General features: G+C 42.3%; 36 protein-coding genes and 5 pseudogenes (2 of these 41 only partly in view). 18 read left to right on the top strand and 23 right to left on the bottom strand.

The window, feature by feature from the left end:
- Positions 1–521 carry the 5' portion of a DUF6250 domain-containing protein gene (locus tag NXX38_RS07665; RefSeq protein WP_148365471.1) on the bottom strand. Its footprint begins 172 nt before the window's first position, so 521 of the gene's 693 nt are visible here — the first part of the coding sequence; its start codon is at positions 519–521; its stop codon lies off the left edge, out of view.
- Between the two features lie 114 nt (positions 522–635).
- Complete coding sequence (locus tag NXX38_RS07660) at positions 636–2,024, bottom strand: LruC domain-containing protein (protein ID WP_258978983.1); 1,389 nt, start codon at positions 2,022–2,024, stop codon at positions 636–638.
- 325 nt (positions 2,025–2,349) lie between these two features.
- Here NXX38_RS07660 and NXX38_RS07655 point away from each other — a divergent pair, with 325 nt between their 5' ends.
- The 5 genes and pseudogenes from NXX38_RS07655 (at position 2,350) to NXX38_RS07635 (ending at position 10,680) form a co-directional block, all read left to right on the top strand.
- Positions 2,350–3,522: a HEAT repeat domain-containing protein gene (locus NXX38_RS07655; protein ID WP_148365469.1), complete on the top strand. Its 1,173-nt coding sequence runs from the start codon at positions 2,350–2,352 to the stop codon at positions 3,520–3,522.
- A 5-nt stretch (positions 3,523–3,527) separates the two neighbouring features.
- Complete coding sequence (locus NXX38_RS07650; protein WP_148365468.1) at positions 3,528–5,003, top strand: glycosyltransferase family 2 protein; 1,476 nt, start codon at positions 3,528–3,530, stop codon at positions 5,001–5,003.
- 26 nt (positions 5,004–5,029) lie between these two features.
- Positions 5,030–7,998 (top strand): annotated as a pseudogene (locus NXX38_RS07645) (hypothetical protein).
- A complete protein-coding gene (locus tag NXX38_RS07640) occupies positions 7,973–10,126 on the top strand; it encodes a DUF4838 domain-containing protein (protein WP_258978976.1) in 2,154 nt (717 codons plus the stop codon). The pseudogene NXX38_RS07645 and the gene NXX38_RS07640 overlap by 26 nt, the downstream one beginning before the upstream one ends.
- Positions 10,127–10,164: 38 nt before the next feature.
- On the top strand, positions 10,165–10,680 hold the full coding sequence (locus NXX38_RS07635) for a DUF1573 domain-containing protein (RefSeq protein ID WP_195649809.1): 516 nt from the start codon (positions 10,165–10,167) through the stop codon (positions 10,678–10,680).
- A gap of 93 nt (positions 10,681–10,773) precedes the next feature.
- Here NXX38_RS07635 and NXX38_RS07630 read toward each other — a convergent pair whose 3' ends face one another.
- Positions 10,774–11,334: a DUF4348 domain-containing protein gene (locus tag NXX38_RS07630; RefSeq protein WP_167511794.1), complete on the bottom strand. Its 561-nt coding sequence runs from the start codon at positions 11,332–11,334 to the stop codon at positions 10,774–10,776.
- A 75-nt stretch (positions 11,335–11,409) separates the two neighbouring features.
- The gene (locus NXX38_RS07625) at positions 11,410–12,699 is read right to left on the bottom strand and encodes a DUF2851 family protein (RefSeq protein WP_258978974.1); all 1,290 of its coding nucleotides are present in this window, start codon (positions 12,697–12,699) and stop codon (positions 11,410–11,412) included.
- A gap of 83 nt (positions 12,700–12,782) precedes the next feature.
- On the opposite strand from NXX38_RS07625, the gene dapB reads away from it, so the two are divergent.
- The 4 genes from dapB (at position 12,783) to NXX38_RS07605 (ending at position 17,053) form a co-directional block, all read left to right on the top strand.
- Positions 12,783–13,553 carry a 4-hydroxy-tetrahydrodipicolinate reductase gene (dapB, locus tag NXX38_RS07620; RefSeq protein WP_148365463.1) on the top strand — a complete coding sequence of 257 codons (771 nt, stop codon included), beginning with the start codon at positions 12,783–12,785 and terminating at the stop codon, positions 13,551–13,553.
- 132 nt (positions 13,554–13,685) lie between these two features.
- Complete coding sequence (gene lepB / locus NXX38_RS07615; protein ID WP_409012854.1) at positions 13,686–15,353, top strand: signal peptidase I; 1,668 nt, start codon at positions 13,686–13,688, stop codon at positions 15,351–15,353.
- 42 nt (positions 15,354–15,395) lie between these two features.
- Positions 15,396–16,337 (top strand): signal peptidase I, encoded by a 942-nt coding sequence (gene lepB / locus NXX38_RS07610; protein WP_148365461.1) that lies wholly within the window; start codon positions 15,396–15,398, stop codon positions 16,335–16,337.
- Positions 16,338–16,414: 77 nt separating this feature from the next.
- Complete coding sequence (locus tag NXX38_RS07605; RefSeq protein ID WP_258978970.1) at positions 16,415–17,053, top strand: WbqC family protein; 639 nt, start codon at positions 16,415–16,417, stop codon at positions 17,051–17,053.
- A 217-nt stretch (positions 17,054–17,270) separates the two neighbouring features.
- Here the strand turns inward: NXX38_RS07605 and NXX38_RS07600 are convergent, their stop codons facing one another.
- The 12 genes and pseudogenes from NXX38_RS07600 to NXX38_RS07545 all read right to left on the bottom strand — a co-directional run bounded on the left by NXX38_RS07600 (position 17,271) and on the right by NXX38_RS07545 (position 37,979).
- Positions 17,271–17,462 carry a hypothetical protein gene (locus NXX38_RS07600; protein WP_258982041.1) on the bottom strand — a complete coding sequence of 64 codons (192 nt, stop codon included), beginning with the start codon at positions 17,460–17,462 and terminating at the stop codon, positions 17,271–17,273.
- 1,033 nt (positions 17,463–18,495) lie between these two features.
- Positions 18,496–19,305 carry a Fic family protein gene (locus NXX38_RS07595; protein ID WP_258978968.1) on the bottom strand — a complete coding sequence of 270 codons (810 nt, stop codon included), beginning with the start codon at positions 19,303–19,305 and terminating at the stop codon, positions 18,496–18,498.
- Positions 19,306–19,516: 211 nt separating this feature from the next.
- Positions 19,517–21,769, bottom strand: coding sequence for a glycoside hydrolase family 3 C-terminal domain-containing protein (locus NXX38_RS07590; protein WP_258978966.1), 2,253 nt, complete (start codon positions 21,767–21,769; stop codon positions 19,517–19,519).
- Between the two features lie 276 nt (positions 21,770–22,045).
- Complete coding sequence (locus tag NXX38_RS07585) at positions 22,046–24,553, bottom strand: family 20 glycosylhydrolase (RefSeq protein ID WP_258978964.1); 2,508 nt, start codon at positions 24,551–24,553, stop codon at positions 22,046–22,048.
- Between the two features lie 17 nt (positions 24,554–24,570).
- Positions 24,571–25,473, bottom strand: coding sequence for a glycerophosphodiester phosphodiesterase family protein (locus tag NXX38_RS07580; RefSeq protein WP_258978963.1), 903 nt, complete (start codon positions 25,471–25,473; stop codon positions 24,571–24,573).
- A gap of 61 nt (positions 25,474–25,534) precedes the next feature.
- Positions 25,535–27,685, bottom strand: coding sequence for a fimbrillin family protein (locus NXX38_RS07575; protein ID WP_258978962.1), 2,151 nt, complete (start codon positions 27,683–27,685; stop codon positions 25,535–25,537).
- 20 nt (positions 27,686–27,705) lie between these two features.
- On the bottom strand, positions 27,706–28,599 hold the full coding sequence (locus tag NXX38_RS07570) for a fimbrillin family protein (RefSeq protein WP_258978961.1): 894 nt from the start codon (positions 28,597–28,599) through the stop codon (positions 27,706–27,708).
- A 19-nt stretch (positions 28,600–28,618) separates the two neighbouring features.
- Entirely contained in the window at positions 28,619–30,070 is a 1,452-nt protein-coding gene (locus tag NXX38_RS07565) for a right-handed parallel beta-helix repeat-containing protein (RefSeq protein ID WP_258978960.1), read from the bottom strand.
- Between the two features lie 55 nt (positions 30,071–30,125).
- Positions 30,126–31,901, bottom strand: coding sequence for a RagB/SusD family nutrient uptake outer membrane protein (locus tag NXX38_RS07560; RefSeq protein WP_258978959.1), 1,776 nt, complete (start codon positions 31,899–31,901; stop codon positions 30,126–30,128).
- 13 nt (positions 31,902–31,914) lie between these two features.
- Positions 31,915–34,911: a SusC/RagA family TonB-linked outer membrane protein gene (locus NXX38_RS07555; protein WP_195649822.1), complete on the bottom strand. Its 2,997-nt coding sequence runs from the start codon at positions 34,909–34,911 to the stop codon at positions 31,915–31,917.
- Positions 34,912–34,942: 31 nt separating this feature from the next.
- Positions 34,943–36,112, bottom strand: coding sequence for a glycerophosphodiester phosphodiesterase family protein (locus tag NXX38_RS07550; protein ID WP_258978958.1), 1,170 nt, complete (start codon positions 36,110–36,112; stop codon positions 34,943–34,945).
- A 218-nt stretch (positions 36,113–36,330) separates the two neighbouring features.
- Positions 36,331–37,979: pseudogene (locus tag NXX38_RS07545) on the bottom strand (DUF6377 domain-containing protein).
- A gap of 264 nt (positions 37,980–38,243) precedes the next feature.
- Between NXX38_RS07545 and NXX38_RS07540 the strand changes: the two are divergent.
- Entirely contained in the window at positions 38,244–39,032 is a 789-nt protein-coding gene (locus tag NXX38_RS07540; RefSeq protein ID WP_258978957.1) for an aspartate dehydrogenase domain-containing protein, read from the top strand.
- Here NXX38_RS07540 and NXX38_RS07535 read toward each other — a convergent pair.
- The 4 genes from NXX38_RS07535 to NXX38_RS07520 form a co-directional block, all read right to left on the bottom strand.
- Positions 39,015–39,899, bottom strand: coding sequence for a D-isomer specific 2-hydroxyacid dehydrogenase family protein (locus NXX38_RS07535; RefSeq protein ID WP_258981886.1), 885 nt, complete (start codon positions 39,897–39,899; stop codon positions 39,015–39,017). The genes NXX38_RS07540 and NXX38_RS07535 overlap by 18 nt on opposite strands.
- A gap of 162 nt (positions 39,900–40,061) precedes the next feature.
- Complete coding sequence (locus NXX38_RS07530; protein ID WP_258978956.1) at positions 40,062–40,685, bottom strand: HU family DNA-binding protein; 624 nt, start codon at positions 40,683–40,685, stop codon at positions 40,062–40,064.
- A gap of 275 nt (positions 40,686–40,960) precedes the next feature.
- Complete coding sequence (locus NXX38_RS07525; protein ID WP_148367868.1) at positions 40,961–42,055, bottom strand: SGNH/GDSL hydrolase family protein; 1,095 nt, start codon at positions 42,053–42,055, stop codon at positions 40,961–40,963.
- A gap of 58 nt (positions 42,056–42,113) precedes the next feature.
- Positions 42,114–43,334, bottom strand: coding sequence for a pitrilysin family protein (locus NXX38_RS07520; protein WP_148367867.1), 1,221 nt, complete (start codon positions 43,332–43,334; stop codon positions 42,114–42,116).
- 105 nt (positions 43,335–43,439) lie between these two features.
- Here NXX38_RS07520 and NXX38_RS07515 point away from each other — a divergent pair, with 105 nt between their 5' ends.
- From NXX38_RS07515 to NXX38_RS07475, 8 genes and pseudogenes are all read left to right on the top strand, one after another.
- Complete coding sequence (locus NXX38_RS07515) at positions 43,440–43,973, top strand: TIGR00730 family Rossman fold protein (RefSeq protein ID WP_148367866.1); 534 nt, start codon at positions 43,440–43,442, stop codon at positions 43,971–43,973.
- 6 nt (positions 43,974–43,979) lie between these two features.
- Positions 43,980–44,586: pseudogene (locus NXX38_RS07510) on the top strand (SIS domain-containing protein).
- The gene (locus tag NXX38_RS07505; protein ID WP_148367865.1) at positions 44,574–45,494 is read left to right on the top strand and encodes a carbohydrate kinase; all 921 of its coding nucleotides are present in this window, start codon (positions 44,574–44,576) and stop codon (positions 45,492–45,494) included. The pseudogene NXX38_RS07510 and the gene NXX38_RS07505 overlap by 13 nt, the downstream one beginning before the upstream one ends.
- 152 nt (positions 45,495–45,646) lie before the next feature.
- Positions 45,647–47,250: pseudogene (locus tag NXX38_RS07500) on the top strand (DUF6377 domain-containing protein).
- A gap of 268 nt (positions 47,251–47,518) precedes the next feature.
- A pseudogene (locus NXX38_RS07490) lies at positions 47,519–48,683 on the top strand (glycoside hydrolase family 76 protein).
- A gap of 34 nt (positions 48,684–48,717) precedes the next feature.
- Positions 48,718–50,187, top strand: coding sequence for a glycoside hydrolase family 125 protein (locus NXX38_RS07485; protein ID WP_148367862.1), 1,470 nt, complete (start codon positions 48,718–48,720; stop codon positions 50,185–50,187).
- 163 nt (positions 50,188–50,350) lie between these two features.
- On the top strand, positions 50,351–51,412 hold the full coding sequence (locus NXX38_RS07480; RefSeq protein ID WP_148367861.1) for a tyrosine-protein phosphatase: 1,062 nt from the start codon (positions 50,351–50,353) through the stop codon (positions 51,410–51,412).
- A 74-nt stretch (positions 51,413–51,486) separates the two neighbouring features.
- Positions 51,487–53,424 carry a DEAD/DEAH box helicase gene (locus tag NXX38_RS07475; protein ID WP_148367860.1) on the top strand — a complete coding sequence of 646 codons (1,938 nt, stop codon included), beginning with the start codon at positions 51,487–51,489 and terminating at the stop codon, positions 53,422–53,424.
- Between the two features lie 161 nt (positions 53,425–53,585).
- On the opposite strand, the gene NXX38_RS07470 is transcribed toward NXX38_RS07475, so the two are convergent.
- The 3 genes in view from NXX38_RS07470 to NXX38_RS07460 are tightly spaced (at most 14 nt apart) and all read right to left on the bottom strand, a layout consistent with a single transcriptional unit that may run on beyond the window.
- A complete protein-coding gene (locus tag NXX38_RS07470; protein WP_234131722.1) occupies positions 53,586–54,578 on the bottom strand; it encodes a DUF4973 domain-containing protein in 993 nt (330 codons plus the stop codon).
- Between the two features lie 14 nt (positions 54,579–54,592).
- Positions 54,593–56,662, bottom strand: coding sequence for a RagB/SusD family nutrient uptake outer membrane protein (locus tag NXX38_RS07465; protein ID WP_195649691.1), 2,070 nt, complete (start codon positions 56,660–56,662; stop codon positions 54,593–54,595).
- Positions 56,663–56,672: 10 nt separating this feature from the next.
- Positions 56,673–57,671: the end of a TonB-dependent receptor gene (locus NXX38_RS07460; RefSeq protein WP_195649690.1), read on the bottom strand. 2,094 nt of this gene lie beyond the right edge of the window; 999 of the gene's 3,093 nt are visible here — the last part of the coding sequence; the start codon falls outside the window, past its right edge; it ends in the stop codon at positions 56,673–56,675.

Here is a 57,671-nt window from a genome sequence, read left to right as displayed (position 1 = left end):
TTGGGAACAAGTAAGTGGGAGGTATCAGTATATTCTTTCAATAACGGTTTCACCTTATCATCTGCCACTCCATAGTACTCTCCTCTGTATCGACGAAAACGGGTCGTTGAGTTATCATTTCCTCCGTATCCAACGTAGAAAAGGTTTAATGTATTGTAGTTTTTAAAGATGCCGTCACGCCACTGACTACGGGCAAAAAGATCATTAGGGTATTTAGGATCATTGGCAGCCCAAAAGCAGTTCAGATCACTCAAGCGATCATACTTTCCACCTTGCATCACCATACAGATACGATAACTAATTTCATAATCACCTGCCAATCGTTGCCGATACCACATAGTCAGTCCGTCCGGAACTATCAATTCTAATGTATCTGCACGTTCTATTATCTGCAAAGCATGGGATGCATCTTCTATTTTCCACTGTTGCACAAAAGAAGCTTTGTGTTGTGCCAAAAGCATCACACTATCTAAGAGAAAAAAAGTAATCAAACTGTAGCCTATAAAAAATCGCTTCGTCATTACGGTATTAGTTTAAAGATTATTCTTCCGGATACAAAGAAACCCCTCTTTTTCGAAAAGAGGGGTTCAAATTGTACAAAATATCTCAAATAATGTATTAACTGGTAATTTGTATTACCAATATTTTACGGTCTCTTCCGGTTCAAAATCCTCATACCAGTTTTTATATGAAGCACCATTATTTTTTGCCCAATCCTTAAACTTCGGGTATGCCGTTTCAAAAGCAACTTTCTCATACGCATGTCTTGTACCTACAGGAACTTTTATACCCCAAACGAAACCATTCATATTACAATATGGAATATTTTCATTTATTGCTTCATTTCCACTCATAGTTGCTGCATCTTTAGCATAGTCAGCATAAGCCGAAGTAGGCTTATAACCTCTCATGTGTATTTCTTTGCCACCATTGACAACTATAAAAAAGTTCTGTCTCTGCGTATCAAGAATAAGATCTCTGAATGCTTTTAGTTGATTTTCTCTATCCTGCCCTTTCAAACCATCCTTGCCTATCAGTCTAACTTCAGCACGTAACATAGGCAATCCTTCTCTAATTGCTCCCTTTGTTGTTTGGAAATAAGCTCTCGGTGTCCCATCAAGAAGATCACTATGCAAACCAGATAAACCATCCAATTTGATAACCGTTCCTTCTTCCGGAGTCGTATTCACAGACAAACCAGCATAACGTTTTTTATCAGCATCATCTTGATCCCATCTCCAGTCTCTTGCTTCAATCGATACCTCCGATTCCGTAGAAAGTTGTACTTGTTTCAGAAGTCTTTCAGTACCTTGTCCGCCTTTCAATGAAAGTTTTGCTGTAATCCGGTCGACATACTCACTCTTTAAGTTTTCCAAGACAACTCCTAACTGAGTAGGAATCTGACCACCCACCGCACGAACATCCAAAGTCAGTAACAACTCCTCTTTACTACCTTGAATCTCCATCAATTCTTCATTCTGACATTCGGAAACCTTTATGTCATATTCAAAAACTACATCATTAAAATCCTCGTCATACCACGTAGACTCCTTAGGCCAGCCATCTTCAAACATTGCCACACCGGTACTATGATAAAAAAGATAATCGGCTGTCGGCTCCGCTGTCGGTTTCACTGCATCTTCAGGAAGAGAAAGAGTAACCGATGCATTGTGAGTGGTTTCATAAGAAAAATCAGTCGGATAGCTCTCACTGCGAGTAACAGGAGATAAAGCAAAACTTGCCTTTTTCACCTCACCTGATACTGTGTTATACTCCATATATACCTTGTCCGCATGAATAGGGATATTTAAGGTTATAGTACGTGAAGAACCGTCTTTCACAAAAACGTCTTCTGCAAGCAAGTTTTCTCCTTTTTCATCAGCATACACTTTAACAAGAGGAGAAGCATTTACCGGATCAACAGTTCCCGGACCATCATTACCTTTTTCCAACTCATTATCAGAGCAGGAAGTAGTAACCAACATTGTCCCCATAAGGACATACACCAAACTTTTAATTTTCATCTTAATCTAATTTTTAAATTTATTGTTTGTTTCTGTTTCGCATGAGAGCCTGGCTTATCACACTTATTTTCAGGCTCCATTTGTTAACTTATCAAAAATATATTTAACGCTTAATAGCTTTCCACCCTCCTTTATTTGTAATTTCAATCCTTTCCATCGAAAATAATCACAAGAGCTAAAATATGCCTCAAAAGAGCTGTCCATAAACAATGGATAATATATACAAGTTATTTCGTATATTTGCATTAGACAGAACATTCAATACAACAAATATAGAACTTTTATTCTGAATATACAAGTTTTATATCTAAATATATCAAGGGAAATGGATCAAGTACTGTATGGTATAGATTACATAGAATATTATTTCTATTGGATATATTACAAGTTTATTGGCTATCCTTTAATCATAAGAATATGCTCAATTGCTGTAATGTTTTGTATTATTGCGTACTTATTTCTCCTATTCCATATTATATATGGTATATTTAAAAGGCGAAAAGAGAAGCGAAGATACAATAAAGCGTTTGATAAATATTACGAAGAAATGAAAACTATCTCACTAGATTCCAACACATTGAGTGAAGAAGAGATAGCTGACAGATTAGAATATGATACGAAAAAGCGCCCAAAACCCAACGAATTACGCATTATCACCCAACTGTTAACAGAAATCAAGAGTGTGCATGAAGATGAGATCAATGAACTAAACTATCAAACGATTCAAACTGTATTCCAAATCACACGTTTCCTTGAACGCGAACTTCAATTCGGTTCCAAAAGATCAAAGATACAAGCTCTGAAACTTATTCAGTCCATCAATGGTTATGCCTCTGAAGCGGTATTGGTGCGTTTCCTCTATCATCGTGAACTAGAACTAAGAAACTCGGCACGCTATACTTATATGTGGTTAAGTCAGGGTGATCCGTTCCGCTTCTTCGACGAAGATATCGGCATGAAGTTAAGGCAATGGGACATGATGGAGTTACACGCCATCTTGGAACACCGTAAAAAAGTGGGATATAACACACCCACCTTTATCAAATGGGTGAATACTTCAGCTGAAGAAAACGTTAAGATATTCTTTATCAACGAAATCCGGCTATATCATGAAACCGAAAGTGCCCCAATTCTCGCGAAGCAACTCAATGCCCGTTCTGTGGAAATACGGGGTGAAGCAATCAAGACTTTAGGTAAGCTAAAATACAAAGAGGTTGAACCTAAGCTGATTGAAATGTATAATGTACAACCGGAAGAAGTCAAACGACAAATCATTTCGGCTATTGCAGATCTGAAGACCGACAAGGCTTTAGGATTTCTTTACAACGCTTATGATGAAGCAGATAACTGGGGAACCAAGAGAGTCATACTCAAAGCCCTCTATGAGTATAGTGCAATGGGAAGGAAAACATTCGATCAATTGGAGAGAAAAGCAGATTCCCACACAGCTATATTGTTTGCCCACACCAAGCATCCGTTAATCAACCAGTTAAATTAGAGAATATGAGAGATATAATATTTACATTCTTCAATTATTTCGTATTCTTTTATACGAGCATGCTGGCGATATTCTTCGTCACATTCGCCTTCCTCTCTTTCATTTCTCTGAAACGGAGAAAGGATTACTATGTGGAAAGCTATATGCGGAAAACAATCAAGGAATCCCCCTATACACCGGGTATTTCGGTAATTGCTCCTGCCTTCAATGAAGAAAAGACAATCATTGATAATGTGAACTCCATGCTTGCATTGGAATATCCGCTTTTCGAGGTGGTTATTGTAAATGATGGAAGTACGGACAGCACATTGGAAAAGATGACCGAATATTATGAACTGGTAGAAGTGCCCTATGCTTATATCGAGCGAATCAAAACCAGACCGTTCCGAAGACTCCTCAAATCCTCCAACCCGAAATACAGCCGACTTATTGTTGTAGACAAAGAAAATGGAGGAACCAAAGCGGATGCATCCAATGCAGGAATCAACGTTGCTTCTTATCCGTATTTCATCTGCACGGATGTGGACTGCATTCTGGAAAAATATGCTCTTTATCGCTGCATCTCGCCCATTATATCTTCAGAAAAACAAGTAATTGCAGTCAGCGGAACGATGTTGATGGCTAACGGATGCGTCGTGAAAGACGGACAAATCATAGACGTTAGAACTCCCCGTACACCGATTCCACTTTTCCAGAATCTGGAGTATATGCGCTCCTATCTGATTGGTAAGATGGGGTGGTCCGCAATCAATGGAATGCCGAATGTCTCCGGTGGATTCGGTCTTTTCGACCGTTCGGTAGCGATTGCAGCCGGAGGATACGATGCTCCCTCTTTTGCTGAAGACATGGACCTCATCACCCGTATGGTAGGATATATGTGCGACTTCTCCCGTCCTTATAAGATCATACAGATTCCTGATACTTGCTGCTGGACGGAAGGGCCTCCCAACCTGGCAATGCTCTACCGCCAACGTACCCGTTGGGCACGGGGATTGTTCCAGACACTTAATATCCATCGCAAGATGATTTTCAAAAAGACATATAAGCAAATGGGAATGTTAACTCTCCCTTATATGTTCGTTTTTGAGTTTCTGGCGCCAATCATCGAGTTCGTCGGTTTGATAGTATTTATCTATCTGGCCTTTACAGGAGCGGTCAACTGGAACACGGCATGGATGATTTACCTGACGATATATACGTTCTGCCAGTTCCTTTCCATCGTCGTTATTACCTACGACTACTATGTCGGGATGCTATATAAAAGAGGATATGAATACCTATGGATTATCATTGCGTCCATATTGGAACCTATCTTCTATCATCCCATCATCACTTTCTGCTCATTGAGAGGATACCTTAGTTATCTGACCAATAGAGACTTCAAGTGGAAGAACATGGAACGTAAGGGATTCAAGCAGAAAGAAGAAAGTGCAGACGATACTGATATAAAGACAATGAAGCCTGAACCGGCCACGATTTAAACAAGAAAGATTAAAGACAAGATAGAATGAGCAGAGAGTTTCTCCATAAAATCACCATATTAGGTTGTCTGTTTTTACTGATAACCTCTTCCTCCGGGACCGACAACGGATTCCAGACACCGGAGCAATATGCCCAAATTGTACAAGAGCATTTTGCGAACGAGGAATGGGAAGCAGGGAAAGAGCTATTGGAGGAGGGCCTTCAGAAATACCCGAATGTTTCTGACCTTGAATGGCTCATGGGAAAATACTGGTTCCACGAAAAGAACTACGACCAATCGCGTTATCATCTTGTCAAAGCGATAGACGACAACTACAACAACGTCAATGCCAAACATCTGCTGGTAGATGTAGAAGACATCACCGAGAATTATTCCAGTGCCATTTGCTACGTTAATGAGTTGCTGGAAGTGAATCCGTATTGGAGAGGTTTATGGCGAAGAAAGATTGAACTGTACCGCAAGCAGAACAACGATGTGGAAGCAGACCGTCTGTTGAAACGTATCAATCAAATTTACCCGAACGATACAATTCTAAGGAAGGATTATATCTACAGCATGGAGGTAGGCTACCAGCAAATGAAAAAAGGTGGTAACCGGAAAGAGGCCATCGAAAAGCTGACGGAGCTCATCAAAGTATCTCCCCAAAACGAAGAATATTATCTGGACATCATTAACCTGCATTTGCAGGAAGGAAACCGGGAAGCCGCTCTAGGCTGGTCATCCAACGGTTTGGCTGCCATACCGGGAAGCGGTGCGCTTATCGTCAAAAGGGCAAGCATTCTCAGCGAATTGGCACGTTATCCGGAAGCACTGGTGTTTATACGCGAGCAAATGCGAAGGAACAACAGCCCTGCCATACGGCGCATGTATAACGACCTGTTAATGGAGGCTGCCCGTGCAGAAAAGCAACGGGATCCTTATGTATTATATGGCATGGCCTATGGAAGGAGGCAATAAGAACAAGGAAGCATTGGACTACCTGCTGAACACTTCCGTCACCCGAGGATATACCGACGATGCTCTCTTCTATATCAGAGAAGCTAAAAAACAATATGGCAACAATGATAAAGGAATTCTTTATAAAGAATATATGCTTTATCGCCAGATGAATGAGGATGATCTTGCCTATTCAACGCTGAAAAAGATGTATGAGATGTATCCTGATGATTATGATATTACGCTTGCCATGAGCGCACAGCACATGAAAAAAGCAGAAAAGCTGATGGAACTCGGTCTGTACGCAGAAGCATTGCCGCACGTATTGTTCGTTTCTCAAAAACATATAGACAATGATATGAACGGTGCCGCATGGGAAAAAGCCTTGAGTTGCTATATCAATATGAAACGTTACAATGAAGCACTTGCAACATTGGACACCATCACTCTTCACTTCCCTGATTACGAAAACGGCACGTTGAAAAGGGCATTTATTCTCGATAAAATGGATAAAACCGAAGAGGCTTTGCAACTGTATCTATCTGCCATCGAACAGAGTGATGAGGATATGCGCATTTTTTATGTCATCGGATACGAGGAACTGGCAGTGCCCTACATCAAGAAATGTATGGAAGCCGGAGCTACGAAGAAAGCATACGAGGAATCTGTTAAGCTAATTAGCCTGAATCCATCGAGCGATCTCGGATTACGGTATGCCATCAATTCGGCCGGTTTACTCGGGAAATACGATGAATTCGAGAAATACACAGCACAAGGGATCAATTATTATCCTGAAGAACCGTTCTATCAGGCAAAAAGAGCTACTGTGCTTGAACGTGACAAGAGATACGAAGCTTCTTTGGAATTCCTGAAGCCGATACTCAACAAATACCCGAGCAACAAAGAGATTATAGGCGCATTCTCACAGAGCAGTGAATACCGTGCCCTGCAACTGACAAAGGCCAAAGAACCGGAAAAGGCTCTCGCAGTTCTTGATACTGCTTTGCTTTATGACAGTCAGAACAAATCATTAAAGTACGCCAAGGGAGTGGTATATGGAAGCCAACCGTCAAGCGGATTCTGCCTATTATTACCAGAAGTTCTACGAGCCATCCATCATGGAATATCGCTCTTTCCAACGACATTTATCGGGTCTTAGAAGCATGATGCTCAAGAATGAGATTGCCTTGACCTATCTTCGTGCACGCTATGGAGAAGAAGATATCATTACCTCTGTTGCAACGGTCGAATATACCCGAAAAGGCCAGAAGAACAGCTATACGGGACGCCTCAACTATGCAGGGCGAAGTGGATCGGCAAGCGACAGCATGGAAGCGGAAGAGCAGACACCGGGAGGGGTCGGCATTCAGGTACAAGGTGAGTGGACGCATCACTTCTCACCGAAGTGGAGCCTCACGGCCAATACAGCCTTGGCGACCAAATATTTCCCGGATATAACGGCTGATGTCGCTTTACGACATTATCTCAAGAATGATTGGGAAATAGGTGCGCATGTGGGTTATAGACGGGTAGCCGCCTATACAAAGCGTTATGAATGGAACGATGAATTCTTTGCAGGTGGCACCGGAGACAATGGTTATCTGTTTACGGGTTGGAATGAATCAAAAACTAACCTACTCACTGTAGGCGGAGAATTAGCCAAGACCATTGAAGTAGTTCGTCTCAACACGAAAATCGATATGCACTTCTTCAACTCCAACTTCTATTACAATGCGCAGATTGGCGCCAAGTACTTCCCGGCGAGCGATACAAAGACAAATATCAACGCCATGGCAAGCATCGGATCGGCACCGGAAACGGCCGTACTGGACTATGCGCTGCCCGGCTCTTTCTCACACACCAATACCATGGTGGGACTGGGAGGCCAGTATATGGTAAGTCCCAACATAACCATAGGTTTGATGGGGACCTGGAACACCTATTATAACCAAACCAATACGGTGCGAGGGACAAGTCCGTCCAACCAGATAGAATCCATATCGACACGCTATAAAAACTTATATAACATCTATGCACAAGTCTATATTTCATTCTGACACGCTTTGCCCCATATTGGCAGGAATGATCTGTATTTGCTGCCTTTTATCCGGCTGCCGTATGCAGGCACGCACGGAGATGTTCCCATCGAAAGAAGGATATCTCGTCACTATTGGCGAAGCCCCGACCGACAGAGACACCCGGTGGGCGAAATACCTGTACGAGCATCTCAAAAAGCGTGCAAATGACGATGAAATAGTAGCTTTTGGTGTTTCTGAGATGGATGCATGGCGTATCATTATACAGATAGACCCCACCTTACAAAGAGGGTTCAAAGTAGCCTGCAAAGGTGCTGATATAAGGTTGACAGCAAGTGACGACAAACAAATGCTCTGGCTGCAATACCAGCTAATCAAGAAAATCAGCAAAGAAGACCCGCGTATAGACGGCTCCGATCTTCCTCCCGCCCTTATCAATCTCAATGATACTTGTGGAACCTTTGCATTTGACTACCAAAGCATTTATTCCCCACACGGTCTGAATCCCGATCATACAGGGGTGATCGGACTAAACAACTTCGACGACAGCTGGGGAATATGGGGACACAACCTGCGGAAAGTATTGGGAAAAGAAGCGGAAAAAGTATACGCCACCATTCATGGAAAGACAGATGACTCACAACTGTGTTTCTCTTCCGAGGACATGTACCGCCAGATAGAAAGTTATATTGTAAATAACTTCGGTGAAAAGGGAAATTCCCGTTTTGTAATAGCCCCGGATGATGCTCCGTATGCCTGCACATGTGCCACCTGCACCGCACTGGGAAACATGGAGAAGAATGCCACTCCGGCCGTTACGGAACTTATTATCCGCCTTTCACAACGTTTTCCCAAGCATTTTTTCTTTACGACTTCTTATCTGACCACACAACAGGTTACCGACAAACAACTCCCCGCCAACACCGGAGTAATCGTCAGCGCCATCGACTACCCACTTCGCCGGACAGACGGCAAGGATGAGCAAGACAAGAAATTTGCCGACCAACTCGACAACTGGAAGAAAGTGACGAATAACATCTATATATGGGACTATATCAACAACTTCGACGACTACCTCACTCCTTTTCCCATATTAAAGATAGCCCAACAAAGACTCCAATTCTTCAAACAACATGGAGCCAGCGGTATATTCTTCAACGGAAGTGGATATAGCTATTCCTCTTTCGATGAAATGAGGACTTTTGTACTATCCTCCCTCCTTATCAACCCGGAACTCCCGGTCGATGACTTAATCAGAAGTTACTTTAATCAGGAATATCCAGTATCAAAAAAATGGCTATACGATTACTACACTGAATTGGAGAACAACGCCCAATCCGGAAAACGGCTCGGACTTTATGCCGGTATCAGAGAATCAGAAAAAGCATTCCTCTATCCGGATCAATTCATCAAATTCTATGATGAAATGGGAGATTTTGTTTCCGAAGCAAAAGGGAAAGAGCGTAAAAAGCTGCACGAACTTCAGACTGCTTTGTCTTTCACACGCCTGGAATTAGGACGTGACCACGGCTTTGATGCTTACGGATATGCCAAACGGAATGGAAAGGAGATCCAGCCGGTTCCCCAAGCCCGAAAATGGATCACCCAGCTCAAAGAACACAAAGCATTTACCGGAATGGAATATTATAATGAGTCAGCCTATGAGATCGACTATTATATAAAGGAATGGGAACAATACCTACTTTCTTCCGACATCAAGAAAAACTTGTTTTTAGGACTCAATCCTTCAGCAACTCCTAAACTGAATAAAATTGATTCCAAGAAACTGACTGATGGCACTCACGGTTTACCCGGAGACTATCATTGCGGTTGGATAATCATTCCGGGAGAAGAATGTACCATCAACCTGCCGGTGAAAGGTATCAACACATCAGGAACATTCTATATCAGCTTTCTGAATCTTCCCCGGCATCGCATCTATGCTCCACAACAAATTCAACTGTTGAAAGACGGAATAGCCTATAAAACAATAGACCTGAAACCGGAAGACGCTCCGGAAAAAGGGGAAATGATAAAAGCCACCGTTCCGGCAGACCTGAACGGAGCAGAACAACTAAGCATCAAAATCAGTTGTTTAAAGAAACCGGAAGCGCAAATAGGTATCGATGAAATTGCATTCATCCCTTAGATGCTGAAAAAGTGATATAATAAAAATAAATGGCAACAATGAATAAATCCATATTCTATATTTTCCTACTGACGGCACTTCCGCTCTGCTTTACAGGGTGTAGGAAGGAAGTACGTCCCACAAGCATGACGATAAAGGATTCGGTCAGGCACTATTACCCCATCAAGCAAGGTCAGCAGCTCGATATCATGTTTACTATCACCAATACAGGAGATGCTCCGTTAATCATTTCAGAAATGCAACCTTCCTGTGGCTGTATCATTCTGGATAAAAGTTCGCATATCATCATTCCCGAAGACGGAATCAGACAATTCAAGGCAACCTACAACAGCATTAAGAATGTAGGCGAGGTGGTTCACCGCATCCGGATTTTCGGCAATATGCTCCCCGACGGAAGAGCCGAACTTAAATTTGATGTTAACGTAGTCCCCGATGCAGACTATACACGTGATTATGAGGAACTCTATCAGGATTTCAACACCAAGAACGGTATTGTCAGAGAGATGGTGGATGGAAAAGAATCCGAACTGGGATATTATGTCGGAGAACCCTAATCAATATCATGTATTAAGTATCAAGTATTAAGTATTAACATCAAATGACTGGCTAATACTTAATACTTGATACTTAATACTTATTTCTCCTTTCTAAGGATGTATTTCTTTGAATGCGGCATTTTCTTCTTTCACATTCTGAATAGTCTGCTTTAACTCTCCAATCGGCAAGTCATATCCATACCAACCTGTATAGCAGTCTACCACATACCATTTCCCGTCCGACTGCAATTCGAACTCGACACGCAAATCAACCTCGGATTCTTCATAGCCTGCTTCAAAGATTTTATGCTTCGGTTCATTCAACGTAAACTTGGAAACATAAATACCTCCCTCTTCCTGGGTGATACGTTCTTCCTTCATTGTTTCGCTATCCAGCAACGGCCACTTTTCCCGAGTGAAAGGGAATGTTTTCTCGGTTTCTCCGTCATCTGCCAACAAAGTGATCGGAGTCTTTAATGGGAACTTGATACGAGTATACTGGAAGGCTGCACTGGAAGTAAATTTATCCAGAAAGGATTTGAAATCTTCACCGTCTTGTGTAGTCAGTTCATTATCGGCTTTTGCCTTAGAACTATTACCGCAGGAGATAAACGAAACGCCTGCGAGCAGCATCATAGCCAGCAAGCAGCATACAAACTTTTTAGCTCTCATAACACTATATAAATTAAGAGTTTAATTGACGACGCAAAGATAATGACAAGTTTGGCATCTTGGTTATTTTAAGAACTAAATCTTTGTATGCTTTAAATACTCATAACCGAAGCGGCAGTACAGACATTTCCGCTTATCGCAATACTCTTTTTGTAACTGTATCAGTGCCTGACTATCCGCCGCACTGACTACCGGAAGTCCGGCATCGCTCCACGAACGGATAATATGATTGCTCTCCGCCTTCAATTCTTCCAAAAAACGTGAGGCACGTTCACACATTCGTTCATCCGTCTTGTGCAAACCATAGGTATAAAGAAAAGGAACCACCGTATTAATGATAATCAAATCTTTGGAACGCTCTCCCATCGTCTTTTCCTTTTGTGGAGACAGTCGCCCGAATAAATAATGATTTTCCCAATAGGAAGACGTACGTGTATCCAGTAAAGCTCTCACATCCGTCAGAGTATCCGCTTCCAGTAAACGTGAAAACAGCTTATCTCCTTTCTGATAGAGATAAGCCAACTGCGCCAAGCGAATATGCGGAAAGTTTTCCGGACGAAGCCGGAGAAAACGCCATAAAGTAGCATCCATCCCCTGCCCGATTTCAAATTTTCGCTGCAGATAACGATACTCTTTACAAAGACGAATACTATACTCGTCCTCCTGTTCCTTTTTCAGAAATGTGTCTTCCAACAACCCTGCCAAACCATAGAAGAAAGCTTCTATCTGAAACAAATTATTCCGGTGCTTATCCATCGCACGAAATGGCAACAATTCCGCCCACGTTTCAAAAGCATCTCCGTTCAATCCAAAACCGAAATTACGGGCAAGGGTGATAAAGAAAGCATCTTCCCAATTACTGTTGCAAAGTTCGAGACGATGCATGATTAACTGTGCTTTCTGTTCCAAACGCTCTGTTTGCAAAGCGGTCAGCCAGGAATGGATAGTGAGTTTGGGAAGAGAGGCAAGGATGGGATAGCAAGCCGAATAATGATCGGCTACGCAAAGTTCATGATAATGGGATTGTACATTTTCCGGACAAGTCAGCAATAGTTGTGGTATCTGTTCACCGTTGGTACGGGTTATTTCCGTATCCACCTCGCTCACCACATGGAGAATTACAGAATCGTAGGCTTTGTCGCAATTATGCCCGTGGCGAAACCAATCAGAAGAATGTGTATGTATTTCTATATTCCCTACCCATAAGGTGTCATCAATCTTTAGTTTCGCGTTAAAAAAGTCGGGACCGGCATTCGGGTTTTGCAGACCGGAATCAATCACTTCTACCGGTAAGCCGTTGGTGGTTTGCAGTACTTTCAGAGGAAATAATTTATGTTTCCACACGTAGTGGAGAAGATGTTCCATGTTAACAAGACGTTAATGTGCGCTGCAAATGTAATAAAAATCTTATCTTTGCGACTATTATTTTGAATATAAGTCAGAAAACAATGAAAATAGCACTGATCGGTTACGGAAAGATGGGCAAAGAGATAGAAAAGGTTGCCCGTAGTCGCGGACATGAAATCGTCTGCATCATTGACATCAATAATCAGGATGACTTCGAATCCGAAGCGTTCAAATCGGCCGATGTGGCCATTGAGTTTACCAATCCGATGGTAGCTTACAGCAATTATATAAAAACTTTCAAAGCCGGTGTGAAACTGGTATCCGGCAGCACCGGATGGATGGCCGAGCATGGCGAAGAAATCAAAAAGCTCTGTACTGAAGGAGGCAAAACACTGTTCTGGTCGTCCAACTTCAGTCTGGGAGTCAGCATTTTCTCTGCTGTCAACAAGTATCTGGCTAAAATTATGAACCAGTTCCCCACTTATGATGTCACCATGAGCGAGACACATCATATTCATAAACTGGATGCTCCTAGCGGAACAGCCATCACACTGGCAGAAGGTATTCTGGAAAAGATGGACCGTAAGGACAAATGGGTGGAAGGAACTTTCCTTGCACCGGACGGAACCATTAGCGGAACCAACGATTGCGCGCCTAATGAACTTCCTATCGCCTCTATCCGCGAAGGAGAAGTGTTCGGTCTGCATACCATTCGCTATGAATCTGATGTAGACAGCATAACTATCACGCATGATGCTAAAAGCCGTGGCGGATTTGTATTGGGAGCCGTACTGGCAGCCGAATATACGGCCACACACGAAGGTTTTTTGGGCATGAGTGATTTATTCCCATTCTTGAAATCAACAAAATAAAGATATGCTAAAAAGATTATTTTCTTTCAAAGGAAGAATCGGACGGTTAGAATATTTTCTAACAGCTCTTTTCACAGGGGTGATAACACTTCCCATAACATATGCAGAAGAAGAGGCCCCCCCTTTCTTATTATGCTTATTTTAATTCCTATAATATGGATCAATGTCGCACAGGGTGCTAAAAGATGTCATGATTTGGGAATAAACGGGTTTTGGCAATTAATACCTTGCTTTCCTTTTGTCCTGATTTTCAGAAAAGGAGAAGATAAAGACAATCAATACGGATCAACTTTACAGTTAAATCTACCAAAAGAAACAACAAAAGTGGAGCATGTACAATGGATCAAATGTGCCATTGCTATTCTACTTTACCTCGCTTTCCTTCTCTGGGTACGGAGTTGGTGGGGATTGATTATTGTTCCTTTCATTTTCGATATTTATATCACAAAGAAAATACCTTGGTCTTTTTGGAAGAAGTCGAAGAATCCGGCTGTCCGCAGTGTGATGAGTTGGGTGGATGCCATCGTATTTGCGTTGGTTGCTGTCTACTTCGTCAATATCTACATCTTCCAGAATTACCAGATCCCTTCCTCTTCGCTGGAAAAATCATTACTGGTAGGCGATTTCCTGTATGTAAGCAAGATGAGCTACGGTCCCCGCGTACCGAACACTCCGCTTTCTATGCCGTTGGCACAACATACGCTGCCTGTCTTCAATACTAAATCGTATATCGAGTGGCCACAATGGAAATACAAACGGGTACCGGGCTTCGGCAAAGTGAAGCTGAATGACATTGTTGTCTTCAACTTCCCGGCAGGAGACACGGTAGCAGTGAACTACCAACAGACAACGGACTTCTATACGCTGGCTTACGGTGAAGGACAACGCATCTACTCCAAACAGATTGAGATGGATAGCCTGACACGTTCACAGCAACGTGCAATCTATGACCTCTACTACGCCGCCGGACGTAAACAGATTCTAAACAATCCGCGTACTTACGGTGAAGTACTGTGGCGTCCGGTAGACCGTCGCGAGAATTATGTGAAACGTTGTGTCGGCTTGCCCGGTGATACATTGCAAATTGTAGACGGACAGGTGATGATTGACGGTAAGGCGATTGAGAACCCCGAAAACCTGCAATTCAACTACTTCGTGCAGACTACCGGTCCGTACATTCCGGAAGATATGCTGCGCGAATTAGGCATCAGCAAGGATGACACCATGCTGATAGAAGACTCTGGCTGGGAAGGCGGATTATTGGAAATGGGACTGGACAACCGGAATGCGCAAGGCAAACTGAATCCGGTATATCATCTTCCATTGACTAAAAAGATGTATGACACTCTCCTTGGCAATAAAAAGCTAATCAGCAAAATAGTAATGGAACCGGAAGAATACGCCGGACAGATGTATCCGCTAAACCTTTATACCAAATGGAACCGCAACAATTACGGTCCGATCTGGATTCCTGCCAAAGGAGCTACCATTACCCTCACAGAAGACAACCTGCCTATCTATGAGCGTTGCATCGTAGCCTACGAAGGCAACAAGCTGGAAGTGAAACCAGACGGTATCTACATCAACGGTGAAAAGACCAATGAATATACCTTCAAAATGGATTATTACTGGATGATGGGTGACAACCGTCACAACTCTGCCGACTCCCGTTATTGGGGTTTTGTACCCGAAGATCATGTAGTGGGCAAACCGATTGTCGTATGGCTGTCGCTTGACAAAGACCGTGGATGGTTTGACGGTAAAATCCGTTGGAACCGCCTCTTCAAGTGGGTAGACTGATAAGTGTACGGATAGAATAGAGTGATAAGGTGATAAATATTAATGAACATTCGTAAATTCAAATGGATACTAGCATTTGCCGGAGCAGTAGTCGTAGTGCTTCTACTCCGGGGATTTGCTTTTACGTCCTGCCTTATCCCTTCCACCGGTATGGAAAACTCCATTTTCCAGGGTGAACGTATCTTAGTGAATAAATGGAGTTACGGGTTGCGAATTCCTTTCATGTCGCTCTTTTCTTATCATCGTTGGTGCGAAAGTCCTGTACGGCGACAAGATATCGTAGTGTTCAATAATCCGGCCGGAATCCGGGAACCTATCATCGACCGCCGGGAAATCTATATCAGCCGTTGCCTCGGAATGCCGGGTGACACCTTATTTGTTGATTCCCTTTTCTCCGTTATTTCTCCCGAGGCACAGTTCAACCCGGATAAGAAAAGACTTTATTCGTACCCCGCTTCAAAAGAAAATCTGATAACCTCACTGATGCATACTCTTTCCATCACCAACGACGGATTGATGGGAAGCAATGACAGTACCCACGTGCGCAGTTTCAGCCGTTATGAATACTATCTGCTGGAACAGGCGATGAATGGAAAAGAGTGCTTCGTTCAACCTCTGTCGAACAAGGAAAACACTGATCCGAATCCGCTGATTGTTCCCGGAAAGGGGCAATTTATACGTGTCTATCCCTGGAACATAACCCTGCTACGAAATACGCTCGTGATGCACGAAGGCAAACAGGCAGAGATAAAAAACGATACCCTCTACGTGGACGGAAAGCCCACGAAACACTGTTATTTCACAAAAGATTATTATTGGATGGGGTCTAACAATACCGTCAACTTCTCCGACTCGCGTCTTTTCGGATTTGTCCCGCAAGACCATGTCATCGGAAAAGCCTCCGTCATCTGGTTCTCCAAAGAAAAAGATACAGGGCTGTTTGACGGATACCGATGGAACCGTTTTTTCAGAACAGTGGAATAATCTTCCGATTTCCGATTCATAAAAGAAACAGCTCCTTAATAATATCCTCAATTATAGAGTTCCCTAAACGAATTAAAATGAAAGAAATGAAAATAGCCTATTTATCTTCAGCTTATCTCGCTCCCGTCGAATATTATACCAAGCTACTGGCTTATGACAAAGTGTTTGTAGAACAACATGACCACTACATCAAACAAACCTACCGTAACCGGTGTACCATTGCCGGACCATCCGGCGAATTAGCTCTTTCCATCCCAACCGTAAAACCCGACACATTGAAGTGTCCAATGAAGGATATCCGCATTTCCGACCACGGCAACTGGAGACATCTGCACTGGAACGCCATCGAATCGGCCTACAACAGTACTCCTTTCTTTGAATATTACAAGGACGACTTCCGTCCCTTCTACGAAAAGAAATACGAGTTTTTAATCGATTTCAACGAAGAACTATGCCGGATGGTCTGTGAATTGATAGATATTCACCCCACTATGGAGCGTACTAGTGAATATAAGATGGAGTTTGCTCCCGGAGAATCCGATTTTCGGGAAGTCATCCATCCCAAAAAGGATTTCCGGGAAGTAGATACAGAGTTTGTTCCACAACCTTACTATCAGGTTTTCGAATCCAAACTGAGTTTTCTACCTAATTTGAGTATCATAGACTTGTTGTTCAATATGGGACCGGAAAGTCTGTTGACATTAGGTAAACGATAACCTCACTTTTCTATTAGAATGTAAAAAGAGTATATAGCATCGCGCTCCAAAAGACGGAGAAAGATGTTTACCGCTTCAATCTATCATTATCTATACATCAACTTTCTGATACAAGGAATGTATATGTTCTACGGAAATAGGTACATGCATTAAATGTCAAATTCTCTACAACTAATAAATAAATGCTCGAATGTAATTGATTATCAGTGAGAAATTGTTATTTTTTTGCAGAAAGCAAAGAAAGTATATGATGAAAGCAAAGAAAACAAGAGAGATAGCTTTCAGGATTCATAAAACAATTGAGGGTCAGATAAAAAGATATCATTTCATCATCGGATGAAAAGATAGCGTGCATGAGTTGCGTCGTGTCCCCCGGACGAGCCTGCTGGTTGCTTAAAACTTCTTCCATAAGAATTTTAATTAAATGGTGAATAAATTAAGTTCAACGGGGCGATACAGAAAGGTAGTTTTAAGGAATAAAAGAAGCGGTTCCGCCTGTCCCATTGCATTCCACTATCCACGACAGCAGTAGGTGCACTAACATCCTACATGGGGGTGCGAAACCGCCATATAGGATTAATGGGACGGGCATAAAAAAGCCCGCCACACTGATACGGCAGGTTCTCCGCCGTGGTTTAAAATGGAATGCACTACAAAGATAGAATATAAAATCAGAAAAGAGAAAAGAAAATCAGTATAAATTGAAGTTTACAGCAATAAGCTTAAGGCAGAACTTCCTAAAGCCTACTTGTTACTATAAGATTCATATGGAAGGTTCACCGGTTTCACCTTTAGCTGAATAGTTCTAAATCAAATGTTTATGGTGAAAGAGGTACATAAAAAAATAAAGAACCATCCTTCACCTCCTTCACAAAGATAAAATGCAGAGAAATAAATAGCAATATAGCATCGTGGAAATGCTTATATCGTATAGATTAAGTGTCTATACATCCAAATTGTTGGGTATATATAGCCAATGTATTGGGCATATATAGCCAGCATGTTGGATATATATATCCTGCGTCTTGGGTATATATGTCCAACAACTCAAGTATTAATAGCCTAGATACAAAGTATTAATGGCCTATAACTCAAGTGTTAATACTTGATGGAGCGTTTGCTATGAGCTTATTAATTTTAGCTTATAGCATATTCGTTTTTGCTTATAGCATATTTACTTTAGCTTATAGCATATAAAAAGAACGGTGAAGAGTGTGAAGGATGAATATTTCTATATTTTGCGTTTCCTTTCACCATAAATATCTGGTCTATAACTATTCAGCTAACGGTGAAACTGGTGAAACTTTATTTAAAACTATTAGAGAATTACATAAGTTCGATATTAATAAATGCAACAGCCGTTACTGTAACGGTGATTTCGTTAATGAAAAACAACACAATATACAATGGGTGGAAGTCTTATCAAAAGAAGCCCTACAAGATTAAAACATAAAACTAAATCCTTTATTGTGAGAAGCTTTATATTTTTGTATTTCCAAAGACAGTGTTTTTTTCAACTGCACTGCCATGAAATCCAAAAAAGGCTGGTTGGTTTCATCATCTTGCGCCTGTTGTAAAGAAAGGATATAATCTGCCCTATCCTCCTTAAAAATCTTAGCGGGGAAAAGATGATAGCAGAATTGAATATAGTTCATCAATAAACGAGCTGCTCTCCTGTTACCATCCACCCAAGGATGAATAGTCACAAAATTGAGGTGAGCATTAAAACTTAATTCGTATTGTTCACGGAACGTTTCCACATTCTTTTGCCGTTCCTGCAACAAGAAACAAAGTTCTTCTACTTTAACAGGTACTTTTTGATAACCCATATAAGAACGCCCACCTACACCAGCCGTAACGTCACACAAACGGAACTCACCTCTGGAAGAATCGAAAGAGCCGCCTATTGTATTATGCCTTCCCCCTGTTGTCCGCATCAAAGTAGCGTTTAACTTCTGCAAGAAAGCAGGAGTTATAACAGTATTGCGTTCCGCTTCCTTTTTAGCAAGCTCGTATGCTTTCTTCAGGTCCTCATTCATCAAATGATATACCAACGGCTTTCCTTTAGCTGTTACACCTTCATCAAAAAGAAGCTGTGCATCCATTTCGGTTAGTGTAGAACCTTCAATGGCTGTAGAATGGGTAATAAGAGAATAGAGGTAGTACTTCTCATAGTCCACCGACTGACTGATACCGAGTTGCTGAAACTCCTTATACAGTTCCTCTATTTCCTGCCAAATACCTTTTTCCATAATAGGTTACCTTGATTGTTATTTTTCCCAAAATTACTTCTGATACAACACTTTACCAAGCGAAACGACTACTTTCTTACTATTTTTTGCAAACGCAGGGAAAATTAGGCAATAAAAAAACGCTAAGTCGATTTGTTGCAATCACTTAGCGTTTTCCGAGTACCCAGACTCTCTGTCATCTCCTTAAAAAAATCTCTAACAAAACATCTACCTATTTCAACTCAAATGGTACAGTACCTTTAATATCTCTGGATGAACTGCCGATCATTGCCTCAAACTTGCCCGGTTCGGCCACCCATTCGTGTTTAGCATCATCGAAGAAGCTCAATGCTTTCTTATCAATCGTCAGCGTTACCGTTTTCTCTTCTCCCGGAGCCAGTTTCACTTTTTGGAAACCTTTCAACTCTTTGATCGGACGAGGGAGAGAGGATTTCTTATCGCTGATATAAAGCTGAACAACTTCTTGCCCCTCACGAGTTCCTGTATTCTTCACATTGACCGTGAAAGAGATAGTATCATCTGCTGTCATTGTTTTCTTGTCAGCCGAGGGGTTTCCATAGGCAAAAGTAGTGTAGCTCAATCCGTGTCCGAACGGGAACAGCGGTTTGATTTTCTCTTTATCCGCCCAACGATAACCTACGAAAATATCTTCCCGATAGATTTCATTAATGGTGTCCCCTCTATGTTTGGACTGTGCCAGTTCTTCTTTATTACCGGGATATTCGCCCAGTTTATGAGCACCTACATCTTCCAGTTTTGCAGGGAAGGTGAAAGGAAGTTTTCCTGAAGGGTTAGCGTCTCCTACCAATACGGAAGTAAGAGCTGTTCCGGCTTCCGAACCCAGAAACCAGCCCTGTACAATAGCCGACACTTCATTTACCCAAGGCATGGCCACAGCATTGCCGGAGATATTGACAACAATCAGGTTTTTATTCACCTTTGCCAGTTCGCTTATCACTCTATCTTGTGCGTATGGCAAACCTAAGGAAGCACGGTCCGAATCTTCACAATCCTGATGATTGCTCTTGTTCAAGCCACCGAAGAAGATAACATAATCGGCATCTTTAGCCACTTGCAAAGCCTCTGCAAGCAGTTCATCTTCCGAACGGTTGTCTTTCAAGTCCTGACCGGTTTTCACACCGTTATACTCTCCTGTCGGATCGCCTACATATCCACGGGCATATACCACTTCCGCTTTTGAACCCACACGGCTTTTCAGTCCATCCAACGGAGAAATCTCATATTTCACTTTCAAAGAAGAACTACCACCGCCCACAGTCATCATCTTAATGGCATTTTCACCGATAACGGCTATTTTCTTAGCTTTATTCAAATCGATAGGCAGTACGTTACCATTATTTTGCAACAATACAATTCCTTCTTCAGCTATCTCACGTCCGGCTTGCCCGTGCTCGGGAGAACCTAAAGAGCCGAATGGTTTGTGCGGATCCATTGAAGTACGGAATATCAGACGAAGGACATTACTAACCTTTTCGTCCAGTTCCTTTGTCCCTACTTTACCCTCTTTTATCAATTTCAGGTAAGGGAAAGCAAGGAAATAATTATCATAGGCATTTCTCGTTCCGGCAGACAGTCCGTTCGTCCATGAACCAAACTCGAGGTCCATGCCATTGTGAATCGCCTGCTCGGTATTGTGCACACCTCCCCAGTCGGACACTACAACACCATCAAAGCCCCATTCATCACGAAGAATATCTTTAAGCAGGCGCTTGTTGTGACAGGCGTGCTCTCCCTGATAGAGATTGTAAGAGCCCATAATCGACCATGTTCCACCTTCCTGGACAGCTGCTTTAAAAGCAGGCAGGTATATTTCATAAAGAGCACGATCACTTAATTGTACATTGGTGGTATGACGGTTGAACTCCTGATTATTCAAGGCATAATGCTTCACACAGGCAGCTACCCCGTTCTCTTGTACACCTTTGATGTAAGGAACCACCATAGTGGCGGACAGATACGGGTCTTCTCCCATATATTCGAAGTTACGTCCGTTCAAGGGTGTACGGTAGATATTCACACCGGGGCCCAACAGAATGTCTTTTTTGCGATAACGCGCCTCTTCACCGATACTTTTCCCGTAAAGATGAGACATTTCGGGATTCCATGTAGCAGCAAGGCACGTCAGTGCCGGATAAGCAATACAGGAATCGTTTGTCCATCCTGCCTGATCCCATTCATCCCATAAGACTTCCGGACGGATACCGTGAGGACCATCAGTAGCCCATACTTCGGGAATTCCGAGGCGGGGAACGCCTGCCGAACTAAATTTAGACTGTGCATGAATCATCTTCACCTTTTCTTCAAGGGTCATCCGGTTCAATGCATCTTTCACTCGCTCTTCGATAGGCTTACCTGTGTCCAAGTACACCGGCTTCTGCGCAAAAGCAGGCAGTGCAGCCATCACAGACAGGCCAAGTAACATTGCTTTGAATTTCATGTTCATTTATGATATAAGAAATAAGTTCATTCTTTTATTTATATAGACTCTCAAATGGGGGATATTTCCTAGTTGCGGATGAGTTTATTAATATTTATTATATTTATATCACCAATCATAAGCCGACCAACACTCAGTTATCCATTCACATTGTTCATTTCATTCTTTTATTTCGAACTTCTCTTTCTTGATGAGCCAAGCCTTTCTGAATAAAATCCATAGCAGCCTTAGATACACAAACAAAAAACTTGTGTATCTAAGGCTGCTATACTATTCCACTAATTACTGTAAATAACAGCTGGTCACACTTTGCTTATCCCTATAAAACAGTTTTGCTTTTACAACAGCAGACTGGCACGTTACAGGGGTCTCCCATAGTGTCGAATCAATCGTCGGTTCAGTTCCATCCGTCGTATAACATATCTGTGCTCCTTCGATAGGAGTATTCGCATACAGAAGTCCATCTCTCACGAAGAGTCCGGGATGCGGTAAACGGAAGTTTACCCCCATCCGGCTCCAATAAGGCATTTCCTTTACACTGATTTTCTCATAAAATAGTGCCAGATCCCGGTCAAAAGCCTGTTGCTCTGCTGCTCCGGAAAGAGTTTCCCAGTCCGGATGTGCATTCCAACCACGCTCTACCAGTCCCATCACTTTAGGGAACATATAATATTCTACCCATTGAAATCCTCGAATTGTTTCGGCAAACAGTTGGGCTTGTACGCCTTTTATCTGTTTCCTGCCGGATGCGGTCAAAGCCGTTTTTCCTTTTCCTGCGGAACTGATCTCAACCGGATTTCCCGCCATATCCGTACGGGAAGAACGATAGACATCGAATGGAAGCATGGAAAAGGCTTTGGATTCATCCACATATCCGCCCCAGAAATGTCCCGGTTCATCGGGATGAGCATCATAAGCCAAATCCAGATAGAAGTTATTCACATTGCAGAGAATAACCGGATAACCGTTGTTGGCTATCTGATAAGGAATTTCATCCTCTTTCCATTCGGGAACAGTCTTCCATGAATTGATACCGGATGCGTGTTGAGCCAAATAAGTATGAGTATCTTTCTTATGCCCTAAAGCTACCTCTTGCCAGCCATTAAAAGATAAATTATGCTGTTGCAAACAATCAACCACCCGGGTAATGAAATATTCGGCCAAATCATGTGCCTTTTCCATTCCCTGTTCTTCCATGAACGTTCTGCATAAGGGTGATCCCATCCATGCCCCTTTAGCCACCTCATCACCACCTAAATGAATGGTGGTCAGTGGTGCATCCGCTTCCTTATACATGCTCACAATTTCCTGAATCACCTTCTCCATAAAACGGTAAGTGGAAGGTAAGGCTACATTCATAACATTATCCGTATAGGCCTGTGCGGAAACATATCGGGAAGTATCCTGCAAGTCACTCAAAAGATATTCCTTCGCTTTCTCCGGGTCTGTATCGATGTATTTCCGATAACGCGCATTCATTGCTACAATTGCCGCACGCGCATGGCCGGGGGATTCTATTTCCGGAATAACCTGCACATGTCTTTCGGTTGCATATCGCAATAAATCAATAAATTCCTCCCGGGTATAATAACCATTTCCCGATGTAGCGGCACACGGATCATATCCACCATCATAAGCCGGATACAACCAATCTTTTTCATCGGTAGTATGTCCCCGTCGTGATCCGATGGCAGTCAGTTCTTCTAACCCCGGAATTTCCAGCCGCCAACCTTCATCATCCGAGAAATGGAACTGAAGCACATTCAGTTTGTAAGAAGATATAATATCAATCAGTTTCTTCAAGTGATCCACCGTTGTATAATTCCGGGCAATATCCAACATCTGTCCCCGATATAATAAATCCGGATAATCCTTTATAGACATTGCTTCCAACCGGAACGGACTCTCCTGTCCTTTCAGTAACCCCAACAGGGTCTGCGTTCCGTTAAAAATACCATGCGGAGTAGTAGCGCTAATCCTGATCTGCTGACCGTCGATACTCAATTCATAATATTCCTCATTAACTGCTTTCTTCTTGTCAGAAAGGTAATCCAGAGTAATGGTTACCGGAGCTTCCGGCACTACTTCCAAGCCATACCATCCGGAAAGTTTCTCTTTTAGCAGTTTTCCCTCATTGGCAAAATCCTCATGGAAAGTCAAAGCTAGTTGTTTTTCTAATAAGATATTACCTCCGGTAGTAATCACCTTTTTTATGGAAGGTATTATATCCGTCGAACGAAACTCCGGAGTAACTGCATTGTTCAAACGAAGGTTTGTTTCGTACGTTTTCCGGGCAATCGTTCTTTGCCATTCCGTCATAGGTAATGGTATGTTATTCAATGTTACAGGAAGTGGCTTACCTTTCGATGCTCCCGACTGGCTCACCCAGTAGCTTCCTTCGGGCGCATGCGAATTCTTTGGCACTTCCCCATCACACCGGAAAATCACTTTCAATGAATCTCCCGGAGCTAATGAGATAAATCCCTCTCCCGGATACATTTTAAAAAGGGTTGCATTCACCTGCTCCACTCTAACCGATGACGAAGCATCCTGCCGGATAGTACGGGGAAACTGCGAATAATAAATCTCCCATTCTTTCCCTACAGGAGTATCTGATATATTCTTCAGCAGAAATGAATTTTCATAATATTTGCCATTCTCATCGCAGTTTCCCATTTCCCAAGTTAAAGAAACCGGAGCTATCGAATCATTCGTTGATTTACAACCGCCTGCAAAGAATAGGATGTACAGCCACCCTACTGTCCATAAAGAAAATTTTATATCATTCATAAATGTAGTCTTAGTGATTAGTCATGCCACCCTTTACTTCTCAAATAATTGAGCATAAAAGCCGGACTGTCTGTTTGAAGGATTCGTGCTCCCAACTTGTTTATCAGATACCCATAACTAGCATCCGGGTCTTTCTTTGCAGCCTCATCATCATGCCCGCCTGCCAGAGAAGCCCACAAAGTATTATACCAGATCAGACTTTTCCCTGCCAGCCTGCGCTCCATTTTGGCAGGTACCGGACTAGAAGCATTTCTGTAACAAAGCTCAAACGCAACCGGATGCAACTGTTCCATATAATCTTCAACAACCTTCATTGATTTTTCCTCATCAATCGTTACGACAGGCATATAAATCACCTTATCCAGATAAGAGCCGAACTCCCGCTTCACCGTCTCCACCGGTTGAGCACCTTTCATTATAACTAAATCAGCAGTATCAGTTTTCTTCAATATAATATATACATCATCAAAAATGCTGTAGGCCTTATCCAGATTAACCATAATCTTACCTTTGGCTGCCAACAATGCTTCTTCCAAAGTAGGAACAGTATGTTCCGTCAACTGGCCATCCTTATCCTTCAACCGGAATTGCTTTATTTCAGCCAACGTTTTATCTTTTACTTTTCCTGTACCATTGGTAGTGCGATCTACCGTATCGTCATGCATGAGAACTAACTCACCGTCTTTCGTCTTACGGATATCTATCTCTACAATATCCACCTTCATCTGAATAGCACTATCGATAGCCGCCAAAGAGTTTTCGGGAGCAATACTCCAATTTCCGCGATGCGCCACCACTAAAACCTTATCCAAGTGCGGATTCAATACATCTTTGCGAATGAGCTCCGCCCGTTGTGCAGTCAGGAAACCTGACTGCAAACAGAACAGCAACAAAAGCACTATAAACTTGCTTTTCTTCATATCTTTCATTTGTTATTTAATCTTCTTACTTAATTCAATATCTACTATATTTTGGTCACAGTTACAATCCTGCATCATAAGCACCAGCCTGCATCTTGTTGACATTACGGGTTGCTCCACGCTGGTCCACTCCAAAGCCGGCTTCACCAACCCAGTCTACAAATTGCTGCCCCACAGTTGCATCAAAGGATTTCACTGCATTTATCACAGCCTGCCTGGTTGCAAATTCATCAATAACACCGGTCACAGACCATTGATAAACACCATCCGTCAAAGTAGCAATAGGAAGAGTTTGAGATGAATAATCCGTATCCGTAGCAACTGCTCCCCAACCGGCATCTGCCGCCTGATATACATTGTATCCACCGGAAGTGATATTACCTGCATAAATAGTTCTATTTCCGGCTCCTTTGGCAAATAAAGAGTTAACCACAAGAGAAGCATTCTTCCCTGCACGGAAGACACCATTCGGATTACCTGAATTGCCGACAATCGTAGTATTGGCAAGCATAAAGTAAGCATCTCCGTTGACAGTGATACTATTTCCTCCTGTAGCTGCCGTGCCAAGTACGGTTACATTATTCATGCAGACATATCCATTTCCGGCATGAATACTAGTTCCCCAAGCGGTTGGTGCATAATTCTCATGCAACAAGCAATTATTCATAAACAGGAAGCTGTTTGCTGCGGTAGTAGTGATGGCTCCTCCACGCCCTGTCGCTTTATTGCTCACCATTTCCACCTGATTTAACAAGACTCTTCCTTTTGATACTTTAACGGCTGCTCCACCATCCGTTCCACCATCGCTTCCACGATTGAAATTCTTTATGACACAATTATTCAGTTGCAGAGTTGCATCACCTCCACCTGCCGCAACAAACACGGCACGAACACTTCCTGCATCACTCAATCCATATTGTCCATTGAAAGTACAGCCATCGAAAATAATATTTGTCTGATTACCCAATACTAATAAAGAGTTGGACGTCGCAGATGCTCCACTACTGGTATTTCTGACGAAAGCAGTCGTGTATTTAGCAACGTCACGTTTCGTTAAATCCGTTCCCGTACTTAAAGGATTATATCCGCCTTCAATCGTTATTTCCACTTGCTTACTATAACCGCTATATTCTATCTTCACTCCGGAGTTTTCTTTCGCAATCTCATAAGAGCCCGCAGCTACATAAATCTTTTTACCATCCAGTTTGGCTGCATTAGCATTGGAAATTTCACTGTTACTATTCGTTTGCAACAAGTTGCGTAACGCATCTACTCCCATTGCATTATCCCAATCCATACCGGTTGCATTTCCGGCAGGTTGCTCTTTCACATAGTAAGCCGCCAGTTGCAGTTCTTCCGCATCTCCGCCCGGCAAAGTACCGCTATCCCACGGAGAAACAATCGGTTCACTGATAGTTATGATCGAGCCTTCCACTTTTAATGTGAATTCATAACACTTTCCGGGTTTCAGTTCCGGTATACCGGGCAACACCATATCTTCGCCCAAATAGTTTAAGGAGACAAAGGTAGCAGTTGTCCCGGCTTTTCCGGGAGCCACAATGGCAGTATACATACAACCATCCTGTCCTGCCTTACCACCTTCGGGAACTGTAATGAAAGGGGATATTAAAGAAGTACCCGATACCACTTCCCCGTTTGTATATCCCTGATAGGAACCAATCTTTACTCCCTGAACCTTAGCTTGTCCGCCTACATCTGCAAGCGTCATAATCACTTTTGCCATTTTCCGGTTCATACCCAGACGGAGAATACGGGAACCATCGTCCGTTGCATTCTCTACGGTACACGTCATATAATCAGCCATAGCCAGGTTTTCCAAACGTTGCTGGTTTGTGGGAAGCGTAAAATTAGCCGTACTGGCTCCGTTCACTACCGGATAAAAAGCCGAATAAGTTACCGGTTCCTCCCCCCATCTTAAATAATAATTATCGGTCGGCACCCATTTTCCTTCCGAAAGTACATAATTCAGATATCCATCCTCACAACTTAACTGAATTTCATCACCCTCATTAAATTGTTTCTGCAGATCTCCCGTTGCATCGGGATTACTACGTGTAAAGACGGTATTAATTACAGCTTCAATCTGAATAGCACCGGAATCTTCACTGTACACAGCTATATCCTTATCTGTATCACAAGCCGCCATACCCATCAACAAATAGGCAGCCAATATCAGTTTTGTAATCTTCATAGTTTATATCTCCTCCTTCTTTAGTTCCGGTCGATAAGTTGTCCGGTTGCCCAATTTCTGGCCATCTTAGCAGCCAATCGGACAGTTGTGTTTACATTGAGAGTCAAGGTATGTTCCACTCCTTTTTCCAATTCAATGGCTTCCTTTGCAGTCCAGATATACAGTTTCCCGTCATAGCTGAAGTTCACAGAGAAGCCCTCTGCTATTTTTTGTGGAGGCAGAATACATTCGCAAGATTCCGTCCCTTTATAGGGAGCCACAGTAGCCACCACGGCATCTGGCGCAGGAACAACCATCGGAACCGTTGCCGACAAATCACAAATGCCATTAACAACAGCCCCATTGATAGACATATCCCCTAACTTATTCATCGCAGCATCTGTCGTTCCATTGACTGTGATTTTTATAATCAGCTTGCTCATGGCATGACTCAAAGAGATTTTCAGCTTTCCATCCGCAGTTAAATCCTGCTCCGGATCGACTGTTGCTTTCATCAACAAAAAATCGGAGGACTTCACATTCTCCTCAGTAGCCTGATTGGTAAGAGCATTGACTGCCAAAGAGGCATCCGGAGCGGCTTCACTCATATAAGGCGCATACGCTATCATCGTCACCGGCGTTCTTTCCGCATCCCAAAGCATCTGCTGACCGTCGGACGTACTCCAGGCACTTCCGGAACCAACCATTTGCTTATGATAGTTATAAGCAGCATTCTCGCTGTTCCGGATCATCAATCCGAAACGTTCCAGATTCGTTGCGTCATACCCTGCACGCGACAAAGGTTCATTTACTTCTGTAATGATACGGATTACATGGTCTTCGGGGAAACTACCCGTTGACAGTAATTCATCCTCATTATTTGAGCATCCGGCTAGTCCGACGCCCAAAGCTATTATATAAAATATCTTCTTCATGTTACAGTCGTTTTAGAGTTTAATTGGCCAGAACAGCATCATAAGCACCGGCCTGCATCTTATTGGCATTACGAGTCACTCCCCGCTGGTCTATTCCGAAAGCATCTTCACCGATCCATTCCACAAACACTTCTCCCAAATTAGCAATAGGCGAAGCCACCGGGTTAAAGCTTTTCGCAACTTCTATCACCGCCTGCCTGGTAGCATATCCTTTTACCGAACCAATCTGATTAAGATCCCACACATACACTCCCTCCTCATTCAGCGCACCGTTCACCTGATTAGGATAAGCCGTATCGGACGCACTCATCGTTATCCCCGTCACACGCTGATACACATTATATCCTTTCGAGAAAGCCTCAAAATTACTACCATTCAGATTAAAACTCGGAGCCGAAGGATTTTCAGAAATCAACAGATTATTAATAAACTTCGTATCACCGCCAACTCCCGTCTCACAGCGCACAGCCCCATGACTGTCATTCGCATTTCCAATGATTGTGTTATTAGTCAGCAATATACTACCTCCTCCGTTCAAAGCGGCACCCGTCCCCATATTCTCTATCAGCGTGGTATTGTTTATACAAATATGTCCTTCCGACATCTGAATACCATTTCCCCACGAACCGTTATGAGAATTACCTTTCAGCAGACAGCCATTCATAAATACCACTGCCGTCTTGCTACTACAACGAACAGCTCCTCCACGACCTGCAGCCGTATTGTCCAACAAGCTTACCTTATTCAATCGTACCTGTCCCGACAAGACAAAAACAGCCGGACCACCCTGCTTGGCAGAAGTCGTTACTCCCGACACACAATCTCTAATCACGCAATCGGCCAACTCAATAGAAGTATCACTGGCACCGCCGCTCACGTAAATGCCACTACCACATTCGGTAGTACTCGCATCCGCTTCAGACACATACCCATATTGGAAAGTAACCCCTTCAATAGCTATATGCCCTTTCTTGACAAGCAACAAACCACAATCACCGGCATCCGCCTGCTTATTTCCGTTCACATCACCACTGATGACTGTCACATACGCATCTATATCACGTGCCGAAACATCCGTTCCTTCACTAAACTGGCTATATCCGCCCTTAATCGCTTTGACATCCTTGCGGACGATTACACCAAGCCCACTTTCTTCGGACATTATATATTTCCCCTGACTCATATAAATCGTACTCTTGGAGAGATCGATTGAACCGCTCAACAACTTACGGAAGCCAGCCGCATCCAGCGCCTGTTCCCAAGAACTGCCATCCATCTCACCTTCACCGAATTGAGTCACAAAGTAACTCTCCAATCCTTTCTGCATAATCACTTCTTCGTCCAGATCGTCATCGTAATCCGTCATTATAGGCGGATCTATCATCTCATAATCTTCCTGGCATCCCTGTGCCAACAGAATCATGAAAGCCAGCATACATAGCTTCGATATTATGAATAATCTATTTTTCATTTTCTTTCTTTTTTAACTTGTACATTAGATAAGAATAATCGCAAATTCACCGATTTCACCGGGAAATATCCGGATAACCGGGATTCTGTTTCAGATATTCATTCTGTTCCAGTTGCGTCTGCGACAAGGGGAACAACTCATAATGGTCGTCTGCATCCCGTGGTTTATCCCACCATGCTTCCTGATACCTGTCAAAGCGGATCAGATCTGTACGCCGACGACTTTCCGCCAGAAATTCCCGTCCCCACTCATCCAACATTTCTTTCAGATCGAGCACAACGTTACCTTCCGGCTGATAAGCGATATTCGCTGTAAAGTTTTCATAGTTGCGTTTACGTACGCTGTTCAGCAACTTGCCAGCCTCACCCGCCTGTCCGAGACGGAGAAGACATTCAGCCTGCGAATAAATAATCTCGGCCAAACGAATCTCCGTGTAGTCAGACTCGATATAATAACCTCCGGTAAATGGATAGAAAGGATACTTCACACAGTAAAGCCCGGAGTTGAAGTCACCATTGCCCAACTTGGATTCCTTATAAGCCGGATTGGAGATATAGCCTGATTCTGCATTTCCCTCAAATCGTCCGACCTGGTCACGCAAATAAATCACATACTGATTATCCGGGTTCTTGGCATATCCTCCACTGACAGCGGAGTTGGCAATCTTACCTTCAAGAAAGAACATACCTTCACGTGTGTTATTACCCGTGTTCACATATTGCTTATATCGTATATCTCCCTGATATTTAGCAAACTTCCGCGTAACCATTCCCAAACCATAGTCAAACAGTTCGCGTGGTTGCTGGTTGTCATAGCTCGGTGAAAGTGCATATTTCGGATTCCGTTCGCCATTTCCTTCTATCTTCAGGTAATACGCACTGCCATAAGGCAAACCACGGCCGTAAACCGTTCTTCTGTCATTTTGCAGATGCCAGCTGGTCAGTCCATAAGAACCGGGGAAACCAAAGATTACCTCATTGCACATTTCATTATTCCAATCGAAAGGTGCATACCAATTATCAGCAATTGCATAATATCCGAACTCTCCCCCAGTGATACGTTTACACATATCGATACATTCCTGCCATTTGGCCTGGCCGATCCATACTTCTGCATTCAGATAGAGACGTACCAATAAAGATGCCGCAGCAGCTTTGGTAAACTGTCCCTGCTGGCTGCCATTGCCGGATTGTCCACTCTTGGAGGGTAAAGCTGTCAGACAGTAGTCTTTCAATTCACTTTCGATGAAATCGAACATCACCTGCGGAGAAACTTGTTTCCGGTTTTCCGGTAGTTCGTTCACTGCCTGATCCGACGTGGTCGTTAAAATGCAGTTGCGATGTGTATTCAACAGACGGAGATAACCCCAGGCACGCATACAACGCAGCTGTGCTTTAAAACTTTCAAATTCACTGTCGCTTAAACCAAAATTAGACGGGTTCAACTGTGCCAAGTCATCCAATACCATATTGCATTGACCAATGCCTACATAAAAGTTGTCCCATTCACTCAACCAGTCCCCCTGATTGATATCATCATATTGATGACGATGATACATTTCCCACAGTCCTCCATCGTACCACCAAGTACCACGAGTAGGAGTAATCAGTTGGTCTGCCGGTAGTTCTTCATTCTCATGACGTATCCAGATGCAGCAGTACATGTGTTCAAAAGGACGGAAGACAGCGTTGATAACATCCTGTTTCGTGTTATAATAGTTCTTGGACATCACCTGGTCATACACCGTTTCCGACAGATCAGTACAAGATGGTAGGCCTAACACTGTACCTGCCATCATACTCAATCCTATAATATATTTCATTATTCTCATAATTGTTTTTCTTTTAAAAACTTACTTGTAAACCTAAAATAAACTGGAAAGCAGATGGATAATAGTTGTATCCTCCTCCGAAAGTACCCGGTGTCAGTCCATTCACTTCGTATGTAGAAGGATCTACACCCGTAAATTTCGTAAACGTATAAAGATTGTTAGCTGTACCGAACAGGCGTATCTTTTCGATGTACTTCTTATTCAGGTTCATCGTATATCCTAAAGTAATGTTGTCTATCTTCAGGTAATCACCCGGTTCGATGAAATAGTCGGTAATCACATTCTTACCTGTTGTGATATGGGCATTCTTCGAATAAGCGGTGGTCAACTGATTGGTACTCATACTCTGTAATCCGAAATAGAAATCGTGCACGTTAAAGATGTCAAATCCGGCAGCACCACGGAGAGCAACAGTCAAATCAAAGTTCTTGTAAGTGAAGTTGTGCGTCATAGAACCGGTGAATTTCGGCAAACCGTTTCCGGTTACTGCTTTGTCTTCTTCCGTACCTTGGGATACAGGGATTACATTTCCCTTCTTGTCATAAATCAACCAGTCACCCTTTTTATCCACTCCCGCATAACGGTATGTGAAGTAGTTACCGATACGCTCTCCCTCTTCAATCCGCTGCAAATATCCCGGATTATTGGGGTTTGCCATGCTACAGGTGGAGTAATATTTCTGTCCCTTGTACACATCATTGGAGAAGCTGACAAACTTGTTATTATTAGTAGCGCCCACTAATGTGAAACTATAAGTGAAGTCTTTTGTCCGGACAGCATTGACTGTTATATCAAGCTCGAAACCGGTATTGCGCAATGTACCTACATTGGCATAGATTGTAGAGAACAAATTAGGTGGAACCGATACGGAATAGCTACCGAGTAAGTCGCTTTGCTTACGGTGAAAATAGTTAAATGAACCGGTCACCTTGTGTTTGAGGAGCGAGAAGTCCAAACCGATGTTCTGGTTGTGTCCCTTCTCCCAACGAAGTTCCGAATTGACATTCTTACTCGGCCCCCATACATGGAAGTTGTTACCGCCATACTGATACCAGCCATAAGCCTTATAAGTAGCCAAAGACTGGTAGTTACCAATTTCCTGATTACCGGTTACACCATAGTCATAACGCACTTTCAAGTCATCAATCCATGAAAATCCTTTCATAAATTTTTCATCCGAGATACGCCAACCGACAGATACAGCCGGGAAATTACCCCATTTATGATTCTCACCGAAGCGGGAAGAGCCCTCGTGACGTAAAGAGAAAGTAAACAGATAGCGCTCTTTCCAGTCATAATTAACACGTCCGAAGAAACTGATTAGTTTATGGTCATTCTTATAAGAACTCATCATGGTCTTTCCCTCTTTGGCTGCTTCCAGACCGGAGCCCAGATTATTATACGTCAAGCCGTCGGAAGAGAAATCCCAGTTTTCGGCTCCCATACCCGAACTTACACCGTAATTATAACTATAACCCACCATTGCACGGATTTGGTGATCCTTCATACGTGTAGAGAAGTTGGTCACCCATTCCAGATTGTTATTGGTGTTTTTATCAAAGTCTCGGCTCGCTTTTCCGGCAACGCCCGAATTCACATTAGGACCGTAAGTAGATGGTATGAACCATCCGTTGAACTTATCCACCTGATACTGTGAAACAGTAACCTGCGATTTCAAGACCATATTCGGGTTTGCAGGATTAAACAATGGCAGCAAATTAACGGCAGCAGTAGCATTCCATTCCAACAATTTAATCTCCGTACCATTTTCTTCCTCATTCAATTGCTCAACAATATTCGAACTATCTCCTCCGGACGGAAAACGATAGTACCCATTAGCTGATTCGGGATCATAAACCGGCATCGTCGGATTATTCTTAATAACGCTGCCATACACACTGGCTGACTTGTTCCGGTCGATGACACGGGGAGTCATATTGGCTGCGAACGTAAACAAGCCATCTTTCGTTGTATGGCTGATGGTGGCACGTGCACCATATTCCCGACGGTCGGAACGCAGGTCGATTCCCTGCGCTTTACGATAATCGGCTGTTACGCGATAATTGGTCCTCGCATTACCTCCGGAGAAGGTTAACGTGTGCATGTGTGTCACTCCCAAACGGGTAACGGCATCAAACCAGTCTGTACTGGCTCCCATATCAGAAAGTGGATTAGACACCGTACGATAAGCACGATATTCCTCCGCATTCATAATGTCCAGCTCTTTCTTTGCTTTATTGAAAGTGACGGCAGCACTGTAAGTAGTATGCACTTCCCCGTCACGGGTTCCCTTTTTCAGATTAACAAGAATAACACCGTTGCTACCCCGTGTACCATAAATAGCAGAAGCGGCACCATCTTTCAATACATCGATAGATTCAATATCCGCAGGATTAATATTCGTCATATCACCTCCCGGCACTCCATCTACAACAATCAACGGACCCAGCCCGGCATTACGTGATGATATACCACGAATCTGAATACTTCCCGTACTATTCGGATCGGCCAAAGCCGTATTGGAAACAGAGACACTGGATACCTTTCCCTGCAACAACATGGAAGCATCGAGACTGGATATTTGATTCAGGTCTTTCGCACCGACATGCGAAATAGCCGAAGTCATTTCTTTCCGTTTCATCGTACCATAACCCACCACTACCACTTCATTCAAAGCAGTGGATTCTTCTTTCAACACAATTTTTAGTAATTGCCGGTCCTTGATAGCCACTTCTTGTGTTTCATAACCGATATAAGAGATTTTTAAATGTCCGTTCTGCGGAGCACTCACCTGGAATTTACCGTCCATATTGGTGATGCTACCTTGCTTTGTCTCTACAACCACCACCGAAGCTCCGATGACAGGTTCCCCCTTTTCATCGATCACCGTACCGGATATTTTACGTTCCTGCTGCACTTCCCAAGAAGCTCCTCTTGCCTGGATGCCGGAAAACAGCATCAGCACTATACCTAACAGACAGGTACACGTTCTACAATAAATATTTCTCATAAATAGATGATTTTTATATTAGATGATAAAGTTAACGAAGCCCTCTTGCCTGTAATGCCGGAATCAACAAGTCCGGTAAATCCGTCTGTATCATACATACCATCGGATAGATTTGCAAGAGTTCATCCAGATAAGTCTCGTTCAACGTCCATTCGGACACACTACTGCCACTGGCAGGAAGCATATTCACCGTAGCAAGCATTCCATCATTGATTGAACTTCCCAAAGGAGTGCTTTTCCCATTCGTCAGGTAGCTGTATTGCACGAAGTAGTTGCCCGGTAATCCTATCATCGGTTTATGACTTCCTGTCCATGTATACACATGTGCCTTGGGAGTAATACCCAATACTTCTTCCGCCTTCTGCGCACTGTTACAATAGAAAAATACAGATTCCATCATATCCAGTTTCATCACGATATCCACCACTTGTTGCGAAGTTGCTGTACGCGGAGAGTAGTCGAGATTGTAATAGATTCTACCACGTCCTGCTTTCAGAAACTCTTCCAGAGTAGGCATCTTTTCATCAGTCACCCGACCGTTCCGGTCCTTCAAATTATACTTCTGTATTTCCGCATAGGTCATTTTCGTGATGTCACCTGTGCCATTCGTTGTAGCATTGATCGTCTGGTCATGGCAAACCACTACTACTCCGTCACTTGTCACATGAGTATCACACTCGATCACTTCAGCTCCAGAATCAATGGCATCCTCTACGGAAGAGACTGAATTTTCGGGAACTGTCCTGTCGGACGTATGTGCCCGGTGTGTCATGACCCATACTTTTTTGTTATCCGGCTCTCTGAATTGCTTCATCGCCTCCGTCAACGCCAATAGATTATAGATACGGATTCTCTTCTGCACCTCATACTGACCTGCCGTAACGTGTAGCGTGTAGTCACCACTCTGAGTATAGGCATAAGTGATAGGGGTGGCAGCTTTCCCCTCCTTGACCGTCCCGTCACCAAAATCGACAGTAATATCGGTATTTCCATCAATGTTGTTGAATTTGACCTCTACCACCTCTTTCAGCATGGCACGAGTACTTACTTGCAGGTAAGGATTCTTTTTCACAGGATCATCGTCAGAGCAAGCGTTGCAAACTATCCCCAATAGAATAGCCCAACAGCAGATCCAGCTTATAGGCCGGCGTTTTGTTCTTCCTTTTTCCGGAACAAAAAAATGCAGTAATTCATTTTTCATTTGTATTTCTATAAAGGTTAATAAAAAAAGAACTCCCGAAAGCGGAATCAGTTCATTCCGTTCGGTTATGACAAAAATAGAGGGAAATGCCCCGATAAAAAATAGCAAAGGGAATATAAGTGGAAATGCATAATCCACTCAAAGAAATAACTATCTGATAATAAACATATTAATACTTAACAAGCTCACATTAAAAGGTAGATTCGGCACAGATTTTATTAACGGATTTTTGCCACCAAATCTTCAAAATCATCTCGTGAAACACGTGCTTTGGTCTTCACTCTTGAACGATAATTATAGATCGTATTTACCGAGTAATGCAGAAGCTCTGCAATCTGCGAACTGTCTTTTATTCCCAAACGTATCAAAGCAAAAATACGCAATTCGGTATTCAGTAATTCATCCGGCTTCAAGACAATCTGTTCTTCGGGCAACAATAATTCGTTGAGCGATTCCACAAAGTTAGGGAAGAGATGCAGGAAAGCAGAATCAAAGTTCGCATACAATTCTTGCACTTCAACGGTTACAATATCATTGCTAAGATGTGTCATTTTCAACAATTCTGCCACTTGCCCACGTTGCAGTTTCTTGTTTACCAGCTTTCTGTATGCTTGCAAACGGTCTACATATACAGAACACAATTTAAAGAAACGGGCGATATAGGCTTCTTTAATGAGATTGGACTCTGAAAGTTCCAGATTGGTGGAACGAAGATGGCGGTTCACTTCTTCGAGTTCTTCATTCAAAGAGAATAACCGTTCGTTTACTTCCTGCAATCCTTTTTGGCGATGGAAAGGGCTTTCATCTGACGGTAAATATAGATTAACGCTACCACCAACAGTAGTGCCAACAAGGCTACACACGTAATATAAATCAGCAGTTCCCGATTTTGTTGCTTGATAATATCCTGATAATTCCCATTAATCATGGAAAGCGGGGTGATGTTCATCCAACTCCGCAACCTCGTTTTATAAAATTGTGATATCTCCCATGAGAAATTGATATAGTCATAGGCACGTTTCAAATCTCCTTTGCCATGCAGTTCTTGTGCCAGTACCATCAAAGAAGATTGTTCTTTAATGGCGGAACGTACATCTGATATAGCTGAAAGTACTAAATAATATAAGTGTTCGTCTTTCTTGCCCATGCTCTCAAAAAGACGGAAACGTTGATAAGCCACCAATGCATATTGGGGAGTGCCAAAAGAAGCTTCTGCGAGTCGGCGGTCACTGAATTCCATAGCCTCATCATATTTTCCGGCCTCTCTTAGCTGTGTCTCACGCAGCCACAGGTAAGTAGCCGAAGACGAATCTAAAGTAACCTCCATAGAGTCCCGATATACATGACTCAACTTTACATAGCGGGAAGCAAACATTTTATATCGTGGTTGTGCGGCTCCCGCTTCAGAATATACATGTTCATAACATGTATAATAATGGCCCAAAAGAGATGTTGGAAGGGTCTGGCGATCGATGGAATTTAATATGTCCGCCGCTTCCATATACATCCCGATAGAAGATAACAAATAAGATAACTCCAATTGAATTTTAAGTTCTCTCTCTTTATCATTCAACTGTCTTGCCAGCAACAAGTTTTCATTCAGATAATGGAGTGCGGAATCAGAACTGTATGCTTTATATTCAAGATAGATATCATTATTTAAATGATAGCGTTCAATAGAAAAAGGAGCCGCCTTTCGGGCTTCTTTTTTCAACTCATGGAGTTTACTTTCTTTTATCTGTACATAAGTATCAGCTTCCTTAATCGTTTTATCAAGTACGTTTAACAGTGAGTCCAAGCGTTCATCAGCAAAAGCCGAATGACAAGAAAAGAAGAGTAAAAAGCAAAACAGACAGTTCTTTTTCATGGGGCGGATAGACTTTTATAAGTATAAGATAACAGAGATTAGCCAGACAAATGTAGAGAAAATCTTCGTAATCCTACTATAAATGGCTCATAAATTAAGGAAACAAACAGTCTATTATAAAAGCTAGATAGAGTATATATTACATTACCATTAATAAAAACCAGCTTTACTCTATCATACAATTCCATCCCCGAATACATCTCTAACGATAAATACAATATTACCAACCAAAACTCTTGCCAATAAAAGTATTATCTTTGTTGCATGAAAAGATTAGTCATTGTAGGATGTGGACGACTTGCAAAAATCGTTGCGGATGCAGTTGTCAAAGGTTTATTACCAGATTATTATCTGGTAGGTGTCTATTCGCGTACGGCATCAAAAGCAGCACACATCGTAAATAAAATGCAGCAACATGGCAAGCCTTGCATTGCTTGCGCCACATTGGAAGAGTTATTGGCTTTAAAGCCTGATTATCTGGTAGAATCAGCCTCTCCTGCCGCTATGCGGGAATTGGCTTTGCCGGCATTGAGAAACGGAACGTCTGTCGTTACTTTGTCTATCGGTGCTTTGGCAGATGAAGCATTCTATCGGGAAGTGACAGAAACCGCCAAGGCAAATGGCACACGGGTCTATATCGCATCCGGAGCTACCGGTGGATTCGATGTTTTAAGAACCGCCTCACTGATGGGAAATACAACGGCTCGCTTCTTCAATGAAAAAGGTCCTAATGCACTCAAAGGGACACCCGTTTATGATGATTCTTTGCAAACGGAGCAGCGTACCGTTTTCTCCGGTAGTGCTGCGGAAGCTATTCACCTCTTTCCAACGAAAGTGAATGTTACAGTTGCCGCCTCACGGGCTTCTGTCGGTCCGGAGAACATGCAGGTATCCATACAGTCTACTCCCGGATTTGTAGGAGATACGCAAAGAGTAGAAATCAAAAATGACCAGGTGCATGCCGTAGTAGACATTTATAGTGCTACATCGGATATTGCAGGGTGGTCAGTAGTGAGCACCCTGATTAATATCGCTTCACCCATTGTATTCTGACAGATTGGCCAGTACTTTTGCGCTCAGGCGGTCAAACGCCTGACGCGTGCGGCCAGTAGACACCTGCATACAACGTACATGCGGATGATTGAGAAGCTGTTCACCCCCCAACGCGCCTATCGTGTCACAAAAGCAAAGGTTGTCACCTTCCAGCCATTCAGTAAAAGCAGCCTCATCCCATGCCGGTGATAAACCGGTATTGAATAAAATCTTCCGGTTACCCATCTGCTTAAATTCCTCTTCATGCAGTAAAACCGTATTTTTATTAAGACAGCAGCAAATGACTTCACTCTCTGAAAGGAGTTCCCTCAATGGCAGAAAACGATATCCTTTGACAGTAGCCGCTTCTTTCTCACTGCGGGCATAATATGAAATATCAGCACCAAAGAATTTCAAGGCGTCCGCTATCATGCCGCCAGACTTACCCAATCCGATTATTCCGACTTTCAATCCGGTGATTTCACGAGGCAATTCTTCCCACGGTTCCTGTCCAAAGCCGTGCAAACAGCGCACCAACTCACTGACTACATATTCCACCACTCCTTCGTCACCATAATCCCGGATACCTGTTACCGTGATACCTCGTTCATTGGCATAACGAATATCAACATTGGCACTTTCGGGAGAATAGAGTGAACAACACATTCCAATGTATTTCACATTCGGACAACATTCGAGTACATACCGGTTGATACGGGAGGTATAGCTCAAAAGCACCGCATCAGCATCTCCGATACGGGCAATTATTTCATCATCATTCGCGGGTATATCAGGATACATCACCACCTGACCGGCAAATGAATACAACGCTTTTTCGGTCGACGGAACCAAGCTGACCGGTTCTATAGCTACAAGTTTCTGAAACATCATTTTTTATTTTAGAAGTATTATACAAACATATATGGTTACCGGATTAGCAACCCAACATGGCGCTAAGATACAAATTTCCAGCCATAATATCATTTAAAGATGAATGATTACAGTACGTTTTAGACACGCGAACGCAAGTTAAACAGATCCATGCAGAGTTCACAACTCGCTATCCGGCTCCTTGGGTGGTGGCGCAATGAAATGCATCTGATTGCCCCGTCCCTCTCTCTTGATAATACCCTCGGCTGCAAAGGATTTGAGGTCAGCGAGCGCGGTGTTCTTCAGCCGTCCTGTGAGTTGGGTGTACGTTGTTCTTGTAATAAACCCATGTTGCCGGATATATTGCAGTACAATCTGTTTCAGTTTTTCGCTGTCACACTCTCTTGAGGTGTTAAAGTCAATGTATTTTCTACGCTCCAGATCTCCCCGGACACCTGTCCGGAATTCCTTAGAAGCACGGAAGTTCACCCCGTTGAAAGAAACGGAGTTGGAACGCAAGTCTTTCTTGTCCTCCACCAAACGGGATGTCACCTTGGCGGAGAAGAATCCAAACTCTCCCAGTTCTACCCGGAATCCCTCGCCCAGGTAGTCGAGTGTTTCGTCCCGTAACTCGGAAAGGATCCCTTCTATCATCCCCTCCTTGAATCCGGTTCTCTTGGCTACTGCCCGAACAAGCTGCTTTGCCGTAATTGTTCCGCTATAAACAATGTCGGCATACATCGTTTCAGTCTCGCCCTCTTTCGTGGTGAGGGACGGTTTCTTCTTTAAATTGTAATAAGCCATCTTTCTTTTCTAACTATGATTAAGAACTTTCAGTGCAGAGATTAAGGATTTTCAGTGCAGAGATTAATGTATTTTTGTGCAGTCGGGAAGTCGTCACCTTGCAAGGTGACGATTGTCACTTTATAAAAGGATAAATGGCATCTTATAAAGTGATAAATGTCACCCTATAACGTGACATCCCCTTAGTGAAAGGAGGAAAATCTGTAAAGGTACAAAATTAAGAGACGAAAAGCAAGAGGGAGAACCTTATTTCTATTATGATACGGTTCTTGCTATTAGTCCTGAAACTTAATCTTCAGTATCTTACTGATAGCGGGTTTATACTTCTTCAACATTCGGTCGAATCCCAAGTCGTTCGGATGGGTTCCGTCTACAGTCCCCTCATGGTCTGTTCCCAAGAATTGATCTTCTTTTATGAAATGCAGGTTCTTGACATTCTTCTTTCGCAATACTTCTACCTGTTCAGCGATGGCTTCGTTCTGCCGTTTCACATTCTCGCGGGCTTTCTGGTTGAAATTACCTGTTTCACGTATCAATGTCTGTATCACAATAATAGGAGTATCCGGATGCTTCTGGCGCAACGTCATTACAAAATCAACAGTTCGGTCGGTTATCTCTTTGGGAGAAGGATTAGGAATACAATCGAGAATGAAAGCATCTGCATCAATATCCGCTAACATCTCGGCAACTTCTTTCTCCATCTTGCCGTTTCCGCTCAATCCTAAATTGATGAAATTATACCCGCTGCTACGGGATAAACGAGCCGGATAAGCCATACCGGGACGGCTGGCAGATGCTCCCTGCAAAATACTGGACCCGTATACCACTATCTTTTCTTTGAACGGATTTTCTCCTTTACGTATATGCGCATCAGAAGAAACACCTATTTCCAGACTTTTCAGTTCATCATATAAAGGCAGATACAGCAAGCATTCTTTCTCTTCCGTACCCATATTATCAACAAGCACTTTTTCCGTAGTCACACCACCCGGTATTCCTACTCCGGCAAATTGCCATTTTCCATCCCGTTTGATATATAAATCCAAACCTTTCTGTGCAACTCTGGTCAGATTGGGTAACTGGTAATTATCAGGAACCGTCCATTTGGCTTTTATAACAGGGCTATTCGTTGTAAAAGAGATAGCCAGACCGGCAGAATTTGTGAACAGTTTCTTCACAGTGGGAGGCATTGTACGATACTTGGCTGTATCTACCCGATGGAAATATTCGCCTTCGGTAGTTGCTTTGCCTACCAGTAAAAGCTCTTGAGCCGGCACATAGGTAAAATTGTTCTTTTGTTGTCCGAATGTTGTAAGGGGAAACATCATCAGACCCAAACAAATACAGACATTACGTGTTAAGTTCTTCATGGTCAATTTAATATTAACAGTTTATTAATCGTCAGTATACTATAGTAGCGTCAAAAGACTATTTATAAATCAATGTGGATAAATACTCCTCTGCAAACATCTCATTGGCAACTTCCAACAACATCTCTGCTGTTAGCTCTTCTATACGCTTAAAAACAAGCTCGGATGATTCATACTTATGATAATGCAGGAATGTTTTCGCCATCCCTAACGCATTATTCTCAAAGTTATCAGACGCTACTCCGATTTGTCCGATCAACTGCTTCTTCGCTGCCGCCAACTGGGAGGAAGTCATCTTTGTATCGCGCATCCGTTTCAGTTCCTTATAAGTCAATTTCAGGCAAGTATCCATGTCATCCACATCCGTCCCGAAATAAATACAGAAAGCTCCCGTATCCGTATAGGAAGTCAGATTGGATTCGACATTATAGACTAGTCCTCTGCGTTCGCGAAGGGACACATTCAGTTTACTATTCATTCCGGGACCTCCAAGGACATTATTCAGCAGATAGAGTGCAGTACGCTTGTCATCATACGCATTATAGCCACGGCTACCGATCATGACATGTGCTTGGTGCGTATCTCTGGCCACCGTCAAATGTTCCGGCACATACAGAGGCGGAGGTGTACGGAGATTCTCTACCTTCACATCAGGAATATCCGACAGGTATTTTTCTACCAGACGGATGATTCTCTTGAACTCGTATTGCCCCTGAACAAAAAACACCATATTTCCCGGTTGGTAAAAACGGCGGGTAAACGATAGGACATCTTCCGTGCGGAAACTCCGCAGAAGTTCCGGTTTACCAAGAATGTTTCTTCCCAATGGATGATTGCGGAAGATCATGTCTTCAAAATCGTCAAAGATCAGTTCCGACGGAGTATCTTCATAGGACTGGATTTCATCGATAATGACCTCCGTTTCTTTTTCTATCTCATGCTGAGGAAAGGTGGAATGAAATACAATATCCCCCAACAACTCAAGCGCACGTTCCAGATGTTCTTTCAGGAAAGCGGCATAGACGACAGTTTCTTCCTTATTTGTGTATGCATTCAGGTCACCACCTACATTCTCCATCCGGTTGAGAATATGCCAGGCTTTCCGCTTCTCCGTTCCCTTAAAAATCAGATGTTCTACAAAATGGGCCATTCCTTGCTCATTCTCCGCCTCATCACGGGTTCCGGCATCAATCGCAAAACCACAATAAGCTACTTTTGAGAGGGTTGGTTCATGGATAATACGCAGGCCATTTGGCAATGTATATTCGTTACCTTGCATCGTTTTATACTTCCTTATTGAATTAATGCCACAAAAATACAATAAAACTTATTGCTGTTTATAGAAAATTGCAGATATTTGTGGACTATAACAGCAACAACGTATATGGAAAAGATAGGAATATTCTGTTCCGCCTCCGATAACATTGACAAAATGTACTTCGAAAGCGCCGGCCAAATAGGCAAATGGATGGGGCAGACAGGCAAAACCTTGATATATGGAGGAGCCAGCCTCGGATTAATGGAATGCATAGCCCGCGCCGTGAAAGAAAATGGCGGTAAGGTCATTGGAGTAGTTCCTGCCAAACTGGAAGAGAACGGCAAGGTAAGCACTCTGTTAGATGAAGAAATTCATACCCGTAACTTGAGTGACCGCAAAGATATCATAACGGAGAAGTCGGAAGTATTGGTTGCTCTTCCCGGAGGCGTCGGTACACTTGATGAGATTTTCCACGTAATAGCCGCTGCCTCCATCGGATATCACCGGAAGAAGGTCATTTTCTACAATGAATATGGTTTTTACGATGAGCTATTAAAAGCACTCCACACCCTGGAGGACAAAGGTTTTGCACGACAGCCTTTCTCAACCTATTACGAAGTAGCAAACACATTAAATGAATTAAAAGAAAAAATAAACTGATCCTATATGATAGACTCCATCAAACAACTTTTGCAACAGGAAGCACAAGCTGTGCTCAACATCCCTGTAACAGATGCTTATGAAAAAGCGGTGAAACTGATTGTAGAACAAATACATCAGAAGAAGGGAAAACTGGTAACTTCCGGTATGGGAAAAGCCGGACAGATTGCTATGAACATTGCTACGACTTTCTGTTCCACCGGTATTCCATCCGTCTTTCTGCATCCCAGCGAGGCGCAACACGGGGATTTGGGTATCTTACAAGAAAACGATCTGCTCCTGCTGATCTCTAACTCTGGCAAGACACGTGAGATTGTGGAATTAACCCGTTTGGCTCATAATCTGGACCCGGATCTGAAGTTTATCGTTATCACCGGAAATCCGGATAGTCCGCTGGCAAAAGAATCGGATGTCTGCCTAAGTACCGGCAAGCCTGCAGAAGTCTGTGTGTTAGGGATGACTCCTACTACATCTACTACTGCCATGACAGTGATCGGAGATATATTGGTAGTACAAACCATGGAAGGAAACAGGATTTACTATCGCTGAATATTCAAAACGTCACCACGGCGGTTATCTGGGAGAAAAATCAAGATCACTATGCGAAAAGTAATCGGTATCGGAGAGACCATCCTCGATATCATCTTTCGAGGTGACCAGCCTTCTGCCGCCGTACCGGGAGGTTCTGTATTCAACGGTATTGTCTCATTGGGACGAATGGGAATAAACGTCGGCTTCATCAGTGAAACCGGGAATGACCGTGTAGGCAATATTATCCTGCAGTTCATGCGTGAGAATCATATCCCGACCGATCATGTGAATGTATTCCCGGATGGAAAATCACCCGTATCTTTAGCTTTCCTGAACGAGCAGAGTGATGCCGAATATATCTTCTACAAAGACTACCCGAAGCAACGTCTGGATGTTCTGTTTCCGAAACTGGAGGAAGACGACATTGTCATGGTGGGTTCTTATTATGCACTGAATCCGGTTCTAAGGGAGAAGATTCTTGAACTACTAGATCAGGCACGTGAAAAGAAAGCCATTATCTATTATGACCCGAATTTCCGTTCTTCACACAAGAATGAAGCCATGAAGCTGGCTCCGACCATTATTGAGAATCTGGAATATGCGGATATCGTACGTGGTTCTTTAGAAGATTTTCTATATATGTATGGTATGCAGGATATAGACAAGATTTACAAAGATAAAATCAAATTCTACTGTCCCCGGTTCATCTGTACTGCAGGTGCGGAAAAGGTAGCGTTACGCACTAATCTGGTCAATAAAGATTATCCGATAGAGCCATTACAGGCAGTCAGCACCATCGGAGCCGGTGATAACTTCAATGCAGGGCTGATCTACGGATTAATTAAATACGATGTCCGATACCGCGATCTAAATAACTTGAATGAAGAGATCTGGGATAAAATAATCCAATGCGGAAAAGACTTTGCAGCTGAAGTTTGCCGAAGTTTCAGCAATTCGGTTTCGGTGGAGTTTGCACAAAAATACAAGTGATATTACAAATAAGGATTTGGATACAAGACGTTCATCCAGCGAAATCCCTATTTCCATAAAATCCATATTAAGTTAATCTGTCAACCTTAACTTAATATGGATTTCCTTATCTTTGCAAACAACCATGTTCAATAAGCAATCTTACTTAATATATGAAAAGATTTATTTTACCTCTATTGATAGTCCTAATCTTCATCAGTTTGCCCGTAAAAGCGAATGATGAAGTGAAAACATTATTAAAAGTATTAGATAAATCTCTACAAAATAAAGCTAGCTATACCAAACAGAAGCAAAGACAAATAGACAGCCTGAAAATAGTATTAAGGCAATCCGGAAACATCCGGAAAAAAGTCGGGATAGCGCAATCCCTTTGTTTTGAGTATTCATCTTTCCAAAAAGATTCCGCTTTAGCCTATGCCATCCATATGAACAGGTTTGCTCAAGAAAGTAATGACAAAGAACTTTTAATTGAAGCAAAACTGGATTATTCAAGAATATTATCTTCGATGGGCTTTTTCAAAGAAGCTCTGGCGATTACCAATTTGATGCAACAAGAGCAGCTATCCCCTAGACTCAAAGCCGAATTCTTTCTCGGACAAGTCACAATCTACAATCACCAGAAAGCTTTTGCCTCCAACGAGCACGATTCACAAGAAAATGATCTGATAGCACAAATTTATCGCGATTCACTGCTTCAATGTAAAGAAGTACCATCGAACGTACGAGCTTTTATAGCCGCCCCGACTCTTCTTTTCCATAAAAAGTATGATGACGCTATTCACATACTGGACAGTGTTTACGAGAGTTATGCACCATATTCACGAAATGCCGGAATAATAGCATATTCTCTGGCATCTGCCTATCAAGGTAAAAATGACCGTGAAAATGCGATTAAATATTTCGCAATATCAGCCATCTCCGATGTATTAAATGGAGCCAGAGAAAATCTTTCCTTAAAAATATTAGCCAAGCTGATTTTTGAAAGTGGAGATATAGACCGGGCATATAAATACATGAAAAATGCAATGGAGGATGCTATCCTATGCAATGCGAGAATTAACACAATCGAAGCCTCCGACATGTATCTTTTCATAGATAAGGCATTTCAAGAGAAGGAAAAACATAAATTTATCATCATAACAATATTGCTTACGGCATTGTGCCTGGTTTGTATTCTGCTATTTATTTTGTTCATACAATTAAAAAAGCAAAAGGAAAAGTAGAGCAAACTAATGAGAGTTTGTCGCACCATCTTTACGAAATACAACAAATGAACTCAATATTGGCAGATAACAATAAAATCAAAGAAGAATATGTAGGGTTGTATATGGAACAATATACCAGTTATATCACTAAAATAGCCAATTTTAAGAAAAGAGCACTCAAAATAGCCAAAAGTGAAGATATAAATAAAGTAACCTCTTTCCTCCACTCTTCACTCAATACAGAAGAAGATCTGGTAGAGTTTTACAATAATTTCGACAAAGCAATCTTGAATCTCTTCCCTAATTTCGTTGAAGATTTTAACGCATTGCTCTTACCGGAAAATGCAATTATTCCGGGACCCGGCAAACTCTTAACACCTGAATTGCGAATCTTCGCACTTATCCGGCTCGGAATTACAGACAGCGTGAAAATTGCGCATTTCCTACAATACTCCTTATCTACCATCTATAATTATCGCTCAAAAATGCGGATCAAAGCAAATGGAGACCGGAATGAATTTGAAGAAAAAGTAGCTCGAATCGGACAATAAATCCGGGAATAATAGTGTATTAATCATACAGCATCGTTTACATTTATTGGATGTAAATCAATCGTCATACGACTAATTATCAACAACATAACACTAACAGCTATTTACAATCTACTTACTTCCCATTTAAAAAGTTGCAGGAAAAAGGTATTTTTGTAGAGTCGCAGTGCTACATTTGGAAATTTAATCTTCAATGGCTACTGCCACAATAAAACCTGCGGATTAATTCAAACTACTATTTATATAAACACTACTTAAAGAAAAAATTATGAATAGCCTATTACTTAATGTTATTTGCGCTTTCACCATTGCAAATGCAAATCCCAACACAGAAAAAGCACAGCAAACTTTGGATGCCCTGTACCAAAACTATGCAGCACCCAACACTTGCCTTTTACGTGAAAATTATCCTTTTGACCAAAATAATGGAAGCAACTTATCTGGCATCACAAGAGCAAGCAAAAAGACGAAACGAATACTCTTACCTCTGGCCATATTCAGGTACATTCTCTGCCGTGAACGCATTACTGGAAACAACTGAAAATAAGAAGTATAAAAAACTTCTGGAAAAAAGAGTACTGCCCGGACTGGAAGAATATTTCGACAAAAAAAGAGAGCCATTCGCCTACTCTTCTTATATAAGCAACCAACCAGTTTCCGACCGTTTCTATGATGATAACGTCTGGTTGGGCATCGATTTTACCGATTCTTATCGCATGACAAAGAAACAAGCATATCTGGAAAAAGCCAAACTCATATGGGAGTTCATCCTTAGTGGAAAAGACGATGTACTTGGCGGAGGAATCTACTGGTGTGAACAAAAGAAAGAATCCAAAAATACCTGTTCCAATGCACCGGGAGCTGTATTTGCTCTCAAGCTATTTCAGGCAACTCAAGACAATACCTATTTAAAGCAAGGGAAAGAATTATATGAATGGACTAAAAAGAACTTAGAAGATCCAGAAGATCATCTATATTTCGACAACATCGCACTCAATAAGAAAATCGGCCGTGCCAAATTTGCCTATAACAGTGGACAAATGATGCAGGCAGCCGCCCTGCTCTACCAAATTACCAAACAGAAAAATTATCTGGAAGATGCTCAAAACATAGCAGAAGCGTGTCATAGATACTTTTTCACTCATTTTACCTCTCCGGATGGACAAACATTTCAATTACTGAAAAAAGGGAATATTTGGTTCACGGCAGTTATGCTTAGAGGTTTCATTGAACTTTATCAGATAGACCATAACAAGACTTATCTAACCGATTTCCAAAAAAGCCTCGACTATGCATGGGATCATGCCAGGGATGAACGGGGACTATTTCAGACAGACTGGAGCGGAACAGATAAAAGCGAAAAGAAATGGCTTCTTACACAAGCTGCTTTCGTAGAAATGTATGGAAGACTAGGCGGAATCGATTTACAATAACCAATTTTAATAATCCTCTTAAAAACATGGAGATATGAAGAAAAAGAATATCGGAATATGTATTATTACAACCACCCTGTTAATGGGAAGTCATGCCAAAGCTACAGAACTCGTTTTAGCTAAAGATCATACAAATGTAGTGAATCAGGCAGCTGAAATTGCCGCTTATAAAAGCAACCGTCCACCTGTAAATAAGCGTCTTTTTACATCAAAGGCTGTGGAAGCAGAAATCATCCGAGTGAAAAAGCTGCTTACGAATCAAAAACTGGCATGGATGTTCGAGAATTGTTTTCCCAATACCCTCGAAACAACTGTCCACTACCGTACAACAGACGGTAAGCCAGATACTTTCGTTTACACAGGTGACATTCATGCCATGTGGCTACGGGATTCCGGAGCACAGGTCTGGCCTTATATACAACTGGCCGATAAAGATCCGGAATTGAAGAAAATGCTTGAAGGAGTGATCCGGAGACAATTCAAATGTATCAATATTGATCCGTATGCCAATGCTTTCAATGATGGTGCTGTCGGAGGAGAATGGATGTCTGACCTGACCGACATGAAACCGGAACTGCACGAACGTAAATGGGAAATAGATTCCCTATGTTATCCGCTGCGTCTGGCCTATCAATATTGGAAAGAAACTGGTGATGCCAGTATTTTTGATAATGAATGGATACAAGCTATAACCAACATACTGACAACTTTCAAGGAACAACAGCGCAAAGAGGGAGTAGGTCCTTATAAATTCCAGCGTAAAACAGAACGTGCACTCGACACATTAAACAACGATGGATTAGGTGCTCCCGTGAATCCTGTCGGACTCATTGTTTCAGCTTTCCGTCCGTCTGACGATGCTACAACTTTACAGTTCCTCGTACCGTCTAATTTCTTCGCAGTTTCTTCCCTGAAGAAGGCCGCGGAAATTTTGAATACCGTAAACAAGAATAGTGATTTGGCAAAGCAATGTACAGATCTGGCACAGGAAGTAGAAACTGCACTAAAAAAATATGCAACTTACAATCATCCTAAGTACGGCACTATCTATGCTTTTGAAGTAGACGGATTCGGAAATCATTTCCTAATGGATGACGCCAATGTTCCGAGTTTGCTGGCAATGCCCTATCTGGGTGATGTAGACATTAATGATCCTATTTATCAAAACACACGCCGTTTCGTATGGAGCAAGGACAACCCCTATTTCTTCAAGGGAAAGGCAGGAGAAGGTATCGGAGGGCCCCACATCGGCTATGACATGATATGGCCCATGAGTATCATGATGAAAGCATTTACCAGTCAGGATGACCAGGAAATCAAGGCTTGTATAAAAATGCTGATGGACACAGATGCAGGAACAGGATTCATGCACGAGTCTTTTCACAAGGATGATCCTAAAAACTTCACACGTGCCTGGTTCGCTTGGCAAAACACCTTATTCGGCGAACTCATATTAAAGTTAGTCAATGAAGGAAAAATAGACTTATTGAACAATATTCAATAAAGCAGACTTGGGTTATTTCCCCATTCAGGGCGCTCTTCTACAAGAAGTAGCGCCCTTTCTTAACACGTAAATTACTATTAACTTTGGCTAATTATCGCAAAGGAATTATCAGTTCTTGGGGTAATTCTTATCTTTGCAGTATACGATTCAAGACAAAGAAACTATGTACAAAAACCTGTTAAGCTGGCTTACTGTTTTATTAGTGCTCCCATCATGTTCCGGCACGTCACCTGCCATATCCGTGGTATGTGAAGAAAATAATATAGGCAACTGCATCATCAAATGGGAAACAGCACCGGTATTGAAAGGACAGGTAAAAGTATACACCTCCACTTCTCCCGGACTTATTCCGGAAGATTCACCCATCGCGATGGCTAACATTTCGAGCGGAAAAATGACAATCGTAACCAACGATCCGTCGCAACGTTATTACTACCTGATGGTATTTAATAATAAATACCGGATTAAGGTGGCCACCCGCAACATTAATATCCCCGGCATACAGAATTTCCGTGATTTAGGGGGATATGAATCTTATGATACAGGAAAATCACTTCGCTGGGGAATGATATACCGTTCTGCACAGATAGACAGTATTCCTCCCTGCTCCCGCAGGGAACTTAAAAACATGGGAATACGAACGATCATAGATTTACGCTCTGAAAATGAACGTCACAATTACCCGCAACTGCATGATGATGAATTTAACATCATACATATCCCTATCCTCACAGGAAATATGGAAGAAATTCTGCAAGGAATTCAAGAAGAGAAGATAAAGAGTGACACTATTTACCGTCTGGTCGAACAAATGAATCGGGAATTAGTTCTAAACTACCGAAAGGAATTCAAAGAACTGTTCACCGTCCTTCTCGACCGTACTCATTATCCGGTTGTAATTCATTGCACATCCGGGAAAGGGCGTACAGGAGTCGTTTCCGCTTTATTGCTTGCCGCTCTTGGTGTCAACGAGGACGTTATTATGGAAGACTATCGTTTGAGTAATGACTATTTTAATATTCCAAAAGCTTCTAAATATGCATATAAGCTGTCGATCAATTCGCAAGAAGCCATTACAACCATCTACTCTGCAAAAGAAGATTTCCTGAACGCTGCTAAAGAACAGATTGAGGCAGAATATGGAAGCGTACAAGCCTATCTGAAAAAGGGAATCGGACTTTCTGCAGAAGAAATTGAACAGTTACGCAGTATCCTGCTGGAATAAATCGCAAATCGTAATTCGTAATTCGTAATTATTCTCTATCTTTGCAGCCGAAATAAAAGATATACAGAGATTTAATGAAGACATTTGAAGAGCTTGGCGTTTCTCCGGAGATACGTAGAGCAATTGAAGAAATGGGATACGAGAATCCCATGCCGGTACAAGAAGAAGTGATTCCGTACCTTTTAGGAGAAAATAATGATGTAGTAGCTCTTGCACAGACAGGAACAGGTAAAACAGCCGCATTTGGTCTGCCCCTGATCCAACAGATTGACGTAAAGAACCGAATCCCCCAATCACTTATCCTCTGCCCCACCCGCGAGCTTTGCCTCCAGATAGCAGGAGATTTGAACGACTATTCCAAGTATGTTGACGGATTGAAAGTACTGCCTGTTTACGGCGGTTCTTCCATTGACAGCCAGATACGCAGCCTGAAACGCGGTGTACATATCATTGTGGCTACTCCCGGACGTTTACTGGACTTGATGGAACGGAAAACCGTATCCCTGTCTACTATCCGCAACGTAGTGATGGACGAAGCGGACGAAATGCTGAACATGGGATTTACAGATAGCATCAATGCCATTTTAGCGGATGTTCCGCAAGAACGCAACACCTTGCTGTTCTCGGCAACCATGAGTCCGGAAATTGCACGCATTTCTAAAAAATACCTGCGTGATGCGAAGGAAATTACGATCGGTCGCAAGAACGAAAGTACCAGCAATGTGAAGCACGTCGCTTACACTGTACAAGCCAAAGATAAATTCGAAGCACTGAAACGCATCGTCGACTATTATCCGCAAATTTATGGTATCATCTTCTGCCGCACCCGTAAAGAGACACAGGAAATTGCAGATAAGCTGATGCAGGAAGGCTACAATGCCGATTCCCTGCATGGAGAACTTTCACAAGCACAGCGCGACGCAGTTATGCAAAAGTTCCGCATCCGTAACCTGCAACTTCTCGTTGCCACTGACGTAGCTGCCCGCGGACTGGACGTAGATGATCTTACCCACGTTATCAACTACGGACTGCCGGACGATACGGAAAGTTATACGCACCGTAGCGGACGTACAGGACGTGCCGGAAAAACAGGAACCTCTATCGCTATCATCAATCTTCGTGAAAAAGGAAAGCTCCGCGAAATAGAGCGTATCATCGGCAAGAAATTCATTCCCGGAGAGATGCCGACAGCAGCAGGCATCTGCCAGAAACAGCTGATCAAAGTGATTGATGACCTCGAGAAGGTAAAAGTAAACGAAGAAGAAATCTCCGAGTTTATGCCGGAAATCTATCGCAAGCTGGAATGGTTAAGCAAAGAGGATTTGATTAAGCGCATGGTTTCACACGAATTCAACCGCTTTGCCGAATATTATCGTAACCGTGCAGAAATAGAAGTGCCGACTGACATTCGCGGAGAACGTGGTGCAAGAGGTGACCGCAAAGAGGGTGGCTTTGAAAAGAGAAGCCGGAAGGCTGCTCCGGGCTTTACCCGTCTGTTTATCAATATGGGTAAAACGGACAACTTCTTCCCCAGCGACCTTATTGGTCTGCTGAACAGCAACACACGAGGGCGCATAGAACTAGGACGCATCGACCTGATGCAAAACTTCTCTTTCTTCGAAGTCGTTGAAAAAGAAGCGCAGAATGTAGTGAAAGCATTGAACCGCGCCAACTGGAACGGGCGTAAAGTCTCTGTTGAAGTGGCCGGCGAAGAAAGCGGAGAAGGCCGTAAAACAGGTGGTTTTGCAGATCGTAAAGGCGGAAAAAGGTTCGGAGGTAAAAACGACGAACGTACACCACGCTACGAGAACAAAGACAGAAAGGATAGAAAATCAGAAACTTCGACAAGAGGAGGTGCTAAATCTGCAAAGAAAGAAAAGCCAAGCCGTGCCGAACGAGGATATGCCGACGCCCGTGGCCCGAAAAAGAAAGAAGACTGGCAGCAGCTCTTCAAAGATAAAGAGCCTGATTTCAGCGAAGAGGGATGGGCACGCAGGAAGCCGAAAAAATAAGTATCTTTCCCCCAGAATATGACTTAATACAAATTTCACGTTTGAAATCTATCTTATATAAATTCCCCTTATTTTACTTTTCTCTTAAAAGAGAATAGAGTAAAATAAGGGGAACTCTTATATTCTTTCCTGCCTAATGAAAACCGAAGAAGAGAGATAATTTACCAAATATAAGACTGATCTTCATCTGGTATATTGATATTACGTTTACGTTCCATAATCATAGAACCTGTTACCTTATAATTCATCGGATATGCCTCGTTTGCAACGTCACTATAATGATATTCAACATACAAGGTCACATATTTATGTTCCAAATAAGGAAGCTTGGTATCCATATTAGTTTCAATTTTATAGCTTCCCGAAATCGGTACAAACTTCATGCGATTATCAGGATCCGGATTAGTTAATATCAACGGTCCCGTATGCGTCACTTCATCAAATTCTCCGAATGTAGCTACCACCTTATATATCTCGCGCTCTTTTAGCTCTTCATCAATGGCCCCGGCATAAAAGAATACCGAATTCTCATCCTCTACCCATGTATTACGAGTAGAAACAGAAAAAGCTGTTTGTTTGTCATCAGCCACATCTCGATTATAGATCATAGCAGTAGTTGATGAATAAGAACCTGAATAGTCATTGAAAGGAATCACATTCAATAACGCTTTCCGGTAATGCTTCCGATAGTTAGGAACATATCCATCTCCTTCAAGAATCGTTAATGGTAAAATATGTTCCCGCGAGAGATTGATACCATGCAGAGAAAAATCTATATTCAGCAACGCAGTATTAGCACCTGCCGGAATATTGACTGCCATTTCCGGAATCGTATAATATTCTTCGGCCAACTGCAAATAATATAAATCATCGCGGAATCTGAAACGTTCAAAATTAAGAGTTTCCAGAGTATCAGGATCTAGTCCTATACGGACATGCAGATTTCTATCATTGTTGGTAGAGCCGCTAATAATAACCGGCAACTGATAACTTACATTTCCATCCGATTTGTACTTCACATAAGTCGAATAAACACCGTTTTTGGCAAAAGAAACTGACTGTTCAAACAACTCATCTTCCCATTCTTTGTTACAAGCAGTAAAAGCCAGGACGGTCGCCAGTAACATTATATAATACACATATATCTTCTTCATAGCTTTATCTTTTATTAGTCAAAATAAGTCCAACCCGGATTTTGAGTCAGCTTTCTATTCTTACGCAATTCATCATGTGAGATAGGCCAAAAATACATCTTCTTCACAAACACTGAAGGAAGGGAAGAGATTACTACCGGAGAATGGAAGGCTTCTCTTTGAGCAGATTCCAAATTCATATTACAACCATACACCTGAACTACTTCCTCTTTTGAAGCATCTTTCCAACGCCGTAAGTCATAATAACGATGTCCTTCAGCAAACAGTTCAATCTGACGTTCACGTTTCAAACACTTACGGAATTCATCCGGATCGTCATAAATTGTTTGATCAAAATCCGGCAATCCGGCACGAATACGTATCTGCGACATTGCTTTCTGCATTTCTCTTGTATTACGACCAACAGACATCGTTTTACTTCCATCCCATGAAGCTATTTCGTAAGGTCCATTTTCCAACTCATTCAAAGCCTCAGCATAAATCAGCAAGATTTCAGCATAACGAATAGCCGGTTCTATCTTATTGGAATGCGTACTTTCTGCATCTTTAATATAAGAATCCTGTGGATTATAGTACTTTTTAATACCAATACCTGTGCGCATATTGTGAGAATCAGAAGCAGAAACTTGCTGCCCGTTAGGATAATCACGATAATACCATATTTTCTGATAACGCTGTGATTGATCTTGCGCACTGGTCATCTCCCAAACACTCCCATTATAAGCCACCGAGGCATAGAAACGTGGTTCGCGATGAGCATATTGCTTACTAATACCTTCTCCTTGTGGTCCTAGCTCCGGATATGTACCTGCATTTATTTCCGCCTGTGTTACAAAATCCTTATCACGCGGATTTAAATCAACCCGTCCTTCGTATCCTGCTTCACCGGCATATTCCGAATTCATTCCCTGACAATTTTTACCATCATTCATATAATAAGCATCACACTGCTTTTGAGTCATACCATGGCAGTTCCATCCTCCGACAGACGAAGGCATCTGATGTTGCCCCATTGCTACAATATCCTCATTAGCATTCTGATTTTGCCCGCGTGTAAAAATCAATTCCGGATTATCAGAAGCTGCTACATCCCCATTAAACAAGGATCGATAAGATTCAAACGGATCAATATCTCTCCATCCGTCAGGAAAATCCCTGTTAGAATAGATTTCATGATAAGGAGGACGTACTGTTGCCGGATATGCTTGATTAATAGCCTGTTCTCTGAAAGCAGCAGTATATAACTCATAAAAATTCAAATCCATTACATCTTTAGCAGCTGCAGCAGCTCTGGCCCACTTTGATTCATCATACGTCTGTGAAATCAGACAATTACCCTGATCATCAGTCAAATCCACCATTTCTGTATTTCCATTAGCCAAAGGACTTGCAGCATATAACAAAACTTTCGCACGTGCCGCAAGAGCAGCTCCCCGGGTTGGTCGGGCAATATTCCGATTGTCACGTAACATCGGTAAATCATAAGCAGCTAATACCATCTCATTAGCAATGAAATTTGCGCATTCATCATAAGTGTTACGGGAACAGGCAAGAGCATCATAATCTTGCATATAGTCCAAACCTTCATCCGGAAGAATAGGGACCGGACCATATTTACGAAGTAGTATCCAGTAAAAATAGGCCCTTAAAAAACGGGCTTGTGCCTTATAATCAGCAACATCCTCATGAGACATTTCCTGATTAATATCTATGTTATGAATCATTGTAGAAGCATCACGGATACCGATATAAGCATTTGTCCATGTATCCTGCCGAGTTCCTTCATTATAAAACCCGTTTCGGAATGTTGCATAATTCAAATCTCTGCTATCTCCAAAAAACATATCATCAGCAAAATTATGTAAAGCAGCACCTTTACTGCCTACATCCATCATATTATTTTTCGACAAATAAGCATATACTCCTGCCAACCAGTTATCACAATAGTCTTTGCTGGCAAAGACTTTCTCTTCCGTCATGCGATCTTTGAAATACTTGTCTACATTCAGATAATCGGAGCAGGAACTCAGGAGAAAGATCCCCAAACTCAAAGCACTCCATAAAATAATATTTCTTTTTTTCATGTCTTTAATATTAGAAGTTAACAGTCAATCCTAATGAGTAAGTACATGCAATTGGATATTTCATTCCATTACCACTTGCAAGTTCCGGGTCCCACAACTTAAGACTATCCCATACAAACAGGTTATTGCCCAGAAAGAAAATACGTGCATTATCCATACGCAGTTTATTAACCCATGTTTTTGGTATAGAATAACCTATTTCCAGTGTTTTAAAGCGTAAATATGCTCCATTACGAAGCCAAAAAGTAGACTCACGATAATTATTGGCATTCCCCCCATAACTTAGACGAGGATATTTAGCATTTGGATTCTCTGTTGCCGGATCACCCGATATTTCTGCTGCAATCCAACGATTTCCCGGTTCTGCCATATCAGTCAGAATATTTCCCCACTCGCCTTTGTTAAAGGCAAAAACCGTAGGTCCATTGATGAAATAAGAAGATTTACCTGCTCCCTGAAAATGAACATTAATATCAAATCCACGCCACTGCAAAGAAATACCCATACCATATATTAAGTTAGGAATACGAGTAGCTCCGATAGGTACTTTATCCAAATCAGATATCACACCATCACCATTCACATCTTTGTATTTGATATCACCCGGAGCATAATCTCCGAATTCTTGCTTCGGACTATTACGAATGTCATCCCAATCTTTAAATAATCCCAAAGCAATCAAACCGCGCGCCTGATTATATCGGAACCCTTCAGTTTTTCTATAAGAATATTCTTGTGCTTCTTCGTCATAAGCCTTCATCTCGTTTTTGGTCAGAGTCATGTTGCCTCTTACCGTTAACTGTACTTTCCCTATCTTCTGTCGGTAAGAAAAATTCCCGTCTATACCTATAGACTCCATTTTACCGACATTTGCATACGGTTGACTAGTTACACCTACTATATTGGCAAGATGTTTGCGCTGCATATAAATATCTTCACGGGTATCTTTATATAAATCAATCGTTGCCGTGAGGCGATTATTTAAGAAAGCCATATCAAAACCCAAGTC

The organism is Bacteroides sp. BFG-637, from assembly GCF_024793605.1.
Taxonomy (GTDB): Bacteria; Bacteroidota; Bacteroidia; order Bacteroidales; family Bacteroidaceae; genus Bacteroides; species Bacteroides vicugnae.
This window is presented reverse-complemented; position numbering and strand designations above follow the sequence as displayed.

Bases quoted from the DNA above. Each gene is read 5' to 3' on its own strand.
- NXX38_RS07580 (WP_258978963.1), bottom strand. From the start codon at position 25,473: ATGAAGAAAAGCAAGTTTATAGTGCTTTTGTTGCTGTTCTGTTTGCAG.
- NXX38_RS07535 (WP_258981886.1), bottom strand. From the start codon at position 39,899: ATGTTTCAGAAACTTGTAGCTATAGAACCGGTCAGCTTGGTTCCGTCG.
- NXX38_RS07515 (WP_148367866.1), top strand. From the start codon at position 43,440: ATGGAAAAGATAGGAATATTCTGTTCCGCCTCCGATAACATTGACAAA.
- NXX38_RS07485 (WP_148367862.1), top strand. From the start codon at position 48,718: ATGAAGAAAAAGAATATCGGAATATGTATTATTACAACCACCCTGTTA.
- NXX38_RS07605 (WP_258978970.1), top strand. From the start codon at position 16,415: ATGAAAGAAATGAAAATAGCCTATTTATCTTCAGCTTATCTCGCTCCC.
- NXX38_RS07540 (WP_258978957.1), top strand. From the start codon at position 38,244: ATGAAAAGATTAGTCATTGTAGGATGTGGACGACTTGCAAAAATCGTT.
- NXX38_RS07560 (WP_258978959.1), bottom strand. From the start codon at position 31,901: ATGAGAATAATGAAATATATTATAGGATTGAGTATGATGGCAGGTACA.
- NXX38_RS07575 (WP_258978962.1), bottom strand. From the start codon at position 27,685: ATGAAGATTACAAAACTGATATTGGCTGCCTATTTGTTGATGGGTATG.
- NXX38_RS07550 (WP_258978958.1), bottom strand. From the start codon at position 36,112: ATGAAAAATGAATTACTGCATTTTTTTGTTCCGGAAAAAGGAAGAACA.
- NXX38_RS07595 (WP_258978968.1), bottom strand. From the start codon at position 19,305: ATGGAAAAAGGTATTTGGCAGGAAATAGAGGAACTGTATAAGGAGTTT.
- NXX38_RS07590 (WP_258978966.1), bottom strand. From the start codon at position 21,769: ATGAACATGAAATTCAAAGCAATGTTACTTGGCCTGTCTGTGATGGCT.
- lepB (WP_148365461.1), top strand. From the start codon at position 15,396: ATGAACATTCGTAAATTCAAATGGATACTAGCATTTGCCGGAGCAGTA.
- NXX38_RS07625 (WP_258978974.1), bottom strand. From the start codon at position 12,699: ATGGAACATCTTCTCCACTACGTGTGGAAACATAAATTATTTCCTCTG.
- NXX38_RS07520 (WP_148367867.1), bottom strand. From the start codon at position 43,334: ATGCAAGGTAACGAATATACATTGCCAAATGGCCTGCGTATTATCCAT.
- NXX38_RS07505 (WP_148367865.1), top strand. From the start codon at position 44,574: ATGCGAAAAGTAATCGGTATCGGAGAGACCATCCTCGATATCATCTTT.
- NXX38_RS07565 (WP_258978960.1), bottom strand. From the start codon at position 30,070: ATGAAAAATAGATTATTCATAATATCGAAGCTATGTATGCTGGCTTTC.
- NXX38_RS07525 (WP_148367868.1), bottom strand. From the start codon at position 42,055: ATGAAGAACTTAACACGTAATGTCTGTATTTGTTTGGGTCTGATGATG.
- NXX38_RS07480 (WP_148367861.1), top strand. From the start codon at position 50,351: ATGTACAAAAACCTGTTAAGCTGGCTTACTGTTTTATTAGTGCTCCCA.
- NXX38_RS07530 (WP_258978956.1), bottom strand. From the start codon at position 40,685: ATGGCTTATTACAATTTAAAGAAGAAACCGTCCCTCACCACGAAAGAG.
- NXX38_RS07570 (WP_258978961.1), bottom strand. From the start codon at position 28,599: ATGAAGAAGATATTTTATATAATAGCTTTGGGCGTCGGACTAGCCGGA.
- NXX38_RS07635 (WP_195649809.1), top strand. From the start codon at position 10,165: ATGAATAAATCCATATTCTATATTTTCCTACTGACGGCACTTCCGCTC.
- NXX38_RS07655 (WP_148365469.1), top strand. From the start codon at position 2,350: ATGGATCAAGTACTGTATGGTATAGATTACATAGAATATTATTTCTAT.
- NXX38_RS07640 (WP_258978976.1), top strand. From the start codon at position 7,973: ATGCACAAGTCTATATTTCATTCTGACACGCTTTGCCCCATATTGGCA.
- NXX38_RS07470 (WP_234131722.1), bottom strand. From the start codon at position 54,578: ATGAAGAAGATATATGTGTATTATATAATGTTACTGGCGACCGTCCTG.
- NXX38_RS07555 (WP_195649822.1), bottom strand. From the start codon at position 34,911: ATGAGAAATATTTATTGTAGAACGTGTACCTGTCTGTTAGGTATAGTG.
- NXX38_RS07585 (WP_258978964.1), bottom strand. From the start codon at position 24,553: ATGAATGATATAAAATTTTCTTTATGGACAGTAGGGTGGCTGTACATC.
- NXX38_RS07660 (WP_258978983.1), bottom strand. From the start codon at position 2,024: ATGAAAATTAAAAGTTTGGTGTATGTCCTTATGGGGACAATGTTGGTT.
- NXX38_RS07475 (WP_148367860.1), top strand. From the start codon at position 51,487: ATGAAGACATTTGAAGAGCTTGGCGTTTCTCCGGAGATACGTAGAGCA.
- dapB (WP_148365463.1), top strand. From the start codon at position 12,783: ATGAAAATAGCACTGATCGGTTACGGAAAGATGGGCAAAGAGATAGAA.
- lepB (WP_409012854.1), top strand. From the start codon at position 13,686: ATGCTTATTTTAATTCCTATAATATGGATCAATGTCGCACAGGGTGCT.
- NXX38_RS07650 (WP_148365468.1), top strand. From the start codon at position 3,528: ATGAGAGATATAATATTTACATTCTTCAATTATTTCGTATTCTTTTAT.
- NXX38_RS07630 (WP_167511794.1), bottom strand. From the start codon at position 11,334: ATGAGAGCTAAAAAGTTTGTATGCTGCTTGCTGGCTATGATGCTGCTC.
- NXX38_RS07600 (WP_258982041.1), bottom strand. From the start codon at position 17,462: ATGGAAGAAGTTTTAAGCAACCAGCAGGCTCGTCCGGGGGACACGACG.
- NXX38_RS07465 (WP_195649691.1), bottom strand. From the start codon at position 56,662: ATGAAAAAAAGAAATATTATTTTATGGAGTGCTTTGAGTTTGGGGATC.